The following is a 56,865-nucleotide window of genomic DNA, read 5'->3' as shown; positions in this document are numbered from 1 at the left end:
CCGGATCGACCTGGAACCGGCCGCCTGCGGCGACCCGAACTGCGAGGCGGACCACGGCTACACCGGCAGCACCACCGCCGACGACCTGAGCCTGCGGGTCAGCGAGGCCGGCGACGGCCCGGACACCGTGCGCCAGACCCTCGCCTTCGCGCAGGCGCTCTCCGAGGCCACGGTGGCGACCCCAGCGGCCGGCCGCTGATGGCCCAGCCGGCCTGGCCGGACGACTTCGTCCCGCTGCCCGTCGACACCGCGCCCGTCCCGGAGTACGGCAGCGGCTCGCTCGCCGATCTGCTGCCGACTCTGCTCGCGGGCCAGGAGGTCCCCGGCTTCGAGGCGGCCATCGGCGAACTCGCCCCGGCAGACCGGAACTGCGTGTTCCTGATCGACGGCCTCGGCTGGGAGCAGATCAAGGCGCACCCCGACGAGGCGCCGTTCCTGCACTCGCTGCTGCCGACCTCGCGCGGCGGCACCGGCCGCCCGATCACGGCCGGCTTCCCGGCCACCACGGCGACCTCGCTGGCCTCGGTCGGCACGGGCCTGCCCCCGGGCGAGCACGGTCTTCCCGGTTACACAGTCCGTAACCCCGAGACCGGCGAGCTGATGAACCAGCTCCGCTGGAAGCCATGGACCCCGCCGAAGGCGTGGCAGCCCCACCCCACCCTCTTCCAGCTCGCCGACGCGGCCGGGGTGCGTACCGCCCAGGTCTCCGCCCCCGCCTTCGAGCAGACCCCGCTGACCAAGGTCGCGCTCAGCGGCGGCTCCTTCCTCGGCCGGCTCAGCGGCGAGGAGCGGATGGACACCGCCGCCGAACGGCTGGCCGCCGGGGACCGGTCGCTCGTCTATACGTACTACAGCGAGGTGGACGGCAAGGGACACCGCTTCGGTACCGACTCCGACGCCTGGCGCGGACAGCTGATGTACGTCGACGGGCTGGCCCGGCGCCTGGCCGAGCAGCTTCCGCCGCGCTCGGCGCTCTACGTCACCGCCGACCACGGCATGATCGACATCCCCTTCGACGAGCAGTCCCGGATCGACTTCGACGAGGACTGGGAGCTGAGCGCCGGTGTCGCGCTGCTCGGCGGCGAGGGCCGGGCGCGGCATGTGTACGCAGTTCCCGGCGCCGCGTCCGATGTGCTGGCCGCCTGGCGCGAGGTGCTGGGCGAGCAGTTCTGGGTGGCGAGCCGGGACGAGGCCGTCGCCGCGGGCTGGTTCGGGCCGACCATCGACGAGCGCGTGTACGGCAGGATCGGCGATGTGGTCGCCGCGGCCCACGACGACGTGGTGATCACCGCCTCGCGCAACGAGCCGCACGAGTCGGCCATGGTCGGCATGCACGGCTCCATGACCCCCGTCGAGCAGTTCGTCCCGCTCCTGCAAGTACGCTCGTAGCCCGCTCCGCCCCGATCAGCTGTTCTCTCTTCCCGTCCCGAAAGGTGCTCAACCCCTCATGTCCGAGCTTGTGTTCTTCTCCGGAACGATGGACTGCGGAAAGAGCACCCTGGCCCTCCAGATCGGCCACAACCGCTCGGCCAGGGGTTTGCAGGGCGTCATTTTCACCCGGGACGACCGGGCAGGGGAGGGGAAGCTCTCCTCGCGCCTCGGCCTGGTCACGGATGCCGTCGAGGCCGACGAGGACATGGACCTGTACGCGTACATCGTCGCCCAGCTGTCCCAGGGCGGTCGCGTCGACTACGTGATCGTGGACGAGGCCCAGTTCCTGGCCCCGGACCAGATCGACCAGCTGGCCCGCGTCGTGGACGACCTGGAGATGGACGTCTTCGCCTTCGGCATCACCACGGACTTCCGCACCCGTCTCTTCCCCGGCTCCCAGCGCCTGGTCGAGCTGGCCGACCGCATAGAACAGCTCCAGGTCGAAGCCCTCTGCTGGTGCGGCGCCCGTGCCACGCACAACGCCCGCACCGTGGACGGGGAGATGGTCGTGGAGGGCGCACAGGTCGTGGTCGGCGATGTGAACCGCGCGGCGGGCGAGGTCGGTTACGAGGTCCTGTGCCGTCGCCACCACCGTCGCCGCGCCACCGCCGCCTCCGCCCGGGCGGGCGCCCTCTCCCCGGACGTCCTGCCGGTCTCCTCCGCCTGAGAGGCACCGGCGAACGTCTGGGGGGCCCTCAGCACGCGGCCACGGGCACCACCGAGAGCACTGCGGTCATGGGGATGGTTCGTGTGCGCTCGTGTGCTTCGTCGGTCGCGATGAGCAGAGCGCCCGCGCCGGACGCCGCGAGCGGACCGCATACCGTGCCGTCCTTCATGGTCACCCGAACGCTCGGGCCGGGCGTCGAATCCGGATCCCGGTACGTCGTCCACGCCGTGCCGATGGACGAGGCGACGAGCAGCACTCCGGCGACGAAACAGCCGGTGGCCCAGGACAGGGCCCGCTGCGAGTTCTTCGTCTCCTGTTCCGTCCAGTCCTTCATATCGGCGCCGTTGGTCAGGATGTCTTTGCTACGGCGTCCGTGGCTGGCCCGTACGGCGCACAGGGTTCCGACCAGGAGAAGCAGGAATCCGGCGGCGATGAGACCGCTCGCCAGGGCCACGGCCCAGGAGGGGAGACTGGTGAACGTCTCACGCCCCTTGAGGACGAGCACCGCAGTCAGGAGCCCGGTCAGCCCGGCGAGGCCGTTGCGCCAGCCGTCGGCCTGCTTGCGTACGATGTCCAACTGCTGAAAGGGCAGTTCCTCAGCGAGGTCCTGCCACCTGCTTTCCGGACGCTGGCTCACGGCCTGTCGACCTGCCAATGAGCGCCGCAGCCGAGCTGCTTCTCGGCATCGGGACGCCCCGCGTGGTTGACCCCGCACTCGCACAGGACCGTGATCGGCTTGGCCGGGCGGCCCCGTGATCCGGAGCCCTTCACCAGGCCGGGGGTGGTCGTGCGGTAGGTCTTGGAGAAAGCGCCCATGCACCGAGGGCAGGCGCCCGCGAAGATCAGCGAGCCTTCGGCGTCGGTGGTCAGGGGGGCCTGCTGCGACCCCATGGGCGCGTCCTCCCAGCCGATCCGCTTCCGGTGCCGCGGTGCGGTCATCGTTCCTCCTCGTTCCGCGCAGGTGGGTTCTGGATCTTCAGCCCGAACATGGGGGCGTACATCCGCAGACGTTCCCGAACCCATTCCGTGTCCCCGGGACGTCCGATGGCCTCGGCGCACCAGGTGATGCGCCGCTCGCCGACCGCGCCCCGCAACGCCGGCGTCTGCCCGTCACCGGCGAAGCTGAGGATGACGGGGTCCTCCCAGAGCGGCACGCCCATGTCCTCGTCCGGCTCGGGGAATTCCAGGACCATGCCGAACGGCCGGTACGCGGCGAGCATGCGGTGGACCGACCGGGGCGTGCGTCCCAGGACCAGCCCGAAGCGGACGACCGTCAGCGGATCGATGTCCGTCGGCGCGGCGGGCCTGCTGCCGTCGCTCTCCTGGGCAAGTATCATCAGGTCGCCTTCGGAGGGCTTGTGGTCGAACGCGGCGTCGCTGTGGTCGTCGAGGTCTGGGAGCGAAACGCCGAATTCGCGGAACGGGCCCAGAACGCGAACGGCCTCACGCAGGGACAGGTCTTCGAGGTAGGCGAATCGCGCGACCGACAGCGGGGTCACCGTTCCCCAGTCGTCGTGATCGACCGCACGATCCAGGTTCTCCGCTTCGTTGAGTGCGGTCCAGACAGCCGGGCTGACGCGCAGGTCTCGTACCGCAGACGACGGCTGGACGGTCAGCGGTGCACCCAATTGTGTGGAGACGGCCTCGGCGCGCTCGAATGCCTCGCCGATCGTGAGCTTGCGATGGGCGGCGAACCACAGCAGTTTGGCCGCATCGATCTCCCAGCGGTCCACGAATGCGAGACCGTCCACGTCATGGCTGTCGAGATCCCCTGTGACGAGGGCCAACGCGTCCGCGTCAGTGTCGCTGCTCCACAGATGCTGAAGGGCAGCGGGCGCGACGGGGCAGCGCACACCGAGGCGGCCCAGTATCTCCAGGCCCTCCTGGAGCTGCTTCTCGGGCAGACGCCGGACTTTGTTGAGCGCGCCTTCATAGAGGTATCGACTCCCTGAGGAGGCTCCGGGCTCCGGGCCGCCGAACGAGAGGTCGGCCAGCCATTCCGGAGGGCAGATCCCGGCGTCCTCGATGTCGGCGACCAGAGTCAATTGCAGTGGCTCTCGGAGTTGTGCCACCACGTCGAGGACGTCCGCCAGACTCACCTGCGCGCGGGCCGCCGCCCGGGCGACGTCGGCACCGCACACCTCACCGCGCTCCAGCAGGTTGCTGAAACCCATGAGGTCTTCCGTCAGGGTGCGGTGCTCGGGGGTCAGGCTCTCTCTTGCGTCCAGGTAGCTCAGCATCCTCCGAATGTGAACCGGGAGACCGAGCGGCCTGTAACGGTCGGCCCAGTCCCGTAGCGCCTTTGGACCCAGCAACCCTTCGCTGAGGAAGACCCTGACACGGGCCCAGTTGGCATCGGCGGCGCCGGGAACACAGTCGACGAGACTGCTGGGGAGTTCCGGAAGGGGGCCGCAGAGGCCCTCCGGCCAATCCTCGAACTCTGCCCAGAGAGTCCCCAGAGGCAGCTTGAACAGGCCCGCCACCGCAATGAGGACGTGCCAGGGCCACGCTTGATCGTTGGGGGACTCGAGGAAGTCGAGTTCCCTTCGGACGCTCTGCGTGGCGACGATGCGAGCCATATCGGTGTTCGGGGAGAGGGCGGACGATACGGGTAGCGAGTCGGTACGTCCCAGAAGGGTACGCCGCCACCCCAGAAGGGCGCGGGCCGTCGATTTCACGGGAAGCCAGGCATCCGGGCCCGAACGGGCTGGATAGTGGGGCGTGGATGGCTGCACCGAGCAGAGGAACCAGTCCGCGGCGCTCGTCTCCGCGGGGAGAACCCGGGCGCTCGTGGCTACGCCGTGACTCAGGGCAGTTCTGACATCCTCGTACGACCCGCCCGGGTCATGGGATACCAGCAGGCCCAGGAGGGCTCTGCTCCGTGCGGCTCTCGGCTGAGCGGTGCTCCTCTGCCCGAGTACTGCCCTGCGCCATCCCCGCAGCTCGGTGTTGAGACTGAAGCTACTGAGAATCGGAGGCGCCTCTCCGGCCGTGACCAGCATCGCGTCGGCCGGGCACCAGCCGATGTCGGAGATACGGAACAGCGCGCCTTGCCCGGATGCCGTTTCTGTGGGCGACTCGTCCCCCCGGCGGCGGCTCACGGCCCGGAGCGGCCGGTCCGCGAACACCCTCAGGAGCTCGTCCCCGAGTCTGGGTGCCTCCTGGCCGAAGCGCAGGAGCCAGGTGAGCGTGACCCGCGGCCAGGACTCCAATTCCGGCAGATGGGCCGCGAGCAGCTCCGCGGCCTTGTCCCGGTCCCATGCCTGCACTTCGTTGCGGCTCACACTCAGTCTGAGGTCGCGTTGGTCGCGCACGTTGACCACGCAGCCGAACGTCTCCTGAGTCGTGGCGATCCCGTCCGCGAGCAGTCGGCCCTCGCCGTCCACCCACCACAGTTCCCCACCCGCGCCGTCCGCCGGGACGACACTGCGCGACTCACCGTCGGGGATACGGAGCTTCCGGCTCTCCCACACGACATGGTGCCCGGTGGACTCGTCCTGCACCCGGGTGTCGAACTCCGTGTACCAGAGCAGCTCACCGAGGGTGCGACTGGCCGAGACCACCTGAGCCGCCCGGTCGGTCTGGTCGGCCGACAGATAGAGACGGACGAGAGTGCCGCCGTTCTGGACCTTGGCCACATCACCGTTGTCGTGTCGTGCCGCGCCGATCCGGAACAGCGTCGCCGTGCCCACGATGTCGGCCTGCAGGGGCGCCTCGGACGCCTGGCCATGGATGTTGGTGGGCCTGGTGACGACGGTGATCTCGTCGGCCAGCATGAAGTAGCTGAGGACCCCGACTCCGAACCGGCTGTTGAAGCGCGCCTCGATGCCCGCCTGCTGCCACTCGCCCAGTTCGTGCTGGAACGCGGAGGAGTCGGAGAGCCTGCGGCCGGCCCGGGCGAACAGCTCCTTCAACTGCTCCGCAGTCATGCCCACGCCGTTGTCCAGGCATTCGATGACGGTGCGGCCGTCCTGCTGGTACTGGGTGACGCGGATACGGCCGTCCCACCCGGGTTCACCACCACTCAGTGACTCGGCCCACTGGTAGCGGTACGCGCGGTACCGACAGGCGTCGAGCGCGTTCTGGTACAACTCGCGCAGGGCCAGCGCCGGATCACCGTACAGTTGTTCGCCCATGAGAAGGTGGGAGATGGCCCGCTGGTCGAACTGGAACGTCAACAGCGGCAAGTTGTACGCACCCTGAGCGGGATGGACGGCCACGTCGATCGTCGGCACCTGGCGCAGCCAGTCGAGATCGGGGGGCAGGCGCAGGCCGAGCAGTCGGCTGAGCGCCTCGCGGCAGCGGGTCGCGTGTACCTCCAGGGCCTCGTGGACCGCCCCGTGCGGACACAGCACCTCCACCACGGCCCGCCCGTCGGTGATGCGGCGGCTCGCGTCGTCGAGACAGCCCAGCACCTCGCCGGGACGGAGCGGGTACATGGTGCCGATGTGCTCGCCCACCACGTCCGACAGCTCACGGACGTCGACAGCCAGGGCCGCGCCCAGCGACCACCGGGCGGCCAGGTCGTGGTCGTTGAGCTGCGACGAGTCGCGGGGGCCGACCTTGTAGTGGCTGGAGGTGCCGGGGTAGGCATCCAGGGCGGTACAACTCGGGTAGGACAGGTGATGCCGCGAGAGCTGGTCGATGATGGCCCTGAGCTGCTTCTGGTGGCCGGGCGCGACGTCTTCGAGCAGGACACCCGCAAGGCGTGCGGCGCAGTCCGCGAGATGATCCGCGCCCTCCGCTCCCGCGACGCGCAGGCCGCTTCCCCGGTGCAGCAGCCGCCATGTGGTCAGCGCCCATGCTTCGGCGGTCTCCCCCCGGCCGTGCAGGCGGCGGACCCGGTTCTCCTCCAGCGAGGGGAAGTCCTGCTCCGCCATGACCCTGTGCAACTCTGCGGTGTCGAAGCGGTCGAAGCCCTGGAACGAGTGGAAGAGGGAAGCAAACTCCTCGGCCTGCGCGGTGGCGAGAACGAAGGGCAGGCCGCAGAGCAGTGCCTTCTCCAGCGCGCTCGGGGCGCGCGCGCCGGCCGGGAGGTCGGCGAAGCTGTCCAGCACACGCAGGGGGTAGGCGTCGTCCCGCCACGGATGTGGCAGTCGGGCGCAGGCCCTGCGGTATTTCCCCGACAGGCTTCGCACGGCCGCCGTGACGCGGGTGCGCAGCAGGTCCGCCAGCTCCGGTGCGTCCGCGCACGGCTGGTCCCACAGCCGGGCGCCGGACACCGCCTGCACCCATTCGGGAATGCCGTCCGTCTCGGCCACCGCGAAGTGCGGCAGTTCGCCGGCCGGCGACCACCACGGATGCTGTTCGTGCCCCCTGAGCTGTGCCGCGACCGACGCGCTCAGCTCATTGAGCGTGCGGTGCGGTGAATCGGGGTGCAGGGCATGGGCGAGGGCCTTGGTGAAGTGGCTGCCGTCGTCGTCGTAACCGCTGGTCTCCCCTGGGGAGCAGCTATTGGCGACGACCAGCTGTGTGGGCTCCGGCGCGCGGTAGTGGAAGGGGCGGAGCGCATCCGTCCCGGCGCCGTCGCGGCAGGCGTCGAAGCACGCGAAGACCAGGGCGGCGGGGCGGCCGATCGACTCCAGCTGCTTGAAGAAGTCCCGGTCGAGGTCGATCAGCGAGTCCGGGTCCACGCCGCCGTCCGGCAGCGCGCGGGCGTTGGAAGGGACCACGTGGTCCTTCCCGTCCAGGGACATGCCGTGACCCGAGAAGTAGACGAGCAGCGTGCCCCCTTCGGGGACGGACCGCAGGGCGCTGCGGATCGCGTCCTGGATGGTGTCGCGTCGGCTCTCGTCGGTGTCCTGCGTGCCGAGCACCGTGCATCGGTAGCCGCAGGCATCCAACGCCTCCCGCATGTGACGCAGGTCCTCGCGCACGGGATCACCGATGGACGGCAGCGGAAAGAGCGGATCGGTCTGCTCCGGCACTCCCACCAGAAGAGCATGACGCTCACTGTCCACTCGCCCACCCCGCTCCTCGCGTCCTGCCCGACTCCATGATGAACGTGTGGTCCGAGGCCGGGCAAGGAGTTCCCTGCAACCTCACCCTTCCCGTTCAGCCCGCCGCCCGCAGCGGGCAGCCCGTGCCGGAGCGCGCGGTGAGATCGGCCCGCAGGGCGGTGAGTTGGGCCATGCGCGCGTCGATGACCGCGATCTTCTCCTCGAACAGCGCGGACAGCGCCTGCGCGCTGTCCGGTGCGTCGCGCAGCTCCTCACCCGTGCGTGCGATCTCGGCCAGGGAGAAGCCGAGCGCCTGGGCGGTGCGGACGTAGGCGAGCCAGGGCACCGTCTCCGGCGGGAAGTCCCGGTAGCCGTTGGGCAGTCGCTGCCCGGAGACCAGCCCGGTCCGCTCGTAGAAGCGGATGGTGTCCCTGCTCAGCCCCGTCTGCGCGGCCAACTCCCCGATACGCACGGCTCTCCCGCCTTCTGGGTTCGCGGACTTGACCTTGGACAGTACTCCAGTGTTTACGGTCGGGGGCGTCCGTGAAGGAAGCCGTCAGGAGCCCCACCGTGTTCCGTACCGTCACCCCCTCCCACCCCGCCTATCCGCGTTTCGTACGCGCGAGCGGGTGGTACGACCTCGTCGTCACCGCCGGGTTCGCCACCCCCTGGACGTACGGGCTGGTGCACAGCGCACTGTCCCGGCTCGGGGAGACGATCGGGGCGGGCGCTCTGCCCGCACTCGACCCGATTGAAACCCTCTACGCCAACCTCATGGGTTCGGTGGTGGTCGTCTGGGCGCTCCTGCGCCTCCTCCGGCCGCTGCCGGTGCACGGTCTGTACGACGGCCTCGCGCGCACGCTGTTCGCCGTGTGGCAGGCGTACGCGCTCGCCCACGGTGCTCCGTACTGGCTCTGGCTCTTCCTGGTGGCCGAAGTGGCGTTCGGCGTCGTCCAGCTCCTGCCCTGGCGGTTCGTGCGCGGTGCCGTCAGCGTGCCACCGAGCGCTGGATCGTGAAGACCGCGCCCTCCGGGTCCGCGACCGTCGCGACCCGGCCGCTCGGGCCCTCCCTCGGCGGGGTCAGGACCTGCCCGCCCAGCTCCGCCACCTGCTGCGCGGCCTCGTCCGTGTCGGCCACCTCGAAGTACGTCATCCAGTGCGGTCCCCGGTCGCGCAGCGATGCGTGGCCGACGCCGTGCAGGGAGGCGACCGGGCGGCCCTGGAGATGCAGGGTCTGGTAGTCGAAGTCCGCCGAGACGACGGCCTTGGCCTCGTAGCCGAAGACCGCCTGGTAGAACTTGGCGACCGTCGAGGTCTCCCGGGTCACCAGCTCGTTCCAGACCGGGGTGCCCGGTGTCCCCGCCAGCGCGGTGCCGATGTGCGCGGCGGCCTGCCAGATCCCGAAGACCGCCCCGCCCGGGTCGGAGGCGATGGCCATGCGGCCCGCCCGGCCCGCGTCGAGCGGCCCGACGCCGACCGTGCCGCCGCAGGACCGGATGGCCTCGGCCGTCTGATCGGCGTCGTCGGTGGCCAGGTAGGTCGTCCAGGCGATCGGAAGGTGCCGGTCCGGCGGCAGCTGGCCGATGCCCGCGACCTCCTTCCCGTCGATCAGCGCCCGTACGTACGGGCCGAGCTGCTCGGGGCCGGGGCCGAACTCCCAGCCGAACAGCTCGGCGTAGAAGTTCTGGGTCGTGCGCAGGCCGTGCACGATCAGGCTCACCCAGCAAGGTGTTCCGGGTGTACGCCGGGCGGCAGCCTCGGTCATCGTCACTCTCCTCGGACCATCGTGGTGGCCGTACGGGAAAACGGGGTCGGCGCGCCGGGGTGCGGTGCGAGTCGTGTACGCCCCGTGCAGATGCTTGCACCACCGGGCGCGGGATGCGCTCCGGCCGCGCCGTCATGCCCGGGATCTCGTCCCAGGGGGACCGGTTTGTCCTGGTATAACCGCTTGGCCGTTGTTACGGGCGGCCGGGTGTCTGCGCGAGGATGGCACGCATGAAGCCCATCATCTCCGCATCCGAATGCGCGAGCGAACTGGCGGGGCCGCGTCCGCCGGTGCTCCTGGACGTACGTTGGCAGCTGGGCGGCCCGCACGGCCGGCCCGACTACGAGGCGGGGCACATCCCCGGCGCGGTCTTCGTGGACCTCGACGCGGAACTCGCGGGTCCGGCGGGCTCCGGCGGCCGCCACCCGCTGCCCGGCCCGGAGGAGTTCGGCGCCGCGATGCGCCGCGCCGGGGTCCGCCGGGACGGCCCGGTCGTCGTCTACGACGGCGGTCAGGGCTGGGCGGCCGCCCGCGCCTGGTGGCTGCTGCGCTGGGCGGGGCACTCCGACGTACGGGTGCTCGACGGCGGCCTCGCCGCCTGGACGGGGGAGCTGTCGAAGGAGACCCCGGACCCGGCCGGGGGCGACTTCGTCCCCGCGCCGGGGGCGCTGCCCCTGCTCGACGCGGACGGCGCCGCGGCGCTGGCCCGCTCGGGTGTCCTGCTCGACGCGCGGGCGGCCGAGCGCTACCGGGGCGATGTGGAACCCATCGACCGGGTCGGCGGCCACATCCCCGGCGCGGTCTCCGCGCCGACCGGTGAAAACGTGGACGCGGACGGCCGTTTCCTGAGTGCCGAGTGCCTGGCGGCCCGGTTCGCCGGGCTGGGCGTGGACGGGGAGACCGCGGAGGTCGGCGTCTACTGCGGCTCCGGCGTCTCCGGGGCCCAGCAGGTACTGGCGCTGGAGCTGGCCGGCCACCGGGCCGCCCTCTACGCGGGCTCCTGGTCGCACTGGTCGGCCGACGAGTCGCGCCCGGTCGCCACCGGCCCCGACCCCAGCCAGAGCCTGTCCCGCGAGGGCCGGCCGGACAGGCCCTAACGGGACGACGTCGCGCGAGCGCGACGCACAAGGGCCCGTACGCGCTCGCGTACGGGCCCTCTTCATGCCGTCTAGTCCTGCTTCTTGCGGCGGGTGCCGAAGACGATCTCGTCCCAGCTGGGCACCGCGGCTCTGCGCCCGGGCCTGACCCCGTCCGCCTCGGCCTGCCGGTCCGTCGTCCCCGTCAGCCGGTCGCGGTGACCGGCGACCGCGCGCGGCATCAGGACGTCCGCGTACGCGGAGCCCGCTCCGGCCGACGCGGCGGGCGGCTCCTCGGCCTCGGGCTCCCGCTCCGCCGGCTCGATCGCCGGGGGCTCGGGCGGCGAGGGCCGCTCCGGTACGACCATGTCACCGCGGAAGCTGGGCACCGCCTCCAGCAGGCTGGTGAGGGAATCCCGCTCGCTCGCGGTCACCCCGGAGATCCGCTCCTCCGGCTCCGGGGGCGGCGGCGGGGCCGGACGCTCGATCTGCCGGTCCAGCGCGCGGTCCAGCGGCCGGTCGCGCGGCAGCCGGGCGATCCGGGGCACGAACGGGAAGCTGGGCTCGGGCGCCGCGACCTCGTCCGTCTCCCCGATCAGCGAGCGGGCCTCGTCGTCGACGGCCTGGACCAGCCGGCGCGGCGGGTCGTACGTCCAGCTCGCCGAGTGCGGTTCACCCGCGACCCGGTAGACGAGAAGGACCTCCCAGGTGCCGTCGTCGCGGCGCCAGGAGTCCCACTGGACGGTTTCCTTGTCGGCGCCGCGCAGCAGCAGCCGCTCCTGCACCGCCTCGCCGAGCTGGGGGCCGGTGTTCTCGCCGGGACGGCGCACGGGAGTCTTCCGGGCCCGCTCGGCCATGAAGGCGCGCTCCGCGAGCACGGGGCCCTCGAAGCGGCGGACACGGTCGACGGGGATCCCGGCGAACTGGGCGACCTCCTCGGCGGAGGCGCCGGCTCGTATCCGTGCCTGGATGTCGCGCGGGCGGAGGTGGCTCTCCACCTCGATCTCGATCTGGCCGAGCCGGGCGCGGTCGTTGCGCACGGCGGCTCGCAGCCGCTCGTCGATCGGAAGCGTGTACTCCGTGCTGTCCGCAGCCTTGAGCACCAGTCGTGTGCCGTCGTTGGAGACGGCCACGACACGCAGTTCGGGCATGGGGACCTCCCGGGTGGTGCCTGCCGACGTCACGTGCGTCGCTGCTTCCGCTAGTCGAGTGTGGCCTGCCCGGGTGCAGCCTGCCACAACATTGCCGTGTTGCCCGGCGTGTCGGGCGTGAGCCCTTGATCGCCGGTATGCCACGGTAGCCCTTGCGCAACGCAAAGTGACCGATGGTCACTCCGTGTAGCAGGCCGCCGTGCGATGCCGTGCGCCGCCGGATCGAGTGCCTCCTTCGGCCCCCTCCCGAAGGTTCCGGACGCCCGCGCGGGTGTCCGGCCCCAGGGCTCGCCACAGTACTCCATTCGGGCCATGTGGGTGGACCGCCGCGCCGTCGAAGTTCTCGTGCGGTGCGGGAGTTGACCTACCCCTCCAGACGCCTCCCGCTCATGATCCGTGTCGTGCTTCACATAATCCACGCAACCGGAACTTTCGGATTCGCTCACGTGTCCCTAGTTGGTGCATGGTGGGAGAGATGTCAATCAAGGGCTGGAAATGGTGCAGAAGCCGGAAAGCGGCATAGAACCCAGGGAGAGGCGGATCGATCTGAGCCTGCCGCAGGTGGCGGGCAGTGCGGTCGCAGCAGTGGCGGCGGCCGTGGCGGCTTCCCAGCTCGGTGTGTACGGAACCATCGCGGGCGCCGGAGTCATGAGTGTCGTGGCGACCTGCGGCGGCTCGGTCTTCCAGCACTTCTTCCGTCGTACGGGTGAGCAGATACGCGAGGTCACGGTCCAGGTGAAGCACCCGGACCGCGAGGTGACCGTCCGTACCCGCGAGACCGGCGCGCGGCGGCCGGAGCCCGCGCCGCAGGAGACCGTTCTGCTGGGAGCGGTGGACGACGCCACCACGGTGCTGCGCCGGGTGGACCGGCCGGACGAGACGATGCTCCTCGGCCGTGCGGACCCGCGGCCGGACGAGACGATCCTTCTGCGCCGTGCGGAGTCCGACGCGACGACCGTGCTGCGCAGCCCCGTCGCCGGGGCCGGGCCGGACGAGGAGTTCTCCGAGGCGACCACGCACGGCACCCGGATGCGTGGCTGGAAACGGTCGGCCATCGGTGCGGCCGTGGTCTTCGTGGTGTCGATGGCCGGCATCACCACGTACGAACTGATCTCCGGAGGCGATCTGAGCGGCGGCCACGGGACGACCGTGGGCTCCGTCGTACGGGGTGAGCGCCACGACGGCCCTTCCACCCCCACGCCCGCCGAAACCACCCGCCCCGGTCAGGACGCGTCGGACCCGGCGCGGCCGGACCAGGGCACGGCGACCCCCGGAACGGGCGGCCGGGGCGACGACGGGACCGTCCCGCAGCCGGACCGCAGCAGCGGCCCCACCGAAGGCGCGACCCCCTCGCCGACACCCTCGGACCCGGCGGGCGGCGGCGTCGAGCCCGCGCCCACGCCCACCCCGAGCGCCACGGACGACGGCGGCCGGAGCGCGGCACCGGACCCGACGGCCACGGACGGCGCCCCGGCGCCCGAGGACACCGGAGCGGGGGAGTGAACCCGGGTCAGTCGCCCAGGACCCGGCGCAGGTAGTCGTTGCCGAACAGCCGGTCCGGGTCCAGCCGGTCCCGTACGGCCGTGAACTCGCCGAAGCGCGGGTACACCCCGGAGAGGTACGCGGCGTCCCTGGTGTTGATCTTGCCCCAGTGCGGGCGGCCGCCGTGCGCGGTCATGATCCGCTCCACCGCCGTGAAGTACGCCTGGTAGGGCGTACCCCGGTACATGTGGACGGCGATGTACGCGCTCTCCCGGCCCGACGCCGTGGAGAGCGCGATGTCGTCGGCGGGCGCGGTGCGCACCTCCACGGGGAAGCTGATCTTCAGCGGCGAGCGGTCCACCATCGCCCGGACCTCGCGCAGCGCCCCGACGGCGGCCTCACGCGGCAGCGCGTACTCCATCTCCACGAACCGCACCCGGCGCGGGCTGGTGAACACCTTGTACGGGATGTCGGTGTACGTGCGCGCCGACAGGGCCCGGCTGGAGATCCTGGCGATCGAGGGGATCGTGGCGGGCACGGCCCTGCCGAGCGCGCAGGCGACCTGGAAGACGCCGTTGGACAGCAGTTCGTCCTCGACCCAGCCGCTGACCTTGCCGGGCGGGGCGGCGGGACCGGCGCTGCGGTTGTTGCGCTTGGTGTTGCAGTTCCCGGTGTGCGGGAACCAGTAGAACTCGAAGTGCTCGTTCTCGGTCACAAGCTGATCGAAGTCGGTAGTCACCTGGTCGAAGCTCATCGGCTCCTCGCGGGCGGTCAGCAGGAAGACCGGTTCCACGGCGAAGGTGATCGCGGTGATGACGCCCAGTGCGCCGAGCCCGATCCGCGCCACCGCGAACACATCGGCGTTCTCGGTCTCCGAGCAGGTCAGCACCGTGCCGTCCGCGGTCACTAGCTCCAGGGCGCGTATCTGCGCGGATATGGACGCCGAGTCACGGCCGGTGCCGTGCGTGCCGGTGGAGGTGGCTCCGGCGACCGTCTGCTCCATGATGTCGCCCATGTTGGTGAGCGAGAGGCCCTCGCGGGCCAGCGCGGTGTTCAGACGCTTCAGCGGGGTGCCCGCCTCGACCGTCACCGTCATCGCCTTGCGGTCGATCTCGCGGATGCCGGTCAGCAGATCGGGCCTGATCAGCAGCCCGTCGGTGGCCGCGGTCGCGGTGAACGAGTGCCCGGTGCCGACCGGCTTCACACGCAGCCCGTCCTCGGACGCCCTGCGCAGCGCCTCGGCCAGCTCGTCCACGGACGCGGGGGACACGGTCCGGGCCGGCCGAGCGGTGACGGTCCCCGCCCAGTTGCGCCACGGGCCCGTCGCCGTCCGTGCGTAGGTCTCGGTCATCTTCCCCGCGCCCTTCCCTAGGAACCGGCCCACCCAGCCGGTGTCTCCCCCGGACGGAAACCACGGGTTACCGGCCGGTTGGAGGGGGATCATACTCACGACTCCCGCATATGCATCCACCCCTCCCGCCACCCCGGGCGGAGGCCGGAAGCACCGGCTCCGGACGTCGGTGCGACCCCGCCCGCGCGCGGGTGGCAGGATCGACGGCATGTCCGATCTGCGCGATCCCGCCCCTTACGACGCCCTGCTCCTGCTCTCCTTCGGCGGCCCCGAAGGCCCGGACGACGTGGTCCCGTTCCTGGCGAACGTGACCCGCGGCCGGGGCATCCCCGAGGAACGGCTCAAGGAGGTCGGCAAGCACTACTTCCTGTTCGGGGGCGTCAGCCCGATCAACGCCCAGAACAGGGCCCTGCTCGACGCGCTGCGCAAGGACTTCTCCGAGCACGGGCTCGACCTGCCCGTCTACTGGGGCAACCGCAACTGGGCCCCCTATCTCACCGACACGCTGCGCGAGATGGCCGGCGACGGTCACCGCCGCATCGCCGTCCTGGCGACCAGCGCCTACGCCTCGTACTCCGGCTGCCGGCAGTACCGCGAGAACCTCGCCGAGTCACTGGCAGCCCTGGAGGCCGAGGGCCTTCCCGTCCCGCGCGTGGACAAACTCCGGCACTACTTCAATCACCCCGGCTTCGTGGAGCCCATGGTGGAGGGCGTCCTCGCCTCGCTGGCGGACCTCCCCGACGAGGTCCGCCCCGGCGCCCACCTGGCCTTCACCACGCACTCCATTCCGACCTCGGCGGCCGACACCTCGGGCCCCGTGGAGACGCACGGGGACGGCGGCGCCTATGTCGCCGAGCACCTGGAGGTGGCCCGGCTGATCGTGGACGCGGTGCGCGAGCGGACCGGCACGGCCCACCCCTGGAAGCTCGTCTACCAGTCGCGCAGCGGCGCGCCCCACATCCCGTGGCTGGAGCCCGACATCTGCGACCATCTCGACGCGCTCCACGGGGACGGGGTCCCCGCCGTCGTGATGGCGCCCATCGGCTTCGTCTCGGACCACATGGAGGTCCTGTACGACCTCGACACCGAGGCCACCGCCAGGGCCGCCGAGCTGGGCCTTCCGGTACGCCGCTCCGCGACGGTCGGCGCCGATCCCCGGTTCGCCGCCGCCGTGCGCGAACTCGTTCTGGAGCGGGCCGCCACCGAGCAGGGCCGCGAGCCGCGGCGCTGCGCCCTCGGCACGCTCGGCGCGAGCCACGACCTCTGCCCGGTGGGCTGCTGCCCGGCCCGGGCGCCCAAGCCCGCCGCCGCGGGCGCCGACAGCCCCTGTGCGTAAGCCTCCGTCCACCCTCTCAACCTCCTAGGGAGCGCCGTGACCGAAACCGAGCACTCGTCGGATGTCCTGCTCGACCTCGCCCTGGAAGCCGCGCGGCTCGCCGGCCGGCTGCTGCGCGACGGGCGTCCGGCAGGACTGGGCGTGGCCGCGACCAAGTCCAGCCCGGTCGACGTCGTCACCGAGATGGACATCGCCGCCGAGAAGCTGATCACCGAGTTCCTGGTCGAGCGCCGCCCCCTGGACGGCTACCTCGGTGAGGAGGGCGGCACGACCGCCCGGGGCAGCACCGGAGTGCGCTGGGTGATCGACCCGCTCGACGGCACGGTGAACTATCTCTACGGACTCCCGTCCTGGGCCGTCTCCATCGGCGTGGAGGTGGACGGCGAGCGGGTCGCCGGTGTGGTGGAGGCCCCGATGCGCGGCGAGACGTACTTCGCGCGCCGCGGCCACGGGGCCTTCGTCACGGGCGGCCCGTACGGCGACGAGCACGTCCGGCTGCGGTGCCGGCCCAACGCCCCGCTCGCCGAGTCGCTGGTGGCCACCGGTTTCAACTACGTCGCCGAGGTCCGCGCCCACCAGGCCGAGGTGGCGCACGACCTCATCCCGCAGGTCCGGGACATCCGGCGCGGCGGCTCGGCCGCGATCGACCTCTGCGACGTGGCCGCCGGCCGGCTCGACGGCTACTACGAGCGCGGGCTGCACCCCTGGGACCTGGCGGCGGGTGACCTCATCGCCCGGGAGGCCGGCGCCCTCACCGGCGGGCGTCCGGGCAGGCCGGCCGACGGCGAGCTGACCGTCGCCGCGTCTCCCGGGGTCTTCGAACCGCTCCAGGCCCTCCTGGACGGGCTGGGCGCCTGGCACGACTGATCCGGGGCTCTCCCCGAGCCCCTGGACGCCCCGGGAAGCCGGAAGGACCCCGCAGCCACCGTGAAGCGGCTGCGGGGCCCTCGGCCCATAGCGACGGTCAGGCGTTCGTCGTCGTGCTGATCCGCACACCGTGCTCGGCGGCGAGACGACGGAGGTCGTCCAGCTCGCTCTGCTCGACGTCCGCGAGGAAGTCGTCGCCCGTCTCGCGGGCCTTCGTGAGGTCGTCCTCGGTCGTCTTGATGCGTTGCAGCAGACCTGCGGTGAAAGCGTCCATGAAGCGCCCCCTCATCGTGGGTCGGTGGCACGGGGGTGTGCCCGGGTTTCCCTCCGCCGAGGCGGTAGGGCGGGTGATCACGCACTCTCCGGGGGACGGAGGGGCCTGTGACAACGCCACATGGGAAGACGTGATCGCGGGTGTGAATGCGTACTCCCCGCCCCGAAGCTCAGAGAAACCTCAACTGGCCCGGAAATCCCGATGCTTCCTCGAAGCCGCAGGTGGGGGCGGGACGTCTTACCGCCGGTTTATGCGGGTTACGGGCAGGATGGAGCCGCACAAGTGTGCCGGGGCCCTGCCCGCGGCGCGGGCGGCGCGGCCGTCCCGGGCGCCCCGCAGCCCCGTGGTGCAGACCGCTTGCGAAGTTCTACTCGCGAAGTTCTAGGGAAGGAAGCGCCGTGCGCGTACTCGTCGTGGAGGACGAGCAGCTGCTCGCCGATGCGGTGGCCACCGGATTGCGCCGTGAGGCCATGGCCGTCGATGTCGTGTACGACGGGGCCGCGGCCGTGGAGCGCATCGAGGTCAACGACTACGACGTCGTGGTGCTCGACCGCGACCTCCCCCTGCTGCACGGCGACGACGTCTGCCGCCGGATCGTCGAGCTCGGCATGCCGACCCGGGTGCTCATGCTCACCGCGTCTGGGGACGTCAGCGACCGGGTGGAGGGCCTGGAGCTCGGCGCCGACGACTATCTGCCCAAGCCCTTCGCGTTCAGCGAGCTGACCGCCCGGGTACGGGCCCTCGGCCGGCGTACGACCGTCGCGCTGCCGCCCGTCCTCGAACGGGCCGGCATCAAGCTGGACCCCAACCGCCGTGAGGTCTTCCGGGGCGGCCAGGAGGTGCAGCTCGCTCCCAAGGAGTTCGCCGTCCTGGAGGTCCTGATGCGCAGCGAGGGCGCCGTCGTCTCGGCGGAGCAACTGCTGGAGAAGGCGTGGGACGAGAACACCGACCCGTTCACCAACGTCGTCCGGGTGACGGTGATGACCCTGCGCCGCAAACTCGGTGAGCCGCCCGTGATCGTGACGGTGCCCGGCTCCGGCTACCGGATCTGACGCCGGTGCCCGCCGTCCCGCCGCCCATGGCGGCGCCCCCCAAGCCCACCTGGGAGCCCAAACAGCAGGAGCCCCCCTACCCGTGGCTGCGTCCGACCATCCGGATAAGGCTCACGCTGCTGTACGGGGGCATGTTCCTGATCGCGGGCATCCTGCTGCTCTCGATCATCTACATGCTCGCCGCCCAGGCCATGCACGTGGGCAGTGAGCTTCCGTTCAAGGTCGCCAGTGGAAACGTGACCAGCGACGTCTGCAATCTGCCCCAGAAGGCGCCCCCGGACGACTTCAACGCCGCGATGAACTCCTGCGTGAACCACCAGCGCCAGCAGGCCCTGGACACGCTGCTCAACCGGTCGCTGCTGGCCCTGGTCGGGCTCAGCATCATCGCCTTCGCCTTCGGGTACGGCATGGCGGGCCGGGTGCTCTCGCCGCTGGGCCGGATCACCCGCATCGCCCGCCGGGTGGCCGGAACCGACCTGTCCAGGCGCATCGAGCTGGACGGGCCGGACGACGAGCTCAAGGAGCTGTCCGACACCTTCGACGACATGCTGGACCGGCTGGAGCGGGCCTTCACCGCGCAGCAGCGGTTCGTCGGCAACGCCTCGCACGAGCTGCGCACGCCGCTCGCCATCAACCGCACGCTGCTGGAGGTCCACCTCTCCGATCCGGAGGCCCCGCCCGAGCTCCAGCAGCTGGGCAAGACGCTGCTGGCCACCAACGAGCGCAGCGAGCAGCTGGTGGAGGGCCTGCTGCTGCTGGCCCGCAGCGACAACCAGATCGTCGAGCGCAAACCCGTCGACCTCGCCGAGGTCGCCTCGCGCGCCGTGGACCAGGCGCGCGGCGAGGCCGAGGCCAAGGGTGTGGAGATGCGCGAGGAGCTGGCCGAGGCCGTCGTCCAGGGCAACGGCGTCCTGCTGGAGCGCATCGCGCTGAACCTCGTGCAGAACGCCGTCCGCTACAACGTCCCGGAGGGCGGCTGGGTGGACGTGAGCACGGCGCTGCTGCCCGGTCAGGCGGTACTCGTCGTCTCGAACACGGGCCCCGTGGTCCCGGCGTACGAGATCGACAACCTCTTCGAGCCCTTCAGGCGGCTGCGTACGGAGCGGACGGGCAGCGACAAGGGGGTCGGGCTCGGTCTGTCGATCGCGCGGTCCGTCGCCCGGGCCCACGGCGGCCGTATCATCGCCGAGCCCCGCGAAGGCGGTGGTCTTGTGATGCGCGTCTCACTGCCGGTCTGACCGGTCCGGGAGGAGCTGTGCGCACCGATTATTTTTTGTTCGCTTTGAGCGGAATTTTCGGGACCTGACCCCGCCGAGACCGTGTGTGATCGATCACAGGAGCGAATATTTCCCTGTCCACGCTCCGTGACCAGGGAACTCACCGGAAACCCGGCGAAACACCGGGTTTTCGGGGGTATGTATGACGGGAAGTACACGGGGTGGTGCCTGTCAAGGGCGCCACCGGGACCGTGTACGGTCCCCATCGCCACCCAAGCCGATCACTCCCGAGCGGTCCTTTTGGGTGTCGATTGAGTAACAGACCTTGATGTGAGGCAAAATCTCCGCCTCAGGTCGGGCACAAGTCCGGCCTCTCACGCGTTACGAGCGCTGAGACACCGCAGACACCCAGAGGGGGAGAGCGACATGGCAACGGATTACGACACCCCACGCAAGACCGACGACGACGTCGATCAGGACAGCCTTGAAGAGCTGAAGGCGCGCCGGAGCGACAAGACGGCGTCCGCCGTCGACGTCGACGAGTTCGACGCGGCCGAGGGCCTTGAGCTGCCCGGCGCAGACCTGTCCAACGAGGAGCTCGCCGTACGGGTCCTGCCCAAGCAGGCCGACGAGTTCACCTGCATGAGCTGTTTCCTCGTGCACCACCGCAGCCAGCTGGCCCGTGAGAAGAACGGCCAGCCGATCTGCCGCGACTGCGACTGAGATCCGGTCGGCCGTGGCAGGGGACACACCGTTCCGCAAGCGGCGCCCCTGGGGCAGAAGGCCACCGGAGGCGCACCAGGGCGGTACAGGCCCGGCAGAAGGCGCGCAGGCGCCTGCCGAGCGGTCCGCCCTGCCACCTTCGCCGGGCGGACAGGACGACGAGCGGGGCCTGCAGGCGGCCTCGCTCGAAGCAGCCGAAGTAGCGGTACGCGCAGCCCGTGAGGCTGCAGGAGTCGACACGGCCGATGGGGCCGGACAGGTCGGCAGGACGGAGCCCGTGACCGGGGCAGGCCGTCTGAGTTCAGTGAAACGGGGCGTACGCAAGGGCGGGGAGAGCGCCAAGGAAGCGATCGGTCATATCGCGGACCTGATCATCCACATCGCTCCCCGCGTCCCTGTGCGCGACCTCGCCACCCTGCGCAAGCACTTTCCCGGCCTCGGGCCGGAGGAGATCGCGGACCGGCTCGTCGTGGGCGCGAGCCGCGCGACCGCCACCGTCGGCGCCGGAATCGGCGCGGCGGCCATGATGCCCGTGCCGCCCGCGATGTTCGCCGAGCTGGCCGCCGAGGTCACCGGCGTCGCCGCCATAGAGATGAAGCTCGTCGCCGAGCTGCACGAGGTCTACGGACGCCGTCCCCCGGGCGGCATCGGCCGGCGCTCCACCGCCTACCTCACCGCCTGGACCGAGGAGCGCGGCATCGAGGTCACCCGCCCCGCCTCCGTCGACACGGCGCTGAGCGGCCGGATGAAGCGCGAGCTGCGCCGCCAGATCATGAAGCGCACCGTGCGCGACCTGCCGAGTCTGATCCCGTTCATGGTCGGTGCCGCGGTCGGCGCGTCCATGAACCGGCGCGACACGAAGAAGCTCGCGGAACGGGTCAGGAAGGACCTGCGCGAGAAGCAGATCTCCTGGGACCACCTCCCGGAACAGCCTCCTCTGAGACCTGAGACCTGAGCGCCCCTAGGGGGTGTCTTGTCGATCAGGGCCGGATCAGGCCGCGGCGTCTGGTGCGGTGCATCGCAAGGCGCCGGAGCGTCTCGGCTGGGGTCTCCCCTGCTCGAACGGAGTTGAGAGCTTGGGGAAGGAGCTATTGGGGCGGTTCGGCAACGCCGCGAGGTGCCGTGCCAGGCGTCGCGGACCCGGCCATGATCGGCAAGACGCCCCCTAAGCGCGGACCGCCGCGTTCAGCGCCGCCACCAGGGCCTTCGGCTCGCGCGTCGAGAGATAGACGTACGGGGTCGGGTCCTCGGGGTCGGTGACCTCCACCCGGACCGCCGTCGGGATGTAGCTGCGCAGCAGCATGAAGGCCCGGACGTCCGCCTTGTGCGTGCGCCAGGCGCGCGCCTCCTCGGCATCCAGCACCTCGGCCTCGCCGAGCGCCGATACCGGGATGCGGGCGTCCCCCGCGACGAGCGCGCCCGCCACCACCCGGATACGGGCGGAGCCGTACGAGCTGACCGCGACGGCCGACAGGACCGTGCCGCCGGCCAGCCCGGCGAGGAGCGGCAGGGTGCCCAGCGGCAGCAGCATCAGCGCGCACGCGATGCCGATCAGGACGGCGATCAGCCACCACGAACGGGGTGCGGTGAGGCGCTCGTCGTAGGGCGGGGTCGAAGGCTGCATGGCTCCAGCTTGGCACGGCGCGACCGGCGGGTAGCCGCGCGGGTAAGGTCTGCGCCTGTGAGTGGAACATCTGCGGCTCTGACGCCCCCGGCCGACGCGGTGAAACCGGTCCGGCACCCCGACGCCCCGGCTCCCGGCGAACTCCTCGGCGCGCACTACGAACACTGCTTCGGCTGCGGCTCCGGACAGCCCCACGGGCTGCACCTCCAGGCACGGGCCGGCGAGGGGGTCAGGGTGACCGCCGAGTTCACCGTGAAGTCCGCCCACCAGGGCGCCCCGGGCCTGGCGCACGGCGGGGTGCTGGCCACGGCGCTGGACGAGACGCTGGGCTCGCTGAACTGGCTGCTGCGGGTCATCGCGGTCACCGGACGGCTGGAGACCGACTTCGTGCGGCCCGTTCCCGTCGACACCGTGCTGTTCCTCGACGCCGAGGTCACCGCCGTGCACGGGCGGAAGATCTACTCCCGCGCGACCGGCCGGATCGGCGGCCCGGACGGGCCGGTCGCGGTGCGGGCCGACGCCCTCTTCATCGAGGTCAAGGTCGACCACTTCATCGAGAACGGCCGGCCTGCCGAGATCCAGGCGGCGATGGCCGACCCCGACCAGGTCAGGCGCGCCCGCGCCTTCGAGGTGAACCCGTGACGCGCCACCCCGTCGACGTCCTCATCCGCCGGGTCGACCCCGACGTTCCGCTTCCGTCGTACGGGCACCCCGGCGACGCCGGCGCGGACCTGGTGACGACCGAGGCCGCCGAGCTGGCGCCGGGTGAGCGAGCCGTACTCCCCACCGGGGTTTCGATCGCCCTGCCCGACGGGTACGCCGCGTTCGTGCACCCACGATCCGGTCTCGCCGCCCGCTGCGGAGTCGCCCTGGTGAATGCCCCGGGGACGGTCGATGCCGGGTACCGTGGAGAGATCAAAGTGATCGTCATCAATCTCGACCCGCGCGAGTCCGTGCGGTTCGAGCGGTTCGACCGGATTGCCCAACTGGTCGTGCAGCAGGTCGAGAAGGTGCGCTTCCACGAAGTGTCGGAGCTTCCCGGCTCGGCGCGGGCCGAAGGGGGCTTCGGGTCCACCGGCGGCCATGCCGCCGTTGATGTTGATGGCGTCCGGGGCGGGGTTCCCCAGGGCGGGAACGGCTACGCTTCGGTCGAATCCGACCGGGAAGGACAGTGACGTGTTCGGACGTCGCAAGAACAGTGGTGCCGCCGATGACACGGCGGCCGAGGCGCGCGAGGCCGAGCAGGTCGTCGACGAGCAGGATGACGCCGAGGGCGAGTCCCGCCGGACGAACCTTCCGCCGGCGCCGCGCCCGGACGGCCCGTGGGACATCAGTGAGGTGTCCCAGCCCGGCGACGGCCGGGTCGACCTGGGCGGCATCTTCGTGCCCGGCGTCGAGGGCATGGAACTGCGCGTGGAGGTCGCCGGTGACGCGATCGTCGCCGCCACCGTCGTGATGCGCGACAGCGCGATCCAGCTCCAGGCCTTCGCCGCCCCCAAGAAGGAGGGCATCTGGGGCGAGGTCCGCGAGGAGATCGCCACGGGCATCACCCAGCAGGGCGGCATCATCGACGAGGTCGAGGGCCCGCTGGGCTGGGAACTGCGCGCTCAGGTCCCCGTACAGCTGCCCGACGGGGCGAACGGCGTGCAGCTGGTGCGCTTCGTCGGTGTCGACGGCCCGCGCTGGTTCCTGCGCGGTGTGATCTCCGGCCAGGGCGCCGTGCAGCCGGAGGCGGCCGGGCTCCTCGAGTCCGTCTTCCGGGACACCGTCGTCGTCCGCGGCGAGGGCCCGATGGCCCCGCGCGACCCGATCGTCCTCAAGCTCCCCAACGACGCCCAGATGGTTCCCGAGGGCGTCCAGCAGGAGGAGCAGGAGGGCTCGAAGTTCTCCGGTGGCATGGCGGGCCTCCAGCGCGGTCCCGAGATCACCGAGGTGCGCTGACCCGCACCCACGGACACCGGCCGGCGGGCCGTACCCCTTTCCCGGGGTGCGGCCCGCCGGCTTTCGCGTGCGTCGCTGCGTACCGCCGGTGACCGCCGCCCACCCGGGCATTGCCCGGCCCCGTGTCACCTGCACATACTGGCGGCCGACAGGACCGAGGACCCACGGGGGAGCGCCATGACCGAGAACACCGCCGACACCAGCCCCGGCGGGGGAGCCGGCACGGCGGTCGCCGACGGCCCCATGGTCCGCGTCGAGGACCTGCACCGCTCCTACGGCTCCGGCGCGGGAGCGGTGCACGCGCTGCGCGGCGTCTCCTTCGAGGTGCCGCGGGGCGAGCTCGTCGCGCTCAAGGGGCGCTCCGGCTCCGGGAAGACGACCCTGCTCAACCTCGTCGGCGGCCTCGACGCCCCGGACGGCGGCCGGATCGCCGTCGACGGCACCGACCTCTCCTCGCTCGGCGAGAACGGGCTCCTGGAGCTGCGCCGGGACCGGATCGGCTTCATCTTCCAGTCGTTCGGCCTGATCCCCATCCTCACCGCCGCCGAGAACGTGGGCGTGCCCCTGCGACTGCGCAAGGCGGAGCCCAAGGAGCGCGAGGAGCGGGTGTCGCTGCTGCTCTCCCTCGTCGGCCTCGCCGACCACGCCGCCCAGCGCCCCGGCGAGCTCTCCGGCGGCCAGCAGCAGCGTGTGGCCATCGCCCGCGCGCTCGCCAACCGGCCCGCCCTGCTGATCGCCGACGAGCCGACCGGACAGCTCGACGCCGAGACCGGCCTCGCGGTGATGGAGCTGCTGCGGGCCGTCGTGCACAGCGAGGGCGTCACCGCGCTCGTCGCCACCCACGACGCCCAGCTCCTCGGCCTCGCCGACCGGGTCCTCGAACTCGGCGACGGCCACATCATCGAGCACTGACCAGCCGCCGGGGAGCGGTATCAGGGTTACGTCAAATCCCGCCGCCGCCCCACCCCCCGTCCGATATGCCGGAAATTCACCAGGTATTTTCGAACCAGGGCTGCCACAGCGGCAGCCGCCTGTTCCGGAAGACAATGGGGCCATGGCGCGCGGCAAACTTCGGATCTACCTCGGTGCGGCACCCGGCGTCGGCAAGACGTACGCGATGCTCGCCGAGGCACACCGGCGCGTCGAACGCGGCACCGACTGCGTCGTCGGCTTCGTGGAGCACCACGACCGCCCGCGCACCGAGACGCTGCTGCACGGCCTCGAAGTCGTCCCGCGCCGCGAGATCGAGCACCGCTCGGCCGTCTTCACCGAGATGGACATCGACGCCGTCCTGGAGCGCGCCCCGGCCGTCGCCCTGGTGGACGAACTGGCCCACAGCAACGTGCCGGGCTCCCGCAACGCCAAGCGCTGGCAGGACGTCGAGGAACTGCTCCAGGCCGGCATCGACGTCGTCTCGACCGTCAACATCCAGCACCTCGAATCCCTCGGCGACGTCGTCGAGTCCATAACCGGTGTACGCCAGCGCGAGACCGTGCCCGACGAGGTCGTGCGCCGCGCCGACCAGCTCGAACTGGTCGACATGTCGCCCCAGGCCCTGCGCCGCCGCATGGCCCACGGCAACATCTACAAGCCCGACCGGATCGACGCCTCCCTCTCCAACTACTTCCGCCCCGGCAACCTCACCGCCCTGCGCGAGCTGGCCCTCCTCTGGGTCGCCGACCGGGTGGACGAATACCTCCAGCAGTACCGGGGCGAGCACAACATCCGCACCACCTGGCAGGCCCGCGAACGCATCGTCGTCGGCCTCACCGGAGGCCCCGAGGGCCGCACGCTCATCCGCCGCGCCGCCCGGATGGCCGCCAAGGGCTCCGGCAGCGAGATCCTGGCCGTCTACATCGCCCGCAGCGACGGGCTGACCTCGGCCTCGCCCAAGGAGCTGGCCGTCCAGCGCACCCTCGTGGAAGACCTGGGCGGCACTTTCCACCACGTCATCGGCGACGACATACCCTCGGCGCTCCTGGAGTTCGCCCGGGGCGTCAACGCCACCCAGATCGTCCTGGGCTCCAGTCGCCGCAAGACCTGGCAGTACATCTACGGACCCGGCGTCGGCGCCACCGTCGCCCGCGAGTCCGGCACCGACCTCGACGTCCACATCGTCACCCACGACGAGGTCGCCAAGGGCCGGGGGCTGCCCATCGCCCGGGGCGCCCGGCTCGGCCGGGCCCGCATCATCTGGGGCTGGGCGGTCGGCGTCGGCGGCCCGGTCCTCCTCGCGGTGCTCCTCAAGGGCCTGGAATCCGGACCCGGGCTCGCCAACGACGTCCTGCTCTTCCTCTTCATGACCGTCGCCGCCGCCCTGATCGGCGGACTGCTGCCCGCCCTCGCCGCGGCCGCCGTCGGCTCCCTGCTCCTGAACTACTGGTTCACCCCGCCCACCCACACGCTCACCGTCCAGGACCCCGAGAACTTCGTCGCCATCGTGATCTTCTTCGCGGTGGCCGTCGCGGTGGCCTCCGTGGTGGACCTCGCGGCCCGCCGCACCCATCAGGCCGCCCGGCTGCGTGCGGAGTCCGAGATCCTGTCGTTCCTGGCCGGCAGCGTGCTGCGCGGCGAGACCACGCTCGCCGCGCTCCTGGACCGGGTCCGGGAGACCTTCGGCATGGGTTCCGTCGCCCTGCTGGAACGCCGCAGCGACGTCGACCCCTGGACCTGCGCCGGCAGCGTCGGCCCGGCCCCGGCCGCCCGGCCCGAGGACGCCGACGTGGACATGCCCGTCGGGGACCACATGGCCCTGGCGCTCACCGGCCGGGTGCTGCCCGCCGAGGACCGTCGGGTGCTCGGCGCGTTCGCCGCCCAGGCCGCCGTCGTCCTGGACCGCCAGCGCCTGGTGGACGAGGCCGAGGAGGCCCGCAGACTCGCCGAGGGCAACCGCATCAGGACCGCGCTCCTGGCCGCCGTCAGCCACGACCTGCGCACCCCGCTCGCCGCGATCAAGGCCGCCGTCTCCTCCCTGCGCTCGGACGACGTCGCCTGGTCCGAGGACGACGAGGCGGAGCTCCTGGAGGGCATCGAGGCCGGCGCCGACCGCCTCGACCACCTCGTCGGCAACCTGCTGGACATGTCCCGCCTCCAGACCGGCACCGTCACCCCGCTCATCCGCGAGATCGACCTGGACGAGGTGGTCCCCATGGCGCTGGGCGGCGTCCCCGAGGACAGCGTCGACCTGGACATACCCGAGACGCTGCCCATGGTCGCCGTCGACCCGGGGCTCCTGGAGCGGGCCGTCGCCAACGTCGTGGAGAACGCCGTGAAGTACAGCCCCGACGGCGACCGCGTCACCGTGGCGGCCAGCGCGCTCGGCTCCCGCGTCGAACTCCGGGTGACCGACCGCGGCCGGGGCGTCCCGGACGAGGGCAAGGAGCGCATCTTCGAGCCCTTCCAGCGGTACGGGGACGCCCCGCGCGGCGCCGGGGTCGGCCTCGGCCTCGCGGTGGCCCGGGGCTTCGCCGAGTCCATGGGCGGCACGCTGGACGCCGAGGACACCCCCGGCGGCGGCCTCACCATGGTCCTGACCCTCCGGGCGGCCCCCGGCCACGCCCCGGCCGCCCCCGGCCTCCCCGCGCGGATCACCTCATGAACCGCCCGGACCGCCGGGACCACCCGGACCTCCCCGCACCGACGAACGCCCAGCAGAAAGGCAGGACCCCGATGACCCGGGTGCTTGTGGTCGACGACGAGCCGCAGATCGTACGCGCCCTCGTGATCAACCTGAAGGCGCGCAAGTACGAGGTGGACGCCGCGCCGGACGGGGCCACCGCCCTCCAGCTCGCCGCCACCCGCCACCCGGACGTCGTCGTCCTCGACCTCGGGCTGCCCGACATGGACGGCGTCGACGTGATCCGCGGCCTGCGCGGCTGGACCCGGGTCCCGATCCTGGTCCTCTCGGCCCGTCACACCTCCGACGAGAAGGTCGAGGCGCTGGACGCGGGGGCCGACGACTACGTGACCAAGCCCTTCGGCATGGACGAGCTGCTGGCCCGGCTGCGGGCCGCGGTGCGCCGGGCCGAGCCGGTCGGCCAGGACGGGGGCGACCAGGTCGTCATCGTGGAGACCGAGGGCTTCACCGTCGACCTCGCGGCGAAGAAGGTCCACCGCGACGGCCGCGACGTACGGCTCACCCCCACCGAGTGGCACCTCCTGGAGGTCCTGGTCCGCAACGGCGGCCGGCTCGTCAGCCAGCGCCAGCTGCTCCAGGAGGTCTGGGGGCCCTCGTACGGCACCGAGACCAACTACCTGCGCGTCTACATGGCCCAGCTCAGGCGGAAGCTGGAGGCGGACCCCTCCCACCCCCGCCACTTCGTCACCGAACCCGGCATGGGTTACCGCTTCGAACGCGCCTGAAACCGGCGGACGAGCCCGCACCCGTCCCCCGTACGGGTGAGACGGCGGCCACCCGCCACGACCTCGCGGGACCGGTACCCTTCGGGTATGAGCGCTGTTCCTCGATCCGAGAAGCCCCACAAGGGCGACCGGCCTTCCGGTCGCTTCCGGCGCATGCTCGACCGGCTTTCCAGCTCCCAGGAGGACCTGGAGTGCGAGGAGCTGGCGGAGGACTCGCAGGCATCGGGGTGCACCCGGATCTCCGAATGCACCGACCGGCAGATCGTGAAGGTCACTGGTACCTTGCGGACGGTCACCCTGCGGCCGCGCGCCGGAGTGCCCGCCCTGGAGGCGGAGCTCTTCGACGGCACGGCACCGCTCGACGTGGTCTGGCTCGGCCGCCGCTCCATCCAGGGCATAGAGCCGGGCCGCAAGCTCATCGCCTCCGGCCGGATCGCCATGAGCCACGGGCGCCGGGTGCTGTTCAACCCCAAATACGAACTCCGACCGCTCGGCAAGGAGTAGCCGGTGACGTCTCTCGACAAGCCGACGTCCGACACGGACCGCACCACCGACCAGCAGGAGGCCGACAGCAGGGCGGTCACCGAGGCCGCGCTCTTCGAAGCCTTCGGCGGCGTGAGGGGCATGGTGGAGACGGTCCTGCCCGGGCTGCTCTTCGTCACGATCTTCACCATCAACAAGAACCTCACCTACTCGGCCATCGCGGCCCTGGCGGTGTCGCTGGCGCTCGTGGCCGTCCGGCTGATCCGCAAGGACACCGTCAAGCACGCCTTCAGCGGCGTCTTCGGTGTGGCCTTCGGCGTGGTCTTCGCCAAGATGACGGGCAACGCCAAGGACTTCTACCTCCCGGGCATGCTCTACACCCTGGGCCTCGCCCTGGCCTACCTGGTGACCGCGGCCGCCGGCCTGCCGCTGATCGGCCTCATCCTCGGCCCGGTCTTCAAGGAGAACCTCTCCTGGCGCACCCGTAACCCCGGCCGCAAGAAGGCGTACACCAAGGCCAGCTACGCCTGGGGGCTGATCCTGCTCGCCAAGTGCGCGATCCTCTTCCCGCTGTACTGGTGGGCCGACACCACCCAGTTCGGCTGGGTGCTGGTCGCGCTGAAGATCCCGCCGTTCCTGCTGGCGGTCTATCTGACCTGGGTCTTCCTCGCGAAGGCGCCCCCGCCGATCGACGTCTTCGCCGAGATGGAGGCGGAGGAGGAGGCCGAGAAGGCCCGTAAGGAGGCCGCCGCCGAAGCGGCCAGGGGCCAGGAGCTCTGAGACGTACGAGAGGGGCCCCGTCACCGGCCGGTGACGGGGCCCCTCTCCGTATGCCCTACTCCTCCGAGTCGCCCCGGCGGACCGACAGCAGGTCCTCCAGCTGCTCCTCGCGCGCCTGCGCGGCCACGAACAGCAGCTCGTCCCCGGCCTCCAGGCTCTCCTCCGGGCTCGGGGTCAGCACCCGCTGACCCCGGATGATCGTCACCAGCGAGGTGTCCTCCGGCCAGGCGACCTCCCCGACCTGGGTCCCCGCGAGCGCCGACTCCGGCGGCAGCGTCAGCTCCACCAGGTTCGCGTCGCCGTGGCTGAAGCGCAGCAGCCGGACCAGATCGCCGACACTCACCGCCTCCTCGACCAGCGCAGACATCAGACGCGGCGTGGACACCGCCACATCGACGCCCCACGACTCGTTGAACAGCCACTCGTTCTTCGGGTTGTTCACCCGGGCGACGACCCTCGGCACGCCGTACTCGGTCTTGGCCAGCAGCGAGACGACCAGATTCACCTTGTCGTCGCCCGTCGCCGCGATCACTACGTTGCAGCGCTGCAGCGCCGCCTCGTCCAGCGACGTGATCTCGCAGGCGTCCGCGAGCAGCCACTCGGCCATCGGCACCCGCTCCACCGAGATGGCGGTCGGCGCCTTGTCCACGAGCAGCACCTCGTGCCCGTTCTCCAGCAGCTCGCCCGCGATGGAACGTCCCACCGCACCGGCCCCGGCAATCGCGACACGCATCAGTGACCGCCCTCCTCGGGGCCCTCGGCGAAGGCCGCCTCGACCTTCGCGATCTCGTCCGTACGCATCATCACGTGGACGAGGTCGCCCTCCTGGAGCACCGTCTGCGACGACGGCAGAATCGCTTCGCCCAACCGGGTGAGGAACGCGACGCGCACGCCCGTCTCCTCCTGGAGCGTGCTGATCTTGTGGCCGATCCAGGACGGCGTGGTGTGCACCTCGGCGAGCTGCACCCCGCCGCTCGGGTCGCGCCACAGCGGCTCCGCGCCCGACGGCAGCAGCCGGCGCAGCATCTGGTCCGCCGTCCAGCGCACCGTCGCGACCGTCGGGATGCCCAGTCGCTGGTAGACCTCGGCGCGCCGGGGGTCGTAGATCCGGGCCGCGACGTTCTCGATGCCGAACATCTCGCGCGCCACCCGGGCCGCGATGATGTTGGAGTTGTCGCCGGAGCTCACCGCCGCGAACGCGCCGGCCTCCTCGATCCCCGCCTCGCGCAGCGTGTCCTGGTCGAAACCGACCCCGGTGACGCGGCGGCCGCCGAACCCGGAGCCGAGGCGCCGGAACGCCGTGGGGTCCTGGTCGATGACGGCGACCGTGTGCCCCTGCTGCTCCAGGGTCTGCGCGAGAGCGGCTCCCACTCGCCCGCAGCCCATGATGACGATGTGCACCTTGCGCCTACCTCGCAGTCCTGGTCGTCCGGCTGACCTGCGAAAACACCCTGCTCACACTCTTTCCTCGGCTGGCCGGGCAAACAACGGGGCAACGGTGTGTCCCGTCGCCCGGTTACGAGCTTATGCGGCGCCGGGCGCGTCGCCGCATCCGAGTGTGCGCATCGCGGCCCGGGTGTGGCGAGGACGACGTGCCCGGGGCGCTTCCCGGCGGCGTGGCGCAAGGATTGCGTTAAGGATTCCGTGGCGTTTCCGGCCGAGTGCAGGAGATTGGCGGGCCACGCCGGTGCAGCGGGGGCGGGCCCCATACGGAACCCTTACGATCCTCTGCGTGTCCAAACTGACCGACGTGCCCAAACGGATCCTGATCGGACGGGCCCTGCGCAGCGACAAGCTGGGGGAGACGCTCCTCCCCAAGCGCATCGCGCTTCCCGTCTTCGCATCCGACCCGCTGTCCTCGGTGGCGTACGCACCCGGAGAAGTCCTCCTCGTGCTGTCCATCGCGGGCGTGTCGGCGTACCACTTCAGTCCCTGGATCGCGGTCGCGGTCGTGGTCCTGATGTTCACGGTCGTCGCCTCCTACCGGCAGAACGTCCACGCCTACCCGAGCGGCGGCGGCGACTACGAGGTCGCCACCACCAACCTCGGTCCCAAGGCCGGGCTGACCGTCGCCAGCGCGCTCCTCGTCGACTACGTCCTGACCGTGGCCGTGTCGATCGCCTCCGGCGTGGAGAATCTGGGTTCCGCGGTCCCCTTCGTGGTCGAGCACAAGACGGGGTGCGCGGTCGCCGCGATCGTCCTGCTGACCCTGATGAACCTGCGCGGGGTCAAGGAGTCCGGGAAGCTCTTCGCCATCCCCACGTACCTCTTCGTGGCCGGCGTCTTCATCATGATCATCTGGGGGGCCTTCCGCGGGCTCGTCCTCGGCGACACCATGCACGCCCCGACCTCCGGGTACACGATCAAGCCCGAGCACCAGGGGCTCGCCGGTTTCGCGCTGGTCTTCCTGCTGCTGCGCGCCTTCTCCTCCGGCTGTGCGGCGCTCACCGGCGTCGAGGCGATCAGCAACGGTGTGCCCGCCTTCCGCAAGCCGAAGAGCAAGAACGCCGCGACCACGCTCGCGATGATGGGCCTGCTCGCCGTCACCATGTTCTGCGGCATCATCGGGCTCGCCATGGCCACCGACGTCAAGATGGCGGAGAACCCGGCGAAGGACCTGATCAGCAACGGCCGCCCGGTCGGCTCCGGCTTCACCCAGGACCCGGTCATCTCGCAGGTCGCGGCCGCGGTCTTCGGCGACGGCACGTTCTTCTTCGTGATCCTCGCCGCCGCCACCGCCCTCGTCCTCTTCCTGGCCGCGAACACCGCGTACAACGGCTTCCCGCTCCTCGGCTCGATCCTGGCCCAGGACCGCTATCTGCCCCGCCAGCTGCACACCCGAGGCGACCGGCTCGCCTTCTCCAACGGCATCGTGCTGCTGGCCGGCGCCGCGATCCTGCTGGTCGTGATCTACGGGGCCGACTCGACCCGGCTCATCCAGCTGTACATCGTCGGCGTGTTCGTCTCCTTCACGCTCAGTCAGACCGGCATGGTCCGGCACTGGAACCGCCATCTGGCCGTCGAGAAGGACCAGGCCAAGCGCCGCCACATGATCCGCTCCCGGGCGATCAACACCTTCGGCGCCTTCTTCACCGGCCTGGTGCTCGTCGTCGTGCTCGCCACGAAGTTCACCCACGGCGCCTGGGTGGCGCTCCTCGGCATGGTGATCTTCTTCGGCACGATGACCGCGATCCGCAAGCACTACGACCGGGTCGCCGAGGAGATCGCCGCCGACGAGACCGCCCCGGACGAATCGATCCGCCCCTCCCGGGTCCACTCGATCGTCCTGGTCTCCAAGCTCCACCGCCCCACCCTGCGCGCCCTCGCCTACGCCAAGCTGATCCGCACGGACCACCTGGAGGCCCTGTCGATCAGCGTGGACCCGGCCGAGACGAAGGCCCTCAGGGAGGACTGGGAGCGGCGCGGCATCAACGTCCCGCTGAAGATCCTCGACTCCCCGTACCGCGAGGTGACCCGTCCGGTCATCGAGTACGTCAAGGGCCTGCGCCGGGAGAGCCCGCGCGATGTGGTGAGCGTCTACATCCCGGAGTACGTCGTCGGGCACTGGTACGAGCACCTGCTGCACAACCAGAGCGCCCTGAGGCTCAAGGGCCGGCTGCTCTTCACGCCCGGTGTCATGGTCACCTCGGTCCCGTACCAGCTGGAATCCTCCGAGGCCGCGAAGAAGCGCGCCCGCAAGCGCGCCGACTGGAGTGCTCCGGGCTCGGTGCGCCGGGGACCGGTGGAGCGCAAGCAGAAGGAACCGACGCCGAAGGGCTGAGGCGGGGGACCGCCGCGTGTGGTCGGCGGCCGGGCGACACCCACGTAGACTCGTAGGTTGTTGTCCGGCCGCCGGCCGTCCCCTTCCCTCCCTGGAGCCCGCCCCTCATGCAGAACGAATCCACGTCGCCGCAGACCGGGGAGACGCAGCCGGAGTCGCTGGTCGGGCGGGAGTACGAGGTCGAGGTCGGCCCGGTCGCGCACGGCGGCCACTGCATCGCCCGCACGGACGAGGGCCGGGTGCTGTTCGTACGCCACACCCTGCCGGGCGAGAAGGTCGTCGCGCGGATCACCGACGGTGCCGAGGACTCGCGCTTCCTGCGCGCGGACGCGGTGGAGATCATCGAGGCGTCCAAGGACCGGGTGCCCGCCCCCTGCCCGTTCGCGGGCCCCGGCAAGTGCGGCGGCTGCGACTGGCAGCACGCCAAGCCGGGCGCCCAGCGCCGCCTGAAGGGCGAGGTGATCGCCGAACAGCTCCAGCGCCTCGCGGGCCTCACCCCGGAGGAGGCCGGCTGGGACGGCACGGTCATGCCGGCCGAGGGCGACAAGCTCCCGGCGGGCGAGGTGCCGGCCTGGCGGACCCGGGTCCAGTACGCGATCGACGAGGACGGCCGCGTCGGCCTGCGCAAGCACCGCTCGCACGACATCGAGATCATCGACCACTGCATGATCGCCGCGCCCGGAGTCTCCGAGCTGGGCGTCGAGCAGCAGGACTGGCCCCAGATGGCCACGGTGGAGGCCATCGCAGCCACCGGCTCCCACGACCGCCAGGTCATCCTGACGCCCCGCCCGGGCGGCCGTCTTCCCCTGGTCGAGCTGGACAAGCCGGTCTCCGTCCTGCGCGTGGACGAGCGCGACGGCGGCGTGCACCGGGTGCACGGCCGCGGCTTCGTCCGCGAGCGCGCCGACGACCGCACGTACCGGGTCGGCTCCGGTGGCTTCTGGCAGGTCCACCCGCAGGCCGCGAACACCCTGGTCCGCGCGGTCATGCAGGGTCTGCTGCCCCGTAAGAACGACACGGCCCTCGACCTCTACTGCGGCGTCGGCCTCTTCGCCGGCGCCATCGGCCAGCGCATCGGCGAGAAGGGCGCGGTCCTCGGCATCGAGTCCGGCAAGCGCGCGGTGGAGGACGCCCGCCACAACCTCCAGGACCTGGACCGGGTCCGCATCGAACACGGCAAGGTCGACCAGGTGCTGCCCCGGACGGGCATCACCGAATGCGACCTCATCGTCCTGGACCCGCCCCGCGCGGGCGCCGGCCGCGCCACGGTGAAGCAGCTCGTCGCCCTGGGCGCCCGCCGCATCGCGTACGTGGCCTGCGACCCGGCGGCGCTGGCCCGGGACCTGGGCTACTTCCGGGACGGGGGGTACCGGGTGCGGACGCTGCGGGCGTTCGATCTGTTCCCTATGACGCACCATGTGGAGTGCGTGGCGATTCTGGAGCCTGCTCAGAAAGGGGCCTGACCTGCGGCTTTGTGGCGTGGGGTGGTCGCTTGACCTGGTTCCCTCCGTGCAGCGGGTCGAGTGGATGGATCGCCCCTCGTAGGACACCTGACCTGTGAATTCATGAGGGAGGCGCTCGTATCGTTGACGCCTTCAGGGCCTCGTTCGGACATTCTTGACGCTCGGATGACGCTCGAAGGGGGAGTCCAAACCCCCGGATCTCCCCGGGCTGGGACCGTCCGGGCTGGACGATCGGCATGGAGGGCGAGGAACATTCCTCGCGGCGGCGCAAGCTGCCCAACGGCCTCGGACGAACGTGGTCGGACCCGAGCTGTATCCCACGCTGCACGGAACGCGGCGGCACTGTTGCACTTCCTTGCCCCAAATCACACCCTGATCGACGACAACAAGCGCACCGCCTGGCTCGACATGCGCGTCTTCCTGCGGCTCAACGGTGTCAGCGCCAGTAGCGTCCCGCTACCTGTCTCCGTTGTCGGCCCATTCGTTGAGGAAGTCGCACAGGACGATATCGATGTACTGGGCATCGCCAAGCGCCGCTCGACATGGTTTCCCGGTTCCTGACCTTCGACCGGGACTGTAAGACGTTCGGTGTGACGCCCGATCATGGAAGATGCATCGATGACCAGCAACAACGTGACCGAGGCCGAGACCGTCGAGCCGTCTGAGCCGGCGCCGTCGAAGTCTGTGGACGACCGGCTGATCGACGAGCTGGTGGGTCGAGCTCAGGCCGAGGATCTGCGGCTGACCGGCGAGGGCGGGCTGTTTCAGTAGCTGACCAAGCGGCTCCTGGAGTCGGCCCTCGAGGGTGAGATCAACGACCACCTCGGCTATGACAAGCATGTTCCCGCCGGGAAGAACGGCGGGAACAGCCGCAACGGAACCCGTGGCAAAACCGTGCTGACCGACGTCGGCCCGGTCGAGATAGCCGTGCCACGGGACTGCGAGGGCTCCTTCGAGCCGAAGATCGTCAAAAAGCGCCAGAAACGCCTGTCCGGCGTCGACGAGATGGTCATCTCGCTCGCCGCGCGAAGGGCCTGACGACCGGTGAGGTCCAAGCCCACCTGTCCGAGGTCTATGGCGCCGACGTGTCACGACAGACGATCTCCACGATCACCGACAAGGTTCTCGAAGGCATGGCCGAATGGCAGAACCGACCCAACTACATTGTCCTGGCCGTCACGACAGAGGGTCGGCGGGACATTCTGGGGCTGTGGGCCGGCGACGGCGGCGAGGGCGCCAAGCATTGGATGCACATCCTCACCGAGATCAAGAATCGCGGCGTGAACGACGTCCTCATGGTCGTCTGCGACGGGCTCAAGGGCCTGCCTGACGCCGTCGAGACCGTTCGGCCCCGCACCGTCGTGCAGACTTGCGTGGTCCACCTGCTGCGGAACTCCTTCCGTTATGCCGCCCGCCAGGACTGGGACAAGATCACGAAGGTTTTCAAGCCTGTCTACACCGCGGCGACCGAGGAAGCCGCACTCGAACGGTTCGCGGAGTTCGCCGACACGTGGGGCATGAAGTATTCGGCGATCGTCCGGCTCTGGGAGAACGCCTGGGAGGAGTTCACTCCGTTCCTGCGCTTCGACACCGAGATCCGCCGCATCGTCTGCACCACGAACGCCATCGAGTCCGTCAACGCGCGGATCCGCCGGGCGGTCAAGGCCCGCGGCCACTTCCCGAACGAGCAAGCCGCCTTGAAGTGCGTCTACATGGCGATCATGTCGCTCGACCCGACCGGCAAGGGCCAGGCCCGCTGGACCATGCGCTGGAAGACCGCCCTGAATGCCTTCGGCATCACATTCGACGGCCGACTCTCCGCAGCACGTCCGTAACCCTCAACAACCCGACTTGCAACGGTCGTTTGACAGTCCCACGCCCCGACCGACGCCGACCTCAAGTGCTCGGCCGGTAAGGCGTACCAGGGCGCGGCCCGCAACGTTCGCGTTACGTTCAAGGGGCGCCGCCTCAAGCGGTGGCAACGACGCCACAACAACACCCATGCCAAGATCCGCTGCGTCAGCGAGCAGGCCATGGCCACGCTCAAGAACTGGCGCCTCCTGCGCAAGCGGGTCTACTTCCGGTCAATCGGCCAGATGCGCGTTGTGGCCAACTAGCGCCACTGCCGGGCCCGCCATCGGCCCCGTGCGCAGCGTCGTCTCTGCTGGGACTGCCCTTTCCGGCGCCACTTCGTCACGCGGAGTGGCCGATTCCTCACCTGAAGAAATTTCTCATTCCGGTATGTGGCAAATCCTTTCGATTGCGGACCTTGCTGCCCGCACGGACTCTGATGTGTCGAATATGCCGGGGAAGCCTGCAGTCGAGGTATGCGGGCGCAACGATCTTGGGGGAACGGGTTGGACATCATGCAGGTCGCGGGGGCTGGGGCTGCCGCGCTGGTCACCGAGATGGCCAAGAGCACATGGGATTCGGTGAGGGCGGGAGTGCGGCGGCTGTTGCGCCGGGACGGGGAGCAAGGCTCTGTGCAGGTGCTACAGCTCGTCGATGCTGCCCGTCAGCAGCTGATCGATTCCCCGGCCGGCGAGAGGGAGGCGGTAGAGGAGCGCCTGCGCGGTGAGCTCATGATCCAGCTGGCAGCCTTCCTGCAGCGCCATCCTGACGCGGCATCTGAGCTACAGGAATTGGCGGAGCAGTCCCAAGGCGCGGACGACAATGCCGGCGCCCGGACAAACGTGCACCACAACACCAACAGTCAGGTGGTCATCTCGGGTGGCGCGATCAACGCCTCAGGTGGTTTCCACTACCGTGCGCCGGAGGCGGGCCAGTGAGCGAGACGAATGCCTTCGGCCCCGTCCCGCCAGTTCCGCCCCCTCCTGGGCCGCCTGCGCCACCCGCCGCCACGCCGGAGCCCGGATTCCGGGTGGACGTGGGCAACAACCAGAACTCGAAGATCATCGTGGCGGCCGGTTCCGTGACGATGAACAACAGGCCCCAGCTGCCAGTGGCGGACATCCCCCAGGCCGAGCTGGACGTGGTGGAACTGGCCTGGGTGGACTTGAGCGCCCGCGACGAGAAGGTCCGCACCGCGGACGAGGCGATCGAGCGCCTGACCCGCGAGGGGCCACGGATCGCTGTCGTGGCCGGCCAGGTAGGCTACGGCAAGCGCACGGCAGGAATCAAAGCCTTGGCCAGCATCTCCCGGCGGGAGCAGGACCTTCGAGGCAAGCCCCTCACCCTGCAGGAGATCCGCCCCGACTGGGAGCGGCCCGCTTCCCCTGATATCTCAGTACTGCCCGACGAGCCGGGACGCGGCTACCTGCTGGACGTCGCGGCGGAGATCGCGGCATGGAGCAACCCCGGCAATGTGGCCGAACAACTGCTCAGCTACGCGGAGAAACTCCTCTACGTGGGCTCGTACCTGGTGGTGATCGCCGACGACCACGGGTGGCCCGACGACTCGGGCACGATGGCCCGCGCGGTCGTCCGTGCAACGACCCGGCCGTCCGCACACCGTGTGGCGAAAGCCCATCTGGAGACTGTTTTCCGCAAGCCGGACCGGGTGCGATGGCTGAGCAGCGTCGCCGGGGGCACCGAACAGAGCGGCTCGGCCACCCACCTCCTCAACGACAGCAGTCGGCCCGCCGACGGCGTCCGACTGGCCGCCGTACTCGCCGAAGCCGACGAGACGACAGAGGGACTCAGAACAGCTCTGGGCACGTTTCAGGAATGGCACAAGGACGTCCAACGCGTCTTCAAGGACACCAACGAGGACCCGGAAGATCGGGCGCTGCTCGTCTCCTCCCTCTTCCTTGACCGCAAGGACGCCCTGACCATTCAAAGCGGCGCGCGGATCCTGCTGAAGGAACCCCAGAACACTAACGTGCGCGCCATTTTGACCGGCCCGGACCTGACAACCCGATTGCAAAAGATGGGAGCGCAGGTCACTGGCCGGACGGCCACCCTCGAACACAGGCCCGGCTATGCGCGCGCGGTCCTGCTCCACTTGTGGCAGCAGCGCGCCGACATTCACCCGCCCCTGCTGGAGTGGCTCGACACCGTCACCGCTCCCAAGGGTCTCGCAGCCGACCGGCTGCGCGAGATCGGCGACCTTCTTGTCGAACTGGCCATCGCCGAGAACGACATCCGTGTCATCAACCAGATCCACGCCTGGATCGACAACGGGGACAACAGCACCGAGCACCGCAAGCTGATCGCTCGAGTCCTCACCATCGCTGCCGAGTCCGACACCCTCGGCGCCGCAGTCCGCTCCCTACTGCTGGACTCCGCGCAAGAGCCGTCACCAGCGGTAGCCACCGTCGTTGCTCTGGTCTGCCAGGGCGAGTTCGCCGAGCACTACCCACGCCAGTCCCTCGTACGGCTGCGGCACATCCTCGATCGCACCGTGACAGACGAGGCCGTTCTCGCAGCCCAGGACGCGCTACGGGACATCGCCGCCCGCGAGAACCAGTTGCCGCGCGTGTGGAGCACGGTCATCAAGTGGGCCACCGAGAAGAAACATCTGGCCGGGCACCGCGCCTTCCTGTCCCTGCTGGACCCCAGCATCGACCCCTACGTCCTGCAAGTCATGCTCGCGGCCGCCCAGCAGGACCCCGACGTCAAGGACGCCCTGGTGGAGGGCTGGAACGTCGCCATGGCCGACTCTCGGGTAGATACGGAATGCCGCGCACTCCTCGTCGCATGGGCCCGCGCACGAGAGGCAGCGCAGGTACCAGAAGAGACCGTCACCGACATCCTCAACGACGTCGTGGTGCAGCACCTGTACTCCACCCCCATCTCCGCACTCATCTTCGGAGAACCGGGCGTGGCCAACGATGCGGCCGTCATCGAACTGCGCAAGGATCTCAGGCTGCCGCCTCAACTGGCAGCGGCCCTGTCCGACGAGCCCTCACCCGCGAGGTCCTGACGGTGCCCTTCACCCGATGGGCCCGGCGTCGCACCCGCATACGGGTGAGACGCGGGCTGACCCGCTTCGACGCCCGCCTGAGCTCTACCTGCCCTGGCATCGGCTTCACCTGTCGGATCACCGCCCATGTCCTGACCGAACCTCCGTTCCCAGACACAGATGCGGGGATCGTCAGCGCGATCCGGACGGCCCTACGCACGACGGCTGCCGAAGTATCTGCCACCTGCGACCCGGCAGACACTGCAATGGCACACGACAAGATCGAAGAACACCTGCGCCAGGAGCGCAGACTGCCAACCGAACCACCCGTTATCTACCGCGCCGAACTCACCCTCGGCCTCCTGCCCGACGACCAGTCGGCAGTGGGAGCCCTCCTTTCCGCGCAGCGCAAGCAGGCAACGGCTGACATCCTGCGCCAGCAGAAGACGAGGGCCATCGCGATAGAACTCTCCGAACCAGCCGCTCTGCTGGTCCGCTGGCTCGAACGCGAAGACGCCGACTGGTCGAAGATCCCCTCGCTCGTCGGGGAGGTAACGAAGGCCGCGGAAGTATTCGCGCAATACCGCCCGGAGCACGAGCGAACGGTCGAGCACCAGGCCCTCGAGGTCCTGCGCGAGTTCCTCACCAGCTTCCCTGACTACGCCCAGAAGCGCATGCTCTACACCCTCCTGGCAGCTGGCATGGATAGCGCCCAGCGCCCCCACCACGCGGCGAAAGCCAAGGCCCTCCTCAACGGTTATGCACCGCCCGACGTACCGAGCGGCACATGAACGTCACCATGCGCACGCCCAGACGCGGTCGACACGGGCGTCGTGGATGAGTACTTCCTTATGGCGGTGTCTGCTCGCACCGCGCACCAGCTGGCGCGCATGGCATCTCACCCGCGCATCCAACGGCACCCTCACGTTCGACACAGCCTGGAGGCGCGGCCGCATCGATCGCCACCCCGACGAGATGCCCTACCGTCACCACGGCCATCAGCCGGAGGCCACTTGTACACAGCAACCCCGCTTTCCTGATGGGTAGAGTTCACGCCACTCCTGGGTGCGGGCGTCGGCCCGCCGGGTGGGCGGGGCGACCGGGTCGGTTCCGAGAAGTACTGCTCGTGTGGCACGGGTCAGTGCATGGGAGAGCCCCATGAATGTCCCGCTCGACCATTTGGCGATCCCTCCGCCGTCGACCGGTTCGACGAAAGCCCGCTTGCGTTCCCAGTCGATGAAGGTCACCTGCCGGCGCGCTTCGGTGGCCCGCTCGGCACGGAGAAGGCGGATCATGTGAGAATGCGATCACTGCGGCAGTTGCGTTTCACGCCGGGCGGCAAGCGGGGTGTCCGCGGGCGCTTCGCTGAAGCAGATGACGACTACCAGCAGTACGAGCAGTTTGGTTGCGAGGACTTCTGGTCCTGACGGAAAGCTGGGCGGTTCCCGTCAGATCTTGATCACCGTGACTCGTGTCCCGCAGAGGGTGGTGAGGTCCTCGGGGTCAGAGGTGAGCACGGTGGTGGGGCCGGGGGCGGCGAGTGCGGTCGCGGCGAGCATGGCGTCGATGGCGTATTTGTGGCCGTGGAGCCCGGCGTCGGCGAGGAGCGTGGCGGCGTGCCGGGCGAGCGGGTCGGTGACCGGTTCCACGACCAGCCGGGAGAGGGTCCACTCCAGGGCAGGGCGGTTGATCCGGGGGTGAATGACCTCGACCAGGGTGGCTGCGGAGGTAACGACCCGGAGATCATCGGCGCGGGCGAGGGCGAGCCAGGCAGTGACCGTGCGGTCGCGCAAGACAGCCTTCGCCAGCCCTTCGCTGTCCAGGACGAGGGTGCCGCCCGGGACCGCGGGGGAGGTGCGGGTCACGCGGCGTCCGCCCGGCCCGAGCCCTGCTGCTGCCGGGCTTGGTGGAGCTCGTCGCGCAGGGCCTGGATCTCCTCGTCGGTGACGGGGCCGTGCTCCGCCTCGGCGACGGCGATGAGCTCGTTGAGATTGTCGCGCTCGACCTGACGGGCGACCGCTGCGGCGACGTAGGCGGAGAGGCCGGAAGGTCCGCTGCGGTCGCGGGCGGCCTCGGCGATGTCCCGCGGCATGGTGATGGAGTACTTGCTGGTAGCTTCACTCATGCCACCTATCCTACCGCTGGCGCTCCTCGTGGCTTCGGAGCCGTTCGGGCTGCGTGATCAGGCAAGTCCTTCCGAGCTCGGGGCGCCCGCGTCGTCCGTGTAGCTGACACGTCACTGCCTGCCGCCGTGGTGATCCGTGACGCTCGTTTGACGCTGAGGGCGCGTACCGGGTGTGATTTTGAAACGCATACCGGATCTGGCCGGCATGTCTTTCCGAGTAGTCGAAATTCGATCTTTTCTCGATGACGCACCATGTGGAGTGCGTGGCGATTCTGGAGCCTGCGGACAAGGGCGCCTGACCAGCGATTCGTGACCGAGACGCTTGCGGCGGCGACGCCCTCCAACGCTCCTGCGGGGCCGACCGCGCCACTTGATACCGCCCTGGTATCATCCCTGTATGGCGATGACACTTCGGCTCCCGGACGACCTCGACGCGAAGCTCACTGAGCGGGCCCGTCGGGAGGGCCGCAGCAAGCAGGAACTCGCCATCGAGGCCATCCGTGACGCCCAGGACCGGGCCGAGCTGAAGGTCGATGACGTCCTGGCCGAGCTGATGGACAGCGATGCGGAGATCCTGGACTACCTGAAGTGACCGACGTGCGCTACATCCAGGTCGACGAAATCCTGGCCATCGCCCGTGCGGTCATCGGTACGGAGCGCAGCGTGCGTGACATGGGTCTTCTGGTGTCGGCGATCGAGCGACCCCGGACGAACGTGTTCGGAGCCGAGCTGTATCCCACGCTGCACGAGAAGGCGGCGGCACTGCTGCACTCCGTCGCTCGCAATCACGCGCTGATCGACGGCAACGAGCGCACCGCCTGGCTTGCCATGCGTGTCTTCCTGCGGTTCAACGGCGTCGGCGCGAGTAGCGTCCCGCCGTCCGTCTCCGTGGCCGGGCGGTTCGTCGAGGCAGTCGCGCAGGACGACGTCGATGTACCGGCGATCGCCAAACGCCTCGCGACCTGGTTCCCTGTTTCCTGACGTCCGACGAGGCAAGGGTGCCTCGGCGCAGCCGAGCCGGGGCAGGAGGGATCCCTGCCCCGGCTCGGTGCCCTTGGTTACGGTCCTACAGGTCCTTGATCCGGACGTCGCGGTAGGAGATCACGTCGGCCGTGCTGTGCACCTGCAGCCCGATGTAGCCGGCCGCCCAGCGCCGGCCGTCGGTGCCGGGGTCGTCCCCGCGCGCCGGGTAGAAGTCCTGGCCGCCGGTGTTGTCGAACTCGTTGATCAGCACGCCGTTGCGGAAGACCGAGAAGTGCTGGTCCACCACCCTGATCTCGTAGTCGTTCCACGTGCCCTTCTGGGTCACCTGGGCGCCGGCGAGGCCGACCCGGTCGAAGCCGTAGATCGAGCCCGACTTGTACATGTCGCCGCTCGGGCTGTCGAACGCCTGGATCTCGTGCCCGTACTTGATCGCCGCCCACTCCGGGCGCGGTTCCTCGGGGTGGTCGTGGATCTGGGGGAAGCGTACGAAGATGCCGCCGTTGGCGTTGGCCGTGCCCGGGGCGTCGTCCCGCCACTGGAGCTTGAGCGAGAAGTCGCCGTAGGTGCGCTCCGGGAACCAGAGCATGCCCAAGCCGTCCTTCGTGGTCCCGCTGGTGATCGAGCCGTCCGCGTTGCGCGTGAACGAACCGCCGCCCACCTGCTCCCACTTGGCGAAGGTGGCCGGGTCCTCGCCGAGGATCGTGCGGTAGCCGTCCGTCTGGCCCGGCGTGCCGATGCCGGACTCGCGGGCCGCCTGCTTGATCGCCTTCGCTTCACGCAGGTCGACGACGCCCTCGGCCCTGAGCGCGGACGTGACCTCGCCGACATGCTTGACGAAGAGCGCCTGGGACGTCCATTCCTTCTCGTCCTCGATCAACTCGTTGATCCGGCATCGGTTGTTGGTCACCCGGTTGGGCACACCGGTGTCGACCGTACCGACGATCACGGTGAGCCGCTCGTCGTACTCCGGGCAGCCCGGCGCCGGCACCCCGCCGCCGGAGACCACGGAGAAGCTGACGCTCAGCGGTGCCGAGGTGTTGCCCGCCTCGTCCGTCGCCCGGTAGGCGACGGTGTGCCGCCCGGCCCGGTCGACCACCACGGGCGCGGTGTAGGCCAGGTACGGCCCCGCGTCCAGGGAGTACTCCACCCCGGCCACCCCGGAACCGCCCTCGTCGGTCGCGCTCACGTCGACCTCCGCGCGGCCGACGTAGGCCCCGGCGGAGTTCTTCGTGCCCTTGACGGTCGCGCCGGTCACCGGCGGCGTGGTGTCCTGCGGCGGGGCGGCCACGACGGTGAACCGCACGTTCTTCTCGGCGGCGGCGTTGCCCGCCTTGTCGGTGGCCCGGTAGCGCACGGTCTGTTCGCCGGTCTGGTGCACCATCACCGGCCCGTTGTACGGCTGCCAGGCGCCGTCCGAACCGACCGCGTACTCGATGGTGTTGACGCCGGAACCGGTGTCGGAGGCGGAGACGGTCACCGTCGCCATGTCGATGTAGTCGCCGTTCTCGTCCTTCTCTCCGCTGACCGTCGCCGATGTCTCCGGCGCGGTCGTGTCGTCGGTCGGCGGAGCGGCCACCGTGAAGGTCTCGTTCTTCTCGGCGGCGGCGTTGCCCGCCTTGTCGAACGCCCGGTAGCGCACGGTCTGTTCACCGACCTGGTCCACCACGACCGGCGCGGTGTACGGCTGCCAGGCGCCGTCGGCGCCGACCGCGTACTCGATCCGGTCCACGCCGGAACCGTCATCGGTGGCGGTGACCGTGACGGTCGCCGAACCGATGTACTGGCCTTCGGCGTTCTGGGTGCCGGTCACCTTCGCCGAGGTCTCCGGTGCGGTGGTGTCGTCACCGCCGCCGCCCTCGGTCACCGTCAGCACGCCCGTCATGGAGCTGTGGCCCGGGATCGTGCAGTGGTAGAAGTAGCGGCCGGGGGAGAGGGTGACCTCGGCGGTGTGCTTGCCGCCCTGGTCGTCACCGGGGTTGGCCAGGATGTTCAGCTGGACGTCGGTGTTGTACTCCGGGTCGCTGGTGCTGAAGGTCAGCGTGTGCGGCATGCCGGTGGTGTTGCCGGTGGCCGCGCTGTTCTCGAAGACGATCGTCGCCGCTCCGGCGACCGCCGTCTCCGGGAAGCTGGCGTACTTGGTGATGTCGTCGCCGGCCGTCCAGGTGAGCACCTGTGCGGCAGCGGCCTGTTCGGGCCGGTTCTCGTGTGCCCCGGCCGCCGACGTGGTCGTCTGCAGTCCGAGTACCAGCAGCAGGCCCGCCAGCAGGGCCGCCCACACTCTTCGTTTGCCTGTCACTGCGTCCCCCTCGCCAGTTGGCCGGCGGCCGGGGTCGGCCCCCCGCCCTTGTAGGTGACCTTCCACAGCGCCGACTTGGCGTCCGAGGTGAAGAAGCCGCGCCCGTAGTCGAGGACGTACAGGGCGCCGTCCGGGCCGAACTTCCAGTCCATCAGGTTCTTGATGCCGTCGTTGCCGACCGGAACGATCTTCTTCAGCGACTCCGAGTGCACCGGGATGCCGCCGTCGCCCTGCGTCTTCGGGTCCATCAGCACCGCGTTGCGCGGCTGGTCGGCGTCGTAGAAGTCGCCGACGAACCACTTGCCGTCCCAGTACTCGGGCCACTTCACCGCGCTGTTGTTCGCGGCGTCGTAGCGGTAGACCGGCCCGTCCATCGCGGCCTGGCCGCCACCCTTGAGCCACGGCAGCCGGTAGGTCGCCTCCGACTCCTTGTACGACGGGATGCCGTTAGCGTCGCGCGGGTAGTCGGGGCCGCCGCCCTGCGGGGAGTACCAGATGTTGTTGCCGGTGACCGGCGGCAGGTTGACCAGGCCGTCGTTGTTCGGCGACTCGTTCTTCGGGTGGTCGCAGTCGTACCAGCCCAGCGGCTTGGTCGGGTCGGGCAGATTGCGGTCACGGTAGGGCTGCTTGTTGCCCATGCAGTACGGCCAGCCGCGGTTGCTCGCCTTGGTGATCACGGCGAAGGTGTCGTACTTGGCCGGGCCCCAGGTCGTCGACGGGGCGCCGGCGTCCGGGCCGACCCAGCCGGCGTAGAGGGTGTCGGTGGCCTTGTCGACCGAGATGCGGGCCGGGTTGCGCACGCCCATCACGTAGATCTCGCCGCGTGTCTTGCCGCCGCCCTCGGCGGTTTCCTTGCCAGTGAACAGGTTGCCCTCGGGGAGGGTGTAGGTGCCGTCCTGTTCGGGGTGGATGCGCAGGATCTTGCCGTTGAGGTTGTTGGTGTTGCCGGCGGTGCGGCGCGCGTCGGCGAAGGAGACACCCTTGAAGTTGGGCTGCGGGTTGTTGCCCGAGTAACCGTCGCTGAAGCCACTGGAGTTGTTGTCACCGGTGGCGATGTACAGGTTGCCCTTGGAGTCCCAGGCCAGCCCGCCGCCCGCGTGGCAGCAGCTGTGGATCTGCACCGGCCACTTCAGCAGCACCTTCTCGCTGGCCATGTCGAGCTTGCCGGTGGTGTTGTTGTAGGTGAACCGGGAGACCCGCCGCTCGGCCATGTGCGTGTCGCGGTTGATCTGCGAGTGCGGTGTGTAGTGCAGGTACACCCAGCCGTTCTCGGTGAAGCGCGGGTCCAGCTCGATGCCGAGCAGGCCCTCCTCCACCTTGGTCAGCTCCTCGCCGCCGCCCTTGTTGCCGAAGACGGTCAGCTCGCCGGCCAGGGTGACCTTCTTCGTCTTCGGGTCGTAGACGTGGATCTGGCCCTTGCCCTTGCCGACGTCCGGGTCGTTCCAGTCGGTGATCACCGGCTGGGAGGCGTCGGCGCCGCCGCGGCCGATGTAGAAGACCCGGCCGTCGGGCGCGGTGACCAGGCCGTGCGGCTCGCCGATCTGGTCGTTCTGCCCGGGCTGGTTGGGCTGGGTGAGCCGTTCCGCCTGGTAGTTGGCGGTGATGGTGGCCTTGCAGTCGGCCTGCGCGAGGCGCGTGGTCCACATCAGGGCGCCGCGCAGATGGGTGCGGAAGTCGGTCTCGTCGTAGGAGGAGGCCGTTCCGCCCATGGCGGTGTAGAAGGACCGGCCGCCGTCGTAGTCACGGCACCAGCTGACCGGGTGGTCGGTGCCGTTGGCTCCGGTGCCCGGCTTGTACGTCGACTCGCGGACCCGGGCGACGGTGTGCACCTCGCCGGAGGGGTTCTTCGCCCAGTTGAGCCACTGGTCGGGGCGCTTCCACTCCAGCGGCAGGTCCTTGGTGGCCGGGTTGCGCCGGTCGCCGACCTCCACGGTGGCCCGCTGCACCGCGGGCGCGGCGCCGGCCGCGGGGCGGGCACCGACCAGGCCGGTGAACCAGTCGGAGTACGGCTCGGCGCGGGCCGCGTCGTGCAGGCCGACGAAGCCGCCGCCGGCCTCCATGTATGACTCCAGGCCGGCCTCCTGATCGGCGTTCAGGACGTCCCCGCCGCCGGTCAGGAACACGATGGCGTTGTACTTGCCCAGCTTGCGCGCGTTGGTGAAGACCGAGGCGTTGCCGGTGGCCTCGGTGGTGAACCGCTCCGCAGCCGGGCCGGTCTGCCCGATGCGCTCGATCGCCGCGATGCCGGCGTTCACGACGGGCGACTCGTCGCCGGCCGCGGCGGAGCCGTAGAAGACCAGGACGCGCACGTCGGAGCCGCCGGGTGGCGACTTGATGGACATCGTTGTCAGGGATGGTTCCGGCGCCGGGCGCGCGCTGGCGGACGTACCCGACAGCAGGCCGGCGGTGACGAAGCCCGCGGTCAGGGCCGCGGTCCAGATCCGTCTGTGTCGGGCCTTGGTGCTCGATCCTCCGTGGTGCACGGGCATGTGATGCGATGTCAACCGCATATGGTGACCCACCCTCCTCGGTCGCAGCGACAGCGCTGAGGAAGCTAGACCTCTTTTCACGGTTCGCCAAGAGGTATCACCAGGATCGACCGAACTTTGTCCTGAGTGTGGATAAACGGACGGGCAGCCGGTACCGTCCCACAGGCCCTGAGCCCATACCTCTGTGGGGAGTTCGGCATGGACAGACGCGCTTTCAACCGACGTGTGCTGCTGGGCGGCGCCGTGGCCGCGACATCGTTGTCGGTCGGTCCCGAGCTGGCCGGCGCCGCCCCGACCGCCGCCGTCGCGGCAGGCACGGCGCCGGCCGGCGGGCAGGTGCGCCACCTCAAGATGTACGCCGAGAAGCTGCCCGACGGGCAGATGGGCTACGGACTGGAGAAGGGCAAGGCGAGCATTCCCGGCCCGCTCATCGAGCTGATCGAGGGCGACACGCTGCACATCGAGTTCGAGAACACCATGGACGTCACCGCGAGCCTTCACGTCCACGGTCTCGACTACGAGATCTCCAGTGACGGCACCAGGATGAACCACAGCGAGGTCGAGCCCGGCGCCACCCGCACGTACACCTGGCGCACCCACACCCCCGGCCGCCGCGCGGACGGCACGTGGCGGGCGGGCAGCGCCGGTTACTGGCACTACCACGACCACGTCGTCGGCACGGACCACGGCACCGGCGGCATCCGCAAGGGCCTGTACGGACCGGTGGTCGTCCGCCGGAAGGGCGACGTCCTGCCGGACGCCACGCACACGATCGTCTTCAACGACATGCTCATCAACAACCTGCCCCAGGGCCCGAACTTCGAGGCAACCGTGGGCGACCGCGTCGAGATCGTCATGATCACGCACGGCGAGTACTACCACACCTTCCACATGCACGGACACCGCTGGGCGGACAACCGCACCGGCATGCTCACCGGCCCCGACGACCCCAGCCAGGTCATCGACAACAAGATCTGCGGCCCCGCCGACTCCTTCGGCTTCCAGATCATCGCCGGTGAGGGCGTCGGCGCCGGGGCGTGGATGTACCACTGCCACGTCCAGAGCCACTCCGACATGGGCATGGTCGGCCTGTTCCTGGTGAAGAAGCCGGACGGCACGATCCCGGGCTACGAGGAGCACGGCCACGGCGCTCATGGCGCTCACGGCACGATGGCCGCCCCGAAGGGCGGCTGACCTCAGAAGTCGCGCCCGGCAGGGCAAAAGGGAACCGCCGGGGAGCTGTCGCTCCCCGGCGGTGACGTCACTTCGGCGGGATCAGTACTTGGTGTACTTCATCCAGTCGTAGCGGGCGGTCAGCGGAGTGCCCGGGTAGCTGAACGGGCCGAGCCAGCTGTCGACTCCGGTGCCGGGCCACAGGTTGGTCATGATGCGCATCGGGTGCGTGGGGAGTGCGCCGCGCGAGCCGTTCTCCTGGTGGACGAGCTTGCCGTCGACGAACCAGTTGATGGTTCCCTGGTTCCACCACTCGATGGCGTAGTCGTGGTACCCGGCGGAGGCGTCGAACCCGAGGTTGATGACGGTCTCGTGGCCGCCGACACCGTTGGTGAAGTAGTTGGTCTGCATCTGGTTGGTGTTCTTGCCGAGGATCTCGACGTCGATCTCGTCCCAGGGCTGGCCGTCGCTCGGGCCGGTGTAGGTGAAGAAGCCGGTCACCGTGCCCTCGCGCTTGACTGCCTGGAGGCGGGTCTCGAAGCGGCCGTACGAGTACAGGTCGTTGGTGCGGTACTCGCCGGAGGCGTAGGGCTTGCCCGAGCAGCCGGAGGGGCAGCTCGCGGTGTCGAGGTTCTGGCCCATGACACCGCCGTTGAACCAGGTGTGATCGGCGCGCCAGCCGGCGTTGAACATCCCGCCGTTGGACCAGCCGTCCGACTTGCTCCAGAGGCCGGTGTTGTAGGAGTCGAAGTTGTCGGTGAAGCTGCCGCCGGCGGCGTAGGCCGGGGTGGAGACCGGGTTGAGGATCAGTGCGAGTGCGGCGGCCGGAGCGAGTAGCCAGCGGTACTTGCGGAACCGTCGTGAAGCCGTGCGGGATTGCATGACTGCCTCCTTGGGGGGACGCGAATGCGGCAGGCGGAAGAGGTTCGGCGTCCGTCGGTGACACAACTGTTCGGGTGACAGGACGCCTTGGAGTGGGGGACGTACGTCGTTCGACCACGATCTTCCGTGCACCACCGGTGGGGGGAACCGAGAGTCGCGGTGCGGTACAGGCCCGACGGCGCATGGGTGGTGCGCCGTGAACGGGAGGAACTGGGAACGCTTCCAAAAAGTAGCAGCGCCGTAGCGGGCGGACAAGGGGGCGGAGCGCCCCGGTGAATCGTGAAGGAAACCTTCCGTTCACACCGAAGGGGCGAGAGTGGTGCGTCTTCGAGCCCCGCAAGTGACGACAACCGAAAGCGTGCTTCCTTGTTTTGGCTGGTCGGGTGGGGTGGGGTAATGAGTCGCCGGACGGCTATTGACATGCCCGTAACGCGGGCCCCAGCATGTGCCCACGAGAACGCTGGGCTTCGCCAAGGCTGGAAGCGCTCCCAAAAATTCGCGTCCAAAGCGGCGAATCAGCCTGCACAAAGGAGACTTCACCTCATGAGCAGAGTGCGACGGTTGCTCGTCTCGGTTGCCTGCGCGGCGCTCGCCGCCGGCACGCTGGGCGGCGGTGGCGAGGCAGCTGCCTCGCCCGGCCCCGGGACGGCCGACCATACGCTGCCCAGTAACACCCGCTTCTACGTCGACCCCGAGGCCGGGGCCGCTCAGCAGGCGGTCACCGACTTCAAGGCCGGCAAGGTCGACGACGCCGTGCGCATGGCCAAGTTGGCCTCCTGGCCGCAGGCGATCTGGCTCGACTACGGCACACCCACCGAGATCAAGAAGGTCGTCCAGCAGAAGATGCGGGCGGCCAGGTTCACCGGCACCGTTCCGGTGTTCGTCCTCTACAACGTCACCGGCCGCGACTGCAGCTTCTACTCGGCCGGCGGCGCGGACAGCCCCGAGGAGTACCGCGCCTGGGTCCAGGGCGTGGCCGACGGCATCGGCACCGGCCGCGCCGCGGTCGTCGTCGAGCCCGACGGCTTGGCCCTGCTGCCCAAGGAGTGTCCCGAGGGCGACGCGGACGGCACCCGGACCGAGGAGCGGTACGCCAACATCCGCACCGCGGTCGGCCTCATGGAGGCCAAGCCCAAGACGTCCGTGTACCTCGACGGCGGCAGCAGCAACTGGCAGCCGGTCGGCGAACTCGCCGGCCGGCTGATCAAGGCCGGCCTGGACAAGACCCAGGGCTTCGCCCTGAACGTCTCCAACTACCAGCCCACCGACCAGCTCAACCGGTACGCCACCTGGGTCTCCAAGTGCGTCTGGTACACCACCGAAGGCCCGCAGGAGGCACGCGGCAAGACGGACAGCTGCGCCAGCCAGTACTACTCGCCGTCCGCCCCCAACGACGGACAGCCCGGCAACGCGGTGGACTTCTACGACCCGTCCACCTGGAAGTGGACCGACGCCTGGTTCGACCGGACGGTGGGCCGGCCGCCGCTCAAGGACCTCTCGCACTACGTCCTGGACAACAGCCGCAACGGCCTCGGCGCCTGGATCCCCCCGGCGGGCAAGTACACCGACGCCGAACCCTGGTGCAACGCCCCCGGTCGCGGCATCGGCGTCCGGCCCACCGCCGACACCGGACAGCCCCTGGCCGACGCGTACTTGTACGTGAAGACCATCGGTGAATCGGACGGCACCTGCCACCGGGGCACGGCGGGCCCCGCCGACCCGGAGTACGGGAGCGAGGACCCGGCGGCCGGAGCCTGGTGGCCGGACTTCGCGCACACCCTGGCCAGGAACGCGAAGCCCGGACTCACCTTCAACACGGGCCGCTGACCGAAAGGCGCCCGCCCGTCCGGCATCGGACGGGCGGGCGCTCTGCCGTACCGGTGTGGTCGGTCAGGAACCCTCACCGGTGATCGCGCGGGACAGGTAGAGCGCGTCCGGCCCGTACCCGGCCGGCAGGACGACATCGGGGTGCGGACGGTATCCCTGCCCGGACCAGAATCCGGCGGTACCGCTCACGGCGATCAGGGACATCCGCTCGTACCGCAGGGCCCGTGCCGTGTCCGTCAGATGGCGCAGCATACGTTTCGCCCAGCCGTGGTTGCGCAACCCGCTTCCGATGACGAGGTCATGAAGGTGCAGGTTCGCCGAGCTGTGAGTCTCGTTCTCCTGAACGTCCGGATCGGGGAACCGGAACCGTGGATACGGCAGCGCGATGAGGTATCCGCCGATCCGTTCCCCGGTGTCCAGCACGAACGATGTCGCCGGGGAGGCCGCGGCGCGGGACTGAAGAACGCCGCGTTCCTCGGACAGGCCGCGTTCCGCGTACGCATGTGTCTCCAGTTCCGCGATGGCCTCCCAGTCGGCGGCTTCGATCGGCCGTATGCGCTCGGCACGCACGGCCACGTGAGGCAGTGGCTCGTAGCCGTTGAAGCCGCGTGTGGTGTAGCTGACCGCGTAGGCCCCGACGGATCGGATCCACACCGGATCCCCCGAGGAGAGATCCTGCGGCACCGGAGCGTCGCCCAGCGTGTCGTCGCTGTCGCAGGTCGGTCCGGCGACGATCGCGGGTGTACGGGGGCTGTCGCCGCGCGTGGGAAACGCCATCGGGTATCGGAGCCGGTCGCCCTCGTACAGTCCGTTGAACCGGCCGCAGCTCAGGTAGAGCCAACGTTCCTGACGTATGGTCAGGCGGGCGACACGGGCGCGGATTGTGCCATGGTCCGCGACGAGATACCGCCCGGGCTCGATGAGGAAGTCGAGTGCGCCGCACGCCACCTCCCGTAGCCGGTGGATGCCGGCCCGGATGGCTCTGAAGATCTCCGCGGTGGGTGGATTCAGCGCCGTGCCGTCGGCTGTCAGGTAGCCGTGAGCCGGCAGTCCGCCTCCCAGGTTGATGTGGTCGAGGTGGATGCCTCGGACGGCGAGCTTCGGCAGGATGGCCGCGAGTTCGTCCAGTGCCGCCTCCCACCCGTGCACGGTCATCTGCTGGGATCCGACGTGAACGGACAGCCCTGCCGGTACGAGTCCGAGCCCGCGTGCTTCCTCCAGCACGCCGACCGCGTCGTGGGTACCGCATTTGCTGGTGAGCCCCCACAACGCACCCTGGCCGCTGGTGGCCACGCGGCAGAAGACCCTCGCGCCGGGAGCGTGTCGGGCGATCGCCCGCACGTCCTCGACGCAGTCCGTGGCAAACGTGGTGACACCCAGCTGGAAGGCTGTCGCGATCTCCGAATCGGACTTGACCGTATTGCCGTAGTGCACCCTGCGGGGTGACACCCCCGTCCGCAGCACCTGGCGGATCTCACCGGGGCTGGCCGCATCGAAGCCGGCGCCCCGGTCGGCCAGGCAGGTGAGAACGTCGGGCAGCGGGCAGGCTTTCAGCGCGAACCGCACGGCTGCGGACGGCAGTTCGGCCCGTAGCGTGTCGTACTGGGACTCTATGCCGGTCAGGTCGTACACGATCTGATCCCGGCTGCCGTCCGTGAGAGCGGCCAGGATGTGCGCGGGCTCAGCCATGGCGGACATCCGTGCCGCGGCTCGCGTCCACCAGCGGCCCCCACGCCTCGATGAGCTGGACGTAGTCGTCGATGTCCCGGCGCGCCTCGGTGAGCAGGTCTTCCCCGCGCTCCACGATGCGGTCCGCCACGGCGGTGAACTTGCCCCCGATCCTGCGGTAGGCGCGTTCCATCAGGACCAGTCTGGCTTCATTCGGCCCTCTGTCCTGCCATGCGCTCTCGCGGACGAGGGCCGCGATCGAACCCGGAGTGGAGTTCGTCAGCCGCCGGTAGATGAAGTGGAAGTAGTGCATGGACAGGATGAACTTCACGAAGCGCATCTGATAGGAGAGGAAGCCGGCGGGGGTTTTCCTCTCTTTCGTATGGAAGTTGACGATGTGCCGGTTGTGGAGCACGCCCGGCAGCCGCGCCTTGTGGGCGACATGGATCAGGAAGTAGTCGCTGCCGATGGTGTCCTCGGCCGGTGGCAGCGGAATCCTCTCGTGCAGACCGTGAAAGCTGATGTTGTGCATGTCCACCCGCATCGGGTCGACCACCGCGAGGACGGACCGGTCGCCGGCGAACGGCTCCGAGCCCATGAAGGACTCTCTGACCAGGGCTTCCTTCTCCAGCTCAGAGCTGTCGTCAGGGGCCCAGAGGCCGACGAGGTCGCCGTACGCCTCATGGTCGCGGATCTCGCCGAGGTCCACGGACATCTCACCTACGAAGGACGCGCCGACCATGGCCACCGTGGCGTCCCGCAGTGCGGGGTCCAGCTGGTTCTCGGTGGTCTCCGCCCTGTGGGCCGGTCTGCCGAGCGACAGAAGTTCCGCGTGGACCGGGAACACCTTGTCGCCGTCGTGGGTCTGGAAATAGCTGTCCGAGTCACGGCGGTGCACCGACTCGCAGCCCAGGGCGACGGCGACCAGGAACGCGCGGTTGGTGCAGGCGCCGTACGACAGGCCCTGGGGGAGCATGAGATCGGCCACGAGGCCGGGCCTCGTGACACCGGAACGCCGGATGGCCCGCCGCAGGAAATCCCCCTGGGCTGCCTCGTCCAAGTGCCAGACCCGTTCCGCCCCACGCAACACCTGGGCATGTGCGGCGAAGTCGGCGGATGAATCCAGCACCACGAGGTGCACCTCGACATCGAAGTGCTCCTCGGCGTATGCGGCCTCGGCGAGCACCTCGGTGAGCGTGGCGGCGCACTCCCGGTTCGTCGGGACCGTCAGGCAGATGCGTCGCACACCCGCACCTCCCCGGTGATTCCACTTCACGACTTCTCCAAAGGGTTGGGACGACTGGTGGGGTTCACGGCGCGCTACCGGACCGGAGTCGCGCCGGCCGGCTCACCAGTCGTGGATGGTGCCGTCCTGGAGCCGGTTGACCGGCAGATACGCCGCCTCGTACGGGTGCGCTGCCGCCAGTTCCTCGTCCAGCTCCACGCCGAGGCCGGACTCCTGGCCGGGGTGCAGATGGCCGTCGGCGAAGGTGTAGGCGTGCGGGAAGACCTCCGCGGTGAGCGGAGTGTGGCCCGAGTACTCCTGGATTCCGAAGTTGTGCACCGCCAGATCGAGATGGATGGCGGCTGCCATTCCCACCGGCGAGATGTCCTCGGGGCCGTGGATCGCGCTCTTGATCTGGTACTGCGCCGCGAAGTCGAAGAGCCTGCGCAGCGGGGTGACCCCGCCGAAGTGGGTGACCGCGCTGCGCACGTAGTCGATCAGCTGCTCGGTGATCAGCGTCTGGTAGTCGTACACCGTGTTGAAGACCTCGCCGATGGCCAGCGGGGTCGTCGAGTGCCGGCGTACGAGCCGCATACCCTCCTGGTTCTCCCCGGGCGTGCAGTCCTCCAGCCAGAAGGGCCGGTAGGGCTCCAGGTCCTTGGCGAGGCGGGCGGCCTGGACCGGGGTGAGCCGGTGGTGCGCGTCGTGCAGGAGCGGCAGCTCGGAGCCGAATTCCGCCCGCACCGCCTCGAACACGGACGGCACGTGCCGCAGATAGGCGTCGGTGTCCCAGTCCTCCACCAACGGGCGAGCCTGCTGGTGGAGGACCGGCACGCCGTCGCTCCCCGTGCTCCGCACGCCGTAGACGGCCTTGAGGCCCGGGACACCGGACTGGATGCGCACGGCCGGATAGCCCTCGGCGAGGCGGGCGCGGACCGAATCCAGGAGTTCTGGCAGGTCACGGCCATGGGCGTGACCGTAGGTGCGCACCCGGTCCCGGCTCGCGCCGCCGAGGAGCTGATACAGCGGGAGGCCCGCCACCTTGGCCTTGATGTCCCACAGCGCGGTGTCCACAGAGGCGATCGCGGCCATCGTCACCGGCCCGCGCCGCCAGTAGGCGCCACGGTAGAGGTACTGCCACGTGTCCTCGATGCGGTGCGGATCGCGGCCGGTCAGCAGCGGGGTCACGTGGTCGTTCAGGTAGCTGACGACGGCGAGCTCCCGCCCGTTGAGGGTGGCGTCGCCCAGGCCGGTGACTCCCTCGTCCGTCGTCAGCTTGAGCGTGACGAAATTGCGGCCGGGGCTGGTGACGACGACCTTCGCGTCGACGATCTTCATGTGATGCTCCCTTCGGACCGGATCAGGCTGATCACCGGGCCGTGCTCGTGCCTGCTCAGGCCGACCCGCGGCGGGTCAGGGTGGTGGCGGTGATGACGGTGGCCTGGGTCCGGGTGCCGGAGCCCTGCTCGCGCAGCTTGCGCAACAGCAGCCTGGCCATGGTGCGGCCCATGCCCTCGATGTCCTGCCGGACCGTGGTGAGCGGCGGATCGGTGGCCGTGGACACGGAGGCCAGGTCGTCGAATCCGACCACGGCCACCTCGTCCGGCACGGAGCGGCCTCGTGCGTGCAAGGTGCGCAGTGCGCCCTTCGCCATGAGGTCGCTGGCGACGAAGACCGCGTCCAGGTCGGGGTGGCGGTCCAGGAGCCGGGCCATCGCGCGCTCGCCGCTCTCGTCGGTGAAGTCGCCCTGCGCGACGAGCGAGGGGTCGGCGTCGAACAGCACATCACGGTAGCCGTTCAGCCGGTCGAGCCCCGCCGCCAGGCCGATGGGGCCCGCGATGTGCGCGATCCGGCGGCGGCCCTGGGAGACGAGGTAGCGCACGGCCTCCCTGGCCCCGCCGCGGTTGTCGGCATCGACGTATGCCAGGGCGCCCTCCCCGGGGATCGGTTCCCAGTGAGGTCTGCCGCCGTAGACGGTCGGCAGACCGAGGCGTCTGACGATGTCGGGCAGTGGGTCGTCGCGGTGCACGGAGAAGGCGAGCGCCCCGTCGATGTGGCCGCCGGAGAGGTAGCGGTCGATCCGCTCCCGGTCGCCGGCCCCTTCGGCGAGGAGGAGGACCAGCTGGAGGTCGTGTGCGCCCAACTCCCGGCTGATGCCGCGGATCTGGAGCCCGAAGTAGGGGTCGGAGAAGACGCGGCCCTCGGGTTCGGCGATCATCACCGCGATGTTCCCGGTGCGCCGGGTCACCAGCGTGCGGGCGGCCCGGTTGGGGACGTACCCCAGCTCCTCGATGGCTCCTTCGACTCTGGCCATGACCTGTTGGCGGACACCGGTTCCGCCGTTGATGACGCGGGACACCGTTGAGCGGGAAACGCCCGCGTGGGCGGCGACCGCCTCCAGGGTGGGGCGGACAGCCACGGACGGTTCGGGCACGACGCACTCCTTGGGGGAAGGGGAGGGGCGGTCGCGCGGGGGGGGGGGCCCCGCGCACCGCCGGGGGGTGGGGGCGGGCGTCGGGGGGGTTGAGCCCCCCCCCCCCCCGCGCCACCCCCCACAAACGGGGGCC

Annotated in this window: 50 protein-coding genes and 3 pseudogenes (1 of these 53 running past the window's edge); 33 read left to right on the top strand and 20 right to left on the bottom strand. The window is 70.1% G+C overall.

Annotated features, from left to right (window positions below; all coding sequences use genetic code 11):
- The 3 genes in view from ACFZAT_RS28835 to ACFZAT_RS28825 are tightly spaced (at most 58 nt apart) and all read left to right on the top strand, a layout consistent with a single transcriptional unit that may run on beyond the window.
- Positions 1 to 199: the end of a DUF5998 family protein gene (locus ACFZAT_RS28835; protein ID WP_018105373.1), read on the top strand. 398 nt of this gene lie to the left of the window's left edge; 199 of the gene's 597 nt are visible here — the last part of the coding sequence; its start codon lies off the left edge, out of view; it ends in the stop codon at positions 197 to 199.
- A complete protein-coding gene (locus ACFZAT_RS28830) occupies positions 199 to 1,389 on the top strand; it encodes an alkaline phosphatase family protein (RefSeq protein WP_391268463.1) in 1,191 nt (396 codons plus the stop codon). Before ACFZAT_RS28835 ends, ACFZAT_RS28830 begins: the two co-directional genes overlap by 1 nt.
- 58 nt (positions 1,390 to 1,447) lie before the next feature.
- Positions 1,448 to 2,098: a thymidine kinase gene (locus ACFZAT_RS28825; RefSeq protein WP_391268462.1), complete on the top strand. Its 651-nt coding sequence runs from the start codon at positions 1,448 to 1,450 to the stop codon at positions 2,096 to 2,098.
- 28 nt (positions 2,099 to 2,126) lie between these two features.
- Here ACFZAT_RS28825 and ACFZAT_RS28820 read toward each other — a convergent pair whose 3' ends face one another.
- The 4 genes from ACFZAT_RS28820 to ACFZAT_RS28805 all read right to left on the bottom strand — a co-directional run bounded on the left by ACFZAT_RS28820 (position 2,127) and on the right by ACFZAT_RS28805 (position 8,509).
- Entirely contained in the window at positions 2,127 to 2,675 is a 549-nt protein-coding gene (locus ACFZAT_RS28820; protein WP_391268461.1) for a hypothetical protein, read from the bottom strand.
- Positions 2,676 to 2,731: 56 nt separating this feature from the next.
- Positions 2,732 to 3,037: a hypothetical protein gene (locus ACFZAT_RS28815; RefSeq protein WP_391268460.1), complete on the bottom strand. Its 306-nt coding sequence runs from the start codon at positions 3,035 to 3,037 to the stop codon at positions 2,732 to 2,734.
- Positions 3,034 to 8,031, bottom strand: a complete 4,998-nt coding sequence (locus ACFZAT_RS28810) for a caspase family protein (RefSeq protein WP_391268459.1) — start codon at positions 8,029 to 8,031, stop codon at positions 3,034 to 3,036. Before ACFZAT_RS28810 ends, ACFZAT_RS28815 begins: the two co-directional genes overlap by 4 nt.
- Before the next feature lie 121 nt (positions 8,032 to 8,152).
- Positions 8,153 to 8,509, bottom strand: coding sequence for a MerR family transcriptional regulator (locus ACFZAT_RS28805; protein WP_391268458.1), 357 nt, complete (start codon positions 8,507 to 8,509; stop codon positions 8,153 to 8,155).
- 98 nt (positions 8,510 to 8,607) lie between these two features.
- Between ACFZAT_RS28805 and ACFZAT_RS28800 the strand changes: the two genes are divergently transcribed.
- Positions 8,608 to 9,054 (top strand): hypothetical protein, encoded by a 447-nt coding sequence (locus ACFZAT_RS28800; RefSeq protein WP_391268457.1) that lies wholly within the window; start codon positions 8,608 to 8,610, stop codon positions 9,052 to 9,054.
- Here ACFZAT_RS28800 and ACFZAT_RS28795 read toward each other — a convergent pair.
- Positions 9,026 to 9,802: a VOC family protein gene (locus tag ACFZAT_RS28795; protein ID WP_391268456.1), complete on the bottom strand. Its 777-nt coding sequence runs from the start codon at positions 9,800 to 9,802 to the stop codon at positions 9,026 to 9,028. The genes ACFZAT_RS28800 and ACFZAT_RS28795 overlap by 29 nt on opposite strands.
- A gap of 230 nt (positions 9,803 to 10,032) precedes the next feature.
- Here ACFZAT_RS28795 and ACFZAT_RS28790 point away from each other — a divergent pair, with 230 nt between their 5' ends.
- Positions 10,033 to 10,899 (top strand): rhodanese-like domain-containing protein, encoded by an 867-nt coding sequence (locus ACFZAT_RS28790; RefSeq protein ID WP_391268455.1) that lies wholly within the window; start codon positions 10,033 to 10,035, stop codon positions 10,897 to 10,899.
- A 71-nt stretch (positions 10,900 to 10,970) separates the two neighbouring features.
- Here ACFZAT_RS28790 and sepH read toward each other — a convergent pair whose 3' ends face one another.
- Positions 10,971 to 12,029: a septation protein SepH gene (gene sepH, locus ACFZAT_RS28785; protein WP_147971339.1), complete on the bottom strand. Its 1,059-nt coding sequence runs from the start codon at positions 12,027 to 12,029 to the stop codon at positions 10,971 to 10,973.
- A gap of 495 nt (positions 12,030 to 12,524) precedes the next feature.
- On the opposite strand from sepH, the gene ACFZAT_RS28780 reads away from it, so the two are divergent.
- On the top strand, positions 12,525 to 13,532 hold the full coding sequence (locus ACFZAT_RS28780) for a hypothetical protein (protein ID WP_391268454.1): 1,008 nt from the start codon (positions 12,525 to 12,527) through the stop codon (positions 13,530 to 13,532).
- 7 nt (positions 13,533 to 13,539) lie between these two features.
- On the opposite strand, the gene ACFZAT_RS28775 is transcribed toward ACFZAT_RS28780, so the two are convergent.
- Positions 13,540 to 14,862, bottom strand: a complete 1,323-nt coding sequence (locus ACFZAT_RS28775; protein WP_391268453.1) for a D-arabinono-1,4-lactone oxidase — start codon at positions 14,860 to 14,862, stop codon at positions 13,540 to 13,542.
- A 208-nt stretch (positions 14,863 to 15,070) separates the two neighbouring features.
- Here ACFZAT_RS28775 and ACFZAT_RS28770 point away from each other — a divergent pair, with 208 nt between their 5' ends.
- Together ACFZAT_RS28770 and ACFZAT_RS28765 are read left to right on the top strand one after the other, a co-directional pair.
- On the top strand, positions 15,071 to 16,198 hold the full coding sequence (locus ACFZAT_RS28770; protein ID WP_391268452.1) for a ferrochelatase: 1,128 nt from the start codon (positions 15,071 to 15,073) through the stop codon (positions 16,196 to 16,198).
- A 36-nt stretch (positions 16,199 to 16,234) separates the two neighbouring features.
- Positions 16,235 to 17,065, top strand: a complete 831-nt coding sequence (locus tag ACFZAT_RS28765) for an inositol monophosphatase family protein (protein WP_391268451.1) — start codon at positions 16,235 to 16,237, stop codon at positions 17,063 to 17,065.
- Positions 17,066 to 17,162: 97 nt separating this feature from the next.
- Here ACFZAT_RS28765 and ACFZAT_RS28760 read toward each other — a convergent pair whose 3' ends face one another.
- Positions 17,163 to 17,339: a hypothetical protein gene (locus tag ACFZAT_RS28760; RefSeq protein WP_018105385.1), complete on the bottom strand. Its 177-nt coding sequence runs from the start codon at positions 17,337 to 17,339 to the stop codon at positions 17,163 to 17,165.
- 398 nt (positions 17,340 to 17,737) lie between these two features.
- Between ACFZAT_RS28760 and ACFZAT_RS28755 the strand changes: the two genes are divergently transcribed.
- The 4 genes from ACFZAT_RS28755 (at position 17,738) to ACFZAT_RS28740 (ending at position 21,286) form a co-directional block, all read left to right on the top strand.
- Positions 17,738 to 18,391: a response regulator transcription factor gene (locus tag ACFZAT_RS28755; RefSeq protein ID WP_073967451.1), complete on the top strand. Its 654-nt coding sequence runs from the start codon at positions 17,738 to 17,740 to the stop codon at positions 18,389 to 18,391.
- A gap of 26 nt (positions 18,392 to 18,417) precedes the next feature.
- Positions 18,418 to 19,629, top strand: a complete 1,212-nt coding sequence (locus tag ACFZAT_RS28750; RefSeq protein WP_391268541.1) for an ATP-binding protein — start codon at positions 18,418 to 18,420, stop codon at positions 19,627 to 19,629.
- Between the two features lie 405 nt (positions 19,630 to 20,034).
- Positions 20,035 to 20,331: a DUF4193 domain-containing protein gene (locus ACFZAT_RS28745; RefSeq protein WP_003965732.1), complete on the top strand. Its 297-nt coding sequence runs from the start codon at positions 20,035 to 20,037 to the stop codon at positions 20,329 to 20,331.
- A 13-nt stretch (positions 20,332 to 20,344) separates the two neighbouring features.
- Positions 20,345 to 21,286 (top strand): hypothetical protein, encoded by a 942-nt coding sequence (locus tag ACFZAT_RS28740; protein ID WP_391268450.1) that lies wholly within the window; start codon positions 20,345 to 20,347, stop codon positions 21,284 to 21,286.
- Between the two features lie 210 nt (positions 21,287 to 21,496).
- On the opposite strand, the gene ACFZAT_RS28735 is transcribed toward ACFZAT_RS28740, so the two are convergent.
- A complete protein-coding gene (locus tag ACFZAT_RS28735; protein WP_391268449.1) occupies positions 21,497 to 21,955 on the bottom strand; it encodes a DUF3093 family protein in 459 nt (152 codons plus the stop codon).
- Positions 21,956 to 22,012: 57 nt separating this feature from the next.
- Between ACFZAT_RS28735 and ACFZAT_RS28730 the strand changes: the two genes are divergently transcribed.
- From ACFZAT_RS28730 to ACFZAT_RS28695, 8 genes are all read left to right on the top strand, one after another.
- On the top strand, positions 22,013 to 22,597 hold the full coding sequence (locus ACFZAT_RS28730; protein WP_391268448.1) for a hotdog domain-containing protein: 585 nt from the start codon (positions 22,013 to 22,015) through the stop codon (positions 22,595 to 22,597).
- The gene (gene dut / locus ACFZAT_RS28725) at positions 22,594 to 23,130 is read left to right on the top strand and encodes a dUTP diphosphatase (RefSeq protein ID WP_391268447.1); all 537 of its coding nucleotides are present in this window, start codon (positions 22,594 to 22,596) and stop codon (positions 23,128 to 23,130) included. The genes ACFZAT_RS28730 and dut overlap by 4 nt, the downstream gene beginning before the upstream one ends.
- A gap of 1 nt (position 23,131) precedes the next feature.
- Positions 23,132 to 23,896: a DUF3710 domain-containing protein gene (locus tag ACFZAT_RS28720; protein ID WP_391268446.1), complete on the top strand. Its 765-nt coding sequence runs from the start codon at positions 23,132 to 23,134 to the stop codon at positions 23,894 to 23,896.
- 177 nt (positions 23,897 to 24,073) lie between these two features.
- Positions 24,074 to 24,808 (top strand): ATP-binding cassette domain-containing protein, encoded by a 735-nt coding sequence (locus ACFZAT_RS28715; RefSeq protein ID WP_391268445.1) that lies wholly within the window; start codon positions 24,074 to 24,076, stop codon positions 24,806 to 24,808.
- A 142-nt stretch (positions 24,809 to 24,950) separates the two neighbouring features.
- A complete protein-coding gene (locus ACFZAT_RS28710; protein ID WP_391268444.1) occupies positions 24,951 to 27,494 on the top strand; it encodes an ATP-binding protein in 2,544 nt (847 codons plus the stop codon).
- Positions 27,495 to 27,565: 71 nt separating this feature from the next.
- Positions 27,566 to 28,258, top strand: a complete 693-nt coding sequence (locus ACFZAT_RS28705) for a response regulator (RefSeq protein WP_073967462.1) — start codon at positions 27,566 to 27,568, stop codon at positions 28,256 to 28,258.
- An 87-nt stretch (positions 28,259 to 28,345) separates the two neighbouring features.
- Positions 28,346 to 28,762, top strand: a complete 417-nt coding sequence (locus tag ACFZAT_RS28700; RefSeq protein ID WP_391268443.1) for an OB-fold nucleic acid binding domain-containing protein — start codon at positions 28,346 to 28,348, stop codon at positions 28,760 to 28,762.
- Between the two features lie 3 nt (positions 28,763 to 28,765).
- A complete protein-coding gene (locus ACFZAT_RS28695; RefSeq protein WP_391268442.1) occupies positions 28,766 to 29,521 on the top strand; it encodes a DUF3159 domain-containing protein in 756 nt (251 codons plus the stop codon).
- Positions 29,522 to 29,576: 55 nt separating this feature from the next.
- Here ACFZAT_RS28695 and ACFZAT_RS28690 read toward each other — a convergent pair whose 3' ends face one another.
- Positions 29,577 to 30,254, bottom strand: coding sequence for an NAD-binding protein (locus tag ACFZAT_RS28690; protein ID WP_391268441.1), 678 nt, complete (start codon positions 30,252 to 30,254; stop codon positions 29,577 to 29,579).
- Entirely contained in the window at positions 30,254 to 30,922 is a 669-nt protein-coding gene (locus ACFZAT_RS28685; protein ID WP_026242838.1) for a TrkA family potassium uptake protein, read from the bottom strand. Before ACFZAT_RS28685 ends, ACFZAT_RS28690 begins: the two co-directional genes overlap by 1 nt.
- A gap of 331 nt (positions 30,923 to 31,253) precedes the next feature.
- On the opposite strand from ACFZAT_RS28685, the gene ACFZAT_RS28680 reads away from it, so the two are divergent.
- The 9 genes and pseudogenes from ACFZAT_RS28680 (at position 31,254) to ACFZAT_RS28640 (ending at position 41,056) form a co-directional block, all read left to right on the top strand.
- On the top strand, positions 31,254 to 33,302 hold the full coding sequence (locus tag ACFZAT_RS28680) for an amino acid permease (protein WP_391268440.1): 2,049 nt from the start codon (positions 31,254 to 31,256) through the stop codon (positions 33,300 to 33,302).
- A 107-nt stretch (positions 33,303 to 33,409) separates the two neighbouring features.
- Positions 33,410 to 34,765, top strand: a complete 1,356-nt coding sequence (locus ACFZAT_RS28675) for a TRAM domain-containing protein (RefSeq protein WP_391268439.1) — start codon at positions 33,410 to 33,412, stop codon at positions 34,763 to 34,765.
- A 271-nt stretch (positions 34,766 to 35,036) separates the two neighbouring features.
- Positions 35,037 to 35,326, top strand: a pseudogene (locus ACFZAT_RS28670) (type II toxin-antitoxin system death-on-curing family toxin); the annotation flags it as partial.
- A gap of 57 nt (positions 35,327 to 35,383) precedes the next feature.
- Positions 35,384 to 36,600: pseudogene (locus ACFZAT_RS28665) on the top strand (IS256 family transposase).
- Between the two features lie 84 nt (positions 36,601 to 36,684).
- Positions 36,685 to 36,882, top strand: a pseudogene (locus ACFZAT_RS28660) (transposase family protein); the annotation flags it as partial.
- Between the two features lie 240 nt (positions 36,883 to 37,122).
- A complete protein-coding gene (locus tag ACFZAT_RS28655; protein ID WP_391268438.1) occupies positions 37,123 to 37,554 on the top strand; it encodes a hypothetical protein in 432 nt (143 codons plus the stop codon).
- 98 nt (positions 37,555 to 37,652) lie between these two features.
- Positions 37,653 to 39,650, top strand: coding sequence for a hypothetical protein (locus ACFZAT_RS28650; protein ID WP_391268437.1), 1,998 nt, complete (start codon positions 37,653 to 37,655; stop codon positions 39,648 to 39,650).
- Positions 39,651 to 39,895: 245 nt separating this feature from the next.
- Entirely contained in the window at positions 39,896 to 40,420 is a 525-nt protein-coding gene (locus ACFZAT_RS28645) for a hypothetical protein (RefSeq protein WP_391268436.1), read from the top strand.
- A 354-nt stretch (positions 40,421 to 40,774) separates the two neighbouring features.
- On the top strand, positions 40,775 to 41,056 hold the full coding sequence (locus ACFZAT_RS28640) for a hypothetical protein (protein WP_391268435.1): 282 nt from the start codon (positions 40,775 to 40,777) through the stop codon (positions 41,054 to 41,056).
- Positions 41,057 to 41,077: 21 nt separating this feature from the next.
- Here the strand turns inward: ACFZAT_RS28640 and ACFZAT_RS28635 are convergent, their stop codons facing one another.
- Both ACFZAT_RS28635 and ACFZAT_RS28630 read right to left on the bottom strand, forming a co-directional pair.
- Complete coding sequence (locus ACFZAT_RS28635; protein ID WP_330454346.1) at positions 41,078 to 41,494, bottom strand: PIN domain-containing protein; 417 nt, start codon at positions 41,492 to 41,494, stop codon at positions 41,078 to 41,080.
- On the bottom strand, positions 41,491 to 41,754 hold the full coding sequence (locus ACFZAT_RS28630; protein ID WP_147971367.1) for a CopG family transcriptional regulator: 264 nt from the start codon (positions 41,752 to 41,754) through the stop codon (positions 41,491 to 41,493). Before ACFZAT_RS28630 ends, ACFZAT_RS28635 begins: the two co-directional genes overlap by 4 nt.
- A 397-nt stretch (positions 41,755 to 42,151) precedes the next feature.
- On the opposite strand from ACFZAT_RS28630, the gene ACFZAT_RS28625 reads away from it, so the two are divergent.
- Together ACFZAT_RS28625 and ACFZAT_RS28620 are read left to right on the top strand one after the other, a co-directional pair.
- Complete coding sequence (locus ACFZAT_RS28625) at positions 42,152 to 42,346, top strand: ribbon-helix-helix protein, CopG family (protein WP_007445201.1); 195 nt, start codon at positions 42,152 to 42,154, stop codon at positions 42,344 to 42,346.
- A complete protein-coding gene (locus tag ACFZAT_RS28620) occupies positions 42,343 to 42,735 on the top strand; it encodes a type II toxin-antitoxin system death-on-curing family toxin (RefSeq protein WP_391268434.1) in 393 nt (130 codons plus the stop codon). Before ACFZAT_RS28625 ends, ACFZAT_RS28620 begins: the two co-directional genes overlap by 4 nt.
- A gap of 85 nt (positions 42,736 to 42,820) precedes the next feature.
- Here the strand turns inward: ACFZAT_RS28620 and ACFZAT_RS28615 are convergent, their stop codons facing one another.
- Complete coding sequence (locus ACFZAT_RS28615; protein ID WP_391268540.1) at positions 42,821 to 45,016, bottom strand: OmpL47-type beta-barrel domain-containing protein; 2,196 nt, start codon at positions 45,014 to 45,016, stop codon at positions 42,821 to 42,823.
- 14 nt (positions 45,017 to 45,030) lie between these two features.
- Positions 45,031 to 47,376 carry a ThuA domain-containing protein gene (locus ACFZAT_RS28610; protein ID WP_391268433.1) on the bottom strand — a complete coding sequence of 782 codons (2,346 nt, stop codon included), beginning with the start codon at positions 47,374 to 47,376 and terminating at the stop codon, positions 45,031 to 45,033.
- A 345-nt stretch (positions 47,377 to 47,721) separates the two neighbouring features.
- On the opposite strand from ACFZAT_RS28610, the gene ACFZAT_RS28605 reads away from it, so the two are divergent.
- Positions 47,722 to 48,717 (top strand): multicopper oxidase domain-containing protein, encoded by a 996-nt coding sequence (locus ACFZAT_RS28605; RefSeq protein WP_391268432.1) that lies wholly within the window; start codon positions 47,722 to 47,724, stop codon positions 48,715 to 48,717.
- Between the two features lie 81 nt (positions 48,718 to 48,798).
- Here the strand turns inward: ACFZAT_RS28605 and ACFZAT_RS28600 are convergent, their stop codons facing one another.
- Positions 48,799 to 49,578, bottom strand: coding sequence for a family 16 glycosylhydrolase (locus tag ACFZAT_RS28600; protein WP_391268431.1), 780 nt, complete (start codon positions 49,576 to 49,578; stop codon positions 48,799 to 48,801).
- Positions 49,579 to 50,121: 543 nt separating this feature from the next.
- Here ACFZAT_RS28600 and ACFZAT_RS28595 point away from each other — a divergent pair.
- Positions 50,122 to 51,405: a glycoside hydrolase family 6 protein gene (locus tag ACFZAT_RS28595; protein WP_391268430.1), complete on the top strand. Its 1,284-nt coding sequence runs from the start codon at positions 50,122 to 50,124 to the stop codon at positions 51,403 to 51,405.
- Between the two features lie 63 nt (positions 51,406 to 51,468).
- On the opposite strand, the gene ACFZAT_RS28590 is transcribed toward ACFZAT_RS28595, so the two are convergent.
- From ACFZAT_RS28590 to ACFZAT_RS28575, 4 genes are all read right to left on the bottom strand, one after another.
- Positions 51,469 to 53,094: a GNAT family N-acetyltransferase gene (locus ACFZAT_RS28590; RefSeq protein WP_391268429.1), complete on the bottom strand. Its 1,626-nt coding sequence runs from the start codon at positions 53,092 to 53,094 to the stop codon at positions 51,469 to 51,471.
- Positions 53,087 to 54,319, bottom strand: a complete 1,233-nt coding sequence (locus tag ACFZAT_RS28585) for a DUF6271 family protein (RefSeq protein WP_391268428.1) — start codon at positions 54,317 to 54,319, stop codon at positions 53,087 to 53,089. The genes ACFZAT_RS28590 and ACFZAT_RS28585 overlap by 8 nt, the downstream gene beginning before the upstream one ends.
- A gap of 102 nt (positions 54,320 to 54,421) precedes the next feature.
- Complete coding sequence (gene manD / locus ACFZAT_RS28580) at positions 54,422 to 55,636, bottom strand: D-mannonate dehydratase ManD (protein ID WP_391268427.1); 1,215 nt, start codon at positions 55,634 to 55,636, stop codon at positions 54,422 to 54,424.
- A 55-nt stretch (positions 55,637 to 55,691) separates the two neighbouring features.
- Positions 55,692 to 56,732, bottom strand: a complete 1,041-nt coding sequence (locus ACFZAT_RS28575) for a substrate-binding domain-containing protein (protein ID WP_391268426.1) — start codon at positions 56,730 to 56,732, stop codon at positions 55,692 to 55,694.
- Between the last annotated feature and the right edge of the window lie 133 nt (positions 56,733 to 56,865).

Origin of the sequence: Streptomyces sp. NPDC008163 (assembly GCF_042956885.1) — a bacterium.
GTDB lineage: Bacteria > Actinomycetota > Actinomycetes > Streptomycetales > Streptomycetaceae > Streptomyces > Streptomyces drozdowiczii_A.
The sequence above is the reverse complement of the archived record's forward strand: the minus strand, read 5'-3'. Positions and strand labels throughout refer to the sequence as shown.

What these genes read in the sequence shown, in the direction of transcription:
- ACFZAT_RS28830 (WP_391268463.1), top strand. Translation starts at nt 199, where the DNA reads ATGGCCCAGCCGGCCTGGCCGGACGACTTCGTCCCGCTGCCCGTCGAC.
- ACFZAT_RS28825 (WP_391268462.1), top strand. Translation starts at nt 1,448, where the DNA reads ATGTCCGAGCTTGTGTTCTTCTCCGGAACGATGGACTGCGGAAAGAGC.
- ACFZAT_RS28815 (WP_391268460.1), bottom strand. Translation starts at nt 3,037, where the DNA reads ATGACCGCACCGCGGCACCGGAAGCGGATCGGCTGGGAGGACGCGCCC.
- ACFZAT_RS28795 (WP_391268456.1), bottom strand. Translation starts at nt 9,802, where the DNA reads ATGACCGAGGCTGCCGCCCGGCGTACACCCGGAACACCTTGCTGGGTG.
- ACFZAT_RS28790 (WP_391268455.1), top strand. Translation starts at nt 10,033, where the DNA reads ATGAAGCCCATCATCTCCGCATCCGAATGCGCGAGCGAACTGGCGGGG.
- sepH (WP_147971339.1), bottom strand. Translation starts at nt 12,029, where the DNA reads ATGCCCGAACTGCGTGTCGTGGCCGTCTCCAACGACGGCACACGACTG.
- ACFZAT_RS28780 (WP_391268454.1), top strand. Translation starts at nt 12,525, where the DNA reads ATGGTGCAGAAGCCGGAAAGCGGCATAGAACCCAGGGAGAGGCGGATC.
- ACFZAT_RS28775 (WP_391268453.1), bottom strand. Translation starts at nt 14,862, where the DNA reads ATGACCGAGACCTACGCACGGACGGCGACGGGCCCGTGGCGCAACTGG.
- ACFZAT_RS28770 (WP_391268452.1), top strand. Translation starts at nt 15,071, where the DNA reads ATGTCCGATCTGCGCGATCCCGCCCCTTACGACGCCCTGCTCCTGCTC.
- ACFZAT_RS28760 (WP_018105385.1), bottom strand. Translation starts at nt 17,339, where the DNA reads ATGGACGCTTTCACCGCAGGTCTGCTGCAACGCATCAAGACGACCGAG.
- ACFZAT_RS28750 (WP_391268541.1), top strand. Translation starts at nt 18,418, where the DNA reads ATGGCGGCGCCCCCCAAGCCCACCTGGGAGCCCAAACAGCAGGAGCCC.
- ACFZAT_RS28745 (WP_003965732.1), top strand. Translation starts at nt 20,035, where the DNA reads ATGGCAACGGATTACGACACCCCACGCAAGACCGACGACGACGTCGAT.
- ACFZAT_RS28735 (WP_391268449.1), bottom strand. Translation starts at nt 21,955, where the DNA reads ATGCAGCCTTCGACCCCGCCCTACGACGAGCGCCTCACCGCACCCCGT.
- ACFZAT_RS28715 (WP_391268445.1), top strand. Translation starts at nt 24,074, where the DNA reads ATGACCGAGAACACCGCCGACACCAGCCCCGGCGGGGGAGCCGGCACG.
- ACFZAT_RS28710 (WP_391268444.1), top strand. Translation starts at nt 24,951, where the DNA reads ATGGCGCGCGGCAAACTTCGGATCTACCTCGGTGCGGCACCCGGCGTC.
- ACFZAT_RS28705 (WP_073967462.1), top strand. Translation starts at nt 27,566, where the DNA reads ATGACCCGGGTGCTTGTGGTCGACGACGAGCCGCAGATCGTACGCGCC.
- ACFZAT_RS28700 (WP_391268443.1), top strand. Translation starts at nt 28,346, where the DNA reads ATGAGCGCTGTTCCTCGATCCGAGAAGCCCCACAAGGGCGACCGGCCT.
- ACFZAT_RS28690 (WP_391268441.1), bottom strand. Translation starts at nt 30,254, where the DNA reads ATGCGTGTCGCGATTGCCGGGGCCGGTGCGGTGGGACGTTCCATCGCG.
- ACFZAT_RS28675 (WP_391268439.1), top strand. Translation starts at nt 33,410, where the DNA reads ATGCAGAACGAATCCACGTCGCCGCAGACCGGGGAGACGCAGCCGGAG.
- ACFZAT_RS28645 (WP_391268436.1), top strand. Translation starts at nt 39,896, where the DNA reads ATGGCACACGACAAGATCGAAGAACACCTGCGCCAGGAGCGCAGACTG.
- ACFZAT_RS28640 (WP_391268435.1), top strand. Translation starts at nt 40,775, where the DNA reads ATGGGAGAGCCCCATGAATGTCCCGCTCGACCATTTGGCGATCCCTCC.
- ACFZAT_RS28630 (WP_147971367.1), bottom strand. Translation starts at nt 41,754, where the DNA reads ATGAGTGAAGCTACCAGCAAGTACTCCATCACCATGCCGCGGGACATC.
- ACFZAT_RS28625 (WP_007445201.1), top strand. Translation starts at nt 42,152, where the DNA reads ATGGCGATGACACTTCGGCTCCCGGACGACCTCGACGCGAAGCTCACT.
- ACFZAT_RS28610 (WP_391268433.1), bottom strand. Translation starts at nt 47,376, where the DNA reads ATGTCCATCAAGTCGCCACCCGGCGGCTCCGACGTGCGCGTCCTGGTC.
- ACFZAT_RS28605 (WP_391268432.1), top strand. Translation starts at nt 47,722, where the DNA reads ATGGACAGACGCGCTTTCAACCGACGTGTGCTGCTGGGCGGCGCCGTG.
- ACFZAT_RS28600 (WP_391268431.1), bottom strand. Translation starts at nt 49,578, where the DNA reads ATGCAATCCCGCACGGCTTCACGACGGTTCCGCAAGTACCGCTGGCTA.
- ACFZAT_RS28595 (WP_391268430.1), top strand. Translation starts at nt 50,122, where the DNA reads ATGAGCAGAGTGCGACGGTTGCTCGTCTCGGTTGCCTGCGCGGCGCTC.
- ACFZAT_RS28590 (WP_391268429.1), bottom strand. Translation starts at nt 53,094, where the DNA reads ATGGCTGAGCCCGCGCACATCCTGGCCGCTCTCACGGACGGCAGCCGG.
- manD (WP_391268427.1), bottom strand. Translation starts at nt 55,636, where the DNA reads ATGAAGATCGTCGACGCGAAGGTCGTCGTCACCAGCCCCGGCCGCAAT.